Below are 57,172 nucleotides of genomic sequence, written 5' to 3'. Positions count from 1 at the left end.
GGCCGCCGGACGGTTCGCCCCCAGCGCAACGATCCGCGGAACGGGGGCCGGACGGTCGACCGCTCAGGCCGCCTGCCCCTTGCCTTTGCCCTTCCCCGTCCCCTTCGCCTGTCCCCGTCGCCCCTGTGCGCGCGCCTGCGCCTGTGCCTCGGCCTTGGCCTCGCCCGCGTACCGGTCGACGTACTCCTGCCCGGACAGCGAGAGGATCTCGTACATGATCTCGTCGGTGACGGCGCGCAGGATGAAGCGTTCGTCCTCCATGCCCGCGTACCGCGAGAAGTCCAGCGGTGCACCGAAACGGATGGTGATCCGCATCGCGCGCGGCAGCCGCCGGCCCGTCGGCTGCGCCTCGAAGGTGCCGATCATCGCGCACGGCACCACCGGTACGCCCGCGGTGATGGCCATCGAGGCGACACCGGTACGCCCCTTGTAGAGCCGCCCGTCGTGCGAGCGGGTGCCCTCCGGGTAGATCCCCAGGAGGTGGCCCTTGCGCAGGACGGAGAGCCCCGAGGAGAGCGCCGCCCGCGAGGCGCGGCCCCCGGAACGGTCCACCGGGATCTGCCCGACGCCGCGGAAGAACGCCGCGGTCAGCCGCCCCTTGAGACCGGGCCCGGTGAAGTACTCCGCCTTGGCCAGAAACGTCACCCGGCGCGGCACGATCGCCGGCATCACGAAGTGATCGGCGAACGACAGATGATTGCCCGCGATGATCGCCGCGCCCTCTTCCGGGATGTGCTCCAGCCCCTCGATCCGTGGCCGGAACACCAGCCGCAGCAGCGGTCCGAGGAGGAGGTACTTCAGCACCTGGTAGAGCACGGAGCAGCTCCCTCTTGCGTCGGGTGGCCGTGGCGGTGATGCCGTTCCAGGTCACAAGGGGCCCCGGAACGGCCAGTGAGTTTATGGGCACAAACCGCCGCTGGTAACCACCTTCGGCCGGATCGATGCTGTCCCCCGGCAGGCGACCAGCGACCGGACGGTCGCGCGCGTCAGGCGCACGCGCACCCCGCTCGCCATGTTTGGCAGTGTGTTGCGGCTGTCCGAAAATCCGCGCCGGCGGCACCCAAATCCCCGCACCCTCGCAGAGATACCTGCCCGTCGGGAATCCCCTTTGGCATCCGCGTACAACTTTCAACTCGTCCTGAACCAGGCCGGGTTGGCGCGTCGTACTGTCCGGCAACCGCGCCTGAACCCACGGTTCCAGGCCGAGGACAGGAGTTCAGAGATGTCCCGAAAGAGAACAGTCGGCCGGCGTCAGAAGATCATTGTCTGCGTCAGTGCCGCGGCGCTGGTCGGCGGCATCGCCATCGCCACCACGGGCACCAGCCAGGCATCGGTGGCCTGCGACGGGCTGGCCACGGCCCTGAGCAACAACCAGAAGTTCATCGCCGACCAGCAGGCCAACCCGGACGCCCAGTCGGCGGCCCGCATCGCCAACCGGCAAGCCGTGATCAAGGAGATCCAGGTCAAGCAGAAAGCCGCCGGCTGCTCCGGTGACGGGGGCGGGGGTGATGCCGCGGGCGCGCCGCCGGCGAAGCAGGCACCCGCCGGGGACGCCCCGCCCGCGTCCTCGGCGGCGCCGCCCGGTTCGGCGGATGAGCAGTCCGGATCGGGCGACTCATCCGCCTCCGCGGCCCCGCCCGCCGCGGGCAACTCGTCGGCCGACGGCGATGTGGTCTGCCCCGGCTCGACGGTGACCCTCTCCGGCGAGGGCGGCGCTCCGGCGGCGTCCAGCAACCAGTTCCCCACCGGGACCAAGCTGAAGGTGACGAACCTGGACAACAACAAGTCGACGACCGTCTCCGTGACGTCCACCTCGGGCAGTTGTGCGCTGCTGAACAACGCGGCCTTCGAGCAGGTACGTGAGGAGGGGAAGAACCTGATCCGGCGCGCCAAGATCGAGCGCGTGGGGTAATCCCGGTCCGGTGGCCGGCAGCGGAGCCGCCTCCTCCGTTGCCGGCCACCCCGTCTCCAGGGCGTGGATCGAAGGCCCGTCCGGGCGACCTCACGGCGTGGCCGCTTGTCCACCGGCGCCCGGCGAGGTGGCCTGGGGCCGCTGGGCGCCGCGCGTCCCTGTCGGGCTCCCGCACTCGATCCCACCGACGTTTCCAGGAGACCTCGATGCCCGTGAGCCGTGGACGCCGATCCGCCCGTACCGCCGTGCTCGCCGCCCTCTCCACGGCCCTGCTCGGCGCGCTCTGCGCCGGCCCGGCCGGCGCCGATGAGCCGCCCGTCGACCAGGGCCTGCAGCTCACCGTGTCCGGATCCGGCAACACCTGGGTCCGCGGAGTACGGCTCAGCTGCCCCGACGCCTACCGCCGGCATCCGCATGCGCTCGCCGCCTGCGACGCGCTGACCTGGGCGCGCGGGGACATGGACGCGCTGCCCGGGGAGCCGCACAGCTGCACCCGCGAGTTCGACCCGGTCACCGTCAGCGCGACCGGCACCTGGCGCGGCACCCCGGTGAACTGGCGCAAGGAGTTCCCCAACGCCTGCACGATGGACTCCGCCACCGGGCCCGTCTTCCGCTTCTGAGCCGGGCCCCGCACGCGCCGTACCCCGCTCCGGGCGGGGCGCTCAGACCGGTCGCGCGGCCACCACTCCGATCGTCACCAGCGCCAGCACCACCCAGGAGAACCAGAGCCAGCCATTGGCGCCCAACGCCACGGTGTAGGCGGTCGCCACCACCAGTCCGCCCACCGTAAACACGGCCATCGTCTTAGCAGATCCGGGCATACCCGCAACCTCCTCAGGGCGGTCCGGGCGCCAATGCCACGGGCCGCGGCCATGGGACCATCGTCCCCGGCCGCGGCCCGTACCGCCAGAGTGGCGACCCGCCCGCCCGTCGCCCGACCTCCACCCCCAGAAGACGGCGCTACGCGCCGAGCTGCCGTCAGCGCCCCCGTGCGTGGAGCGAGGCGAGGTAGGCGTTGTAGTCGGCCAGATCCTTGTCGCCGTTGCGGTCGGCGGCCCGGTCCGCGCGCTGCGACTGCCGCGCCTCGGACTTGTACCACTGGTAGACCAGGGCGATCAGCACCACGACGGACGGGATCTCGCTGAACGCCCAGGCGATGCCGCCGGCGGCCGTCTGGTCCGCCAGTGCCTCGATTCCCAGCGAGGCCGGCGGGTGCACGAAGGTGTCGACCATCGGCTCCGAGGCCATCATCAGCGCGATGCCGAAGAACGCGTGGAACGGCATGCCCGCGAACAGCTCCAGCATCCGCATGACGTAGCCCGGCCGGTGCGGGCCCGGGTCGACGCCCATGATCGGCCAGAAGAACACCAGGCCGACCGCGAGGAAGTGCACCATCATCCCGATGTGCCCGGCCCGCGACTCCATCAGGAAGTCGAACAGCGGGGAGAAGTAGAGCGCGTAGAGGCTCGCGATGAAGAGCGGGATGGTGAACGCGGGGTGCGTGATGATCCGCATGTAGCGGCTGTGCAGCAGCGCCACCAGCAGCTCGCGCGGGCCCTTGCGGCCGCGCCCGGCGGCCGGCAGCGCCCGCAGCGCCAGCGTCACCGGCGCCCCGAGCAGCAGCAGGATCGGCGAGAGCATGCTGACGACCATGTGCTGGACCATGTGCACGCTGAACATCGCCATGCCGTAGTCGTTCAGCTTGGTGCACATCACCAGCGCCACCGTCACGACGCCCAGCGCCCAGGCGACGGTCCGGCCCACCGGCCAGGCATCACCCCGCCGCCGCAGCCGGAGCACCGCCCAGCCGTAGAGGGCCAGTCCCAGCAGGCAGCCGACGAGAAAGAACGGATCACCACCGAACTCCAGGCCCCGCCCCAGCGTGAACGGCGGCAGATCCATGTTCATGCCGTCCATGCCGTGCCCGCTGTGATCCATCCGCTCGCTCCTGATTCGTACCGATACTCCGGCCCACAAGACTAGAACCGCCCCCGGCCGGACCATGCGGCAGGGCCGCACAGTGATGCAGCGGCCGGGGGCGGTTCATACGCAGGGTTTGTGCGGCCCGGATCTAGCGCACCGGGAGCGCGGTGCTCACAGCACGCACTCGGCCTCGTCATAGCGCTCCACGGGCACCGTCTTGAGCGTCTCGACCGCCTCGGCCAGCGGCACCAGCGTGATGTCCGTGCCGCGCAGCGCCGTCATCATCCCGAAGTCGCCGCGGTGCGCGGCCTCGACGGCGTGCCAGCCGAAGCGGGTGGCGAGCACCCGGTCGTACGCGGTGGGGGTACCGCCGCGCTGTACATGGCCGAGGATGACCGGGCGGGCCTCCTTGCCGAGGCGGTCCTCCAGCTCCACGGAGAGCTGCCGGGCGACGCCGGCGAAGCGCTCGTGGCCGTACATGTCCTTGCCGCCGACGTCGAAGGACATGCTGCCCTCGCGCGGCTTGGCGCCCTCGGCGACCACCACGATCGCGAACTTCTTGCCGGCCTCGAACCGCTCGGCCACCCGCGCGGTGAGCTCGTCGATGTCGAAGGGCCGCTCCGGCACCACGATGGCGTGCGCACCGGCCGCCATCCCCGAGTGCAGCGCGATCCAGCCGGTGTGCCGCCCCATCACCTCGACGATCATCACCCGCTGATGGGACTCCGCGGTGGTCTTGAGCCGGTCCAGCGCCTCGGTCGCGACACCCACCGCGGTGTCGAAGCCGAACGTCACGTCCGTGACCGCGATGTCGTTGTCGATCGTCTTCGGTACGCCGACGATCGGCAGCCCGGCGTCCGACAGCAGCCGCGCCGCCTTCAGCGTGCCCTCGCCGCCGATCGGGATGATCGCGTCCAGGCCCAGTTCGGCGACGTGGCCGCGGGCGCGCTCCACGCCGTCGCGCAGATGGGCGGGCTGGACCCGGGAGGACCCGAGGATGGTGCCGCCGCGCGCCAGGATGCCGCCGACGGCATCGAGGTCGAGCTTGCGGTAATCGCACTCCAGCAAGCCCTTCCAGCCATCGCGGAAGCCGATCACCTCATCGCCGTGATCAGCGGTGGCACGGTGGACGACGGACCGGATGACGGCGTTCAGGCCGGGGCAGTCGCCGCCGGAGGTGAGGACACCAATACGCATTGCTCGAAAAACCCTCTGCAACTCAACCGGAGGCCCGGACCCCGTCGTCCGGTTGGATCCCGCTCACCCTACAAGCGCGGGGCCGTCGGGCACACGAACGCCCGCAGTGCGGGACTGCGGGCGTTCGAAATGGGGTCAATTCCGGCAAACGTTATATCCGGGCGAATCGCCTGAACTCGCCGTCAACCGGTATCAAGCAGGCTGGGTCGCCGCCGCGATCCGCTCCTGGCGCAGCGCCTCGTACCAGCGGTCCTCCACTGGCGGCAGCGCATTGACGTCCAGCGCCAGCTTGATCAGCAGGTCGGCGATGTGCGGATTGCGGGCCATCACCGGACCGTGCATGTACGTGCCGAAGACGGTGTCGTTGTACGCGCCCTCGTAGCCGTCGCCGACGCCGTTGCCCTTGCCGAACCGCACCTTGGCGAACGGCCGGGCCGTCTTGCCCAGATGCGTGACGCCCTGGTGGTTCTCGAAGCCGGTCAGCGGGGGCAGCCCCAACTGCGGGTCGATGTCCGCGAGTACGTCGCCGACGCAGCGCTCCGCCTCGCCGCGGGTGCTCACCACGTCCAGCAGACCCACGCCCTGCTGCCGCTCACCGAGGTCATTGATGAACTCATGGCCCAGGATCTGGTAGCCGGCGCAGACCGAGAAGACGATCGCGCCGTTGGAGACTGCGCGGTTCAGTCCGCCGTCACGGATCAGCCGCTCCGAGGCCAGCCGCTGCGGCCGGTCCTCACCGCCGCCGATCAGATAGATGTCGCCGGAGGTGGGGATCTGCTGGTCGGAGCGTACGTCCAGGCGCTGTACGTCCAGACCGCGCTGGCGCGCCCGCCGCTCCACCACCAGGGCGTTGCCCTGGTCGCCGTACGTGCTCAGCAGGTCCGGGTAGATCCACACCAGGCGCAGGCTGTTGTCACTCATGCTCGCTCGTCCTTGTCCGTAGCGTCGGTGGACCGCACTCAGTTGCCCACGCGGCGGCGCAGGTCCTGGAAGGCCGTGTAGTTGGCGATGACCTCGATCCGTCCGGGCGGCGCCGTCCGGACCGCCTCGTCGAGGCTCTCGCACACCTGGAAGTCGAGTCCCGCGACCTCCAGGCGCACCGCGAGGTCCAGCTTGCGGTCGCCCAGCACGAAGATCGGGTGCCCGGCCAGCCGGGTGTAGTCGACGTCCCACAGCCAGGAGGTGTCCGTGCCGTCCGCGCCCCGCGCGTTCACCGACATGATCACCGGGGTCGGCGGCGGGTCGATCAGCGAGAACGTCTCCAGCCAGCCGGCCGGGTTCTTCGCCAGCAGCAGCCGCAGCTCCCGCTCCATGAAGGTGACCACGTCGTAGCGGCCGGCCACGGCCTGCACCGAGAACATCCGCTCCAGGGCCACCTGCGGCGGCACCCCGAAGGCGGCGGCGACCGCGGCGGAGGTGGTGGCGTTCGCGCGGTTGGCGCGCCCCGGCAGCTGAAGCTTGATCGGCCAGGCGCTGCCGTGCGGGTCGAGGACGTGATCGCCGGAGAGCGCCCAGCTGGGCGTGGGGCGGCGGAAGCCGCACTCGGCGCAGAACCAGTCCTCGCCCGGCCGCTGCATCACGCCACCGCACGAGGGGCAGGACCAGGCGTCGTCCTTCCACTCCTGCCCGGCCGCGACCCACACCACATTCGCGGACGACGAGGCCGCCCACACGATCAGCGGGTCGTCCGCGTTGGCGATGATCAGCGCCTTGGAGCCGGCCAGGCCCTCGCGCCAGTGCTCGGCCAGCATCCGGGTCTCCGCGGCGCGGTCGAGCTGGTCGCGCGAGAGGTTCAGCAGCGCTATGGCCTTCGGCGTCGTATCGCGTGCGACACCGGCGAGGTACTTCTCGTCCACCTCGATGACGCCGTACTTGGCATCCGAGCCGCCGGCCAGGGCGGAGGTGATGCCCGCCGGCATATTGGCGCCGAGCGCGTTGGAGACCACCGGGCCGCTGGCCCGCAGCGCCTCCGCGATCAGCCGCGTCGTGGTCGTCTTGCCGTTGGTCGCCGACACCAGGATGACGTCCAAGTGCCGGGCCAGCCGCGCGAGCAGGTCGGGGTCGAGCTTGAGTGCCACCCGGCCACCGATCACCGATCCGCTGCCGCGGCCCGCCGCGCGCGATACCGCCGCCGCGGCCTTGCCTGCCGTCACGGCCAGCTTGGCCCGCGGCGACAGCGGCTCCGTGTTGCCTGCCATCGTCCTTGATCCTCCTTGCATCCGGCGCCCGCCTGCCGTGCGGCTGCCCGTGGAACGCTCCTCCGCAGCCGATGACCGGCCGGGGCTTCGGTCGGGGATCAGCCTATCGAGATCCGGCGGCGGGCCCGAATCCCGCCACCCATGCGACGACAACCGGGCGCCGGCCGGGCCGTACCCTTACCCCCATGCGTTCCCGCACCATCCAGGGCAGTTCCGGACGTGTCCACCCCCTGCGCCTGCTCGGCGACCCGGCCCTGACCGAGCCCTGCCAGGAGGTCACCGCATTCGACGGTGCGCTGGAACGGCTGGTCGAGGACATGTTCGCGACGATGTACGCCGCGCAGGGCGTGGGCCTGGCCGCCAACCAGATCGGCGTTCCGCTGCGGGTGTTCGTATACGACTGTCCCGACGACGAGGACCGCCGGCATCTCGGCCATCTCGTCAACCCCCGGCTCGTCGAGACCGACGGCCCGGTCTTCCGTGGCCCCGAGGGCTGTCTGTCGCTCCCCGGAATCGAGGCCGGCACCCCGCGCCACGACCACGCCGTCGTGACCGGGTTCAGCGTCACCGGCGAGCCCAGGACGGTGACCGGCACCGGCTTCTTCGCCCGCTGTCTGCAGCACGAGTGCGACCACCTCGACGGTGGCCTGTACGTCGACCACCTCACCGGGCTGCGCCGCCGCCGGGCCCTGCGGGCGGCGGCCCGGGCCCCGTGGGCCGCGGCGGCGGGGACGTCCGGCCGCTGAGCGACCGGGTCCGCCCCCGGACGGGCCGGCGCGTGGCGCGCCTGCCGGATCGCCCGGATGATGCCGGCGGCGGCGACGCTCAGAAGCCGGGACCGTCCTCGCGGTCCTTGACCGCGGCCAGCTGTCCCCAGAGCAGATCGGCCAGCTGCTTGACCAACTCCTCGCGGGAGCACGGGCGTTCGCGCAGCCACCAGTCTCCGGCGCCGTGCATCATGCCGACGATGCCGTGTCCCCAGACGCGTGCCGTCAGTTCGCCGCCCGGCCCCAGGTCCAGCCGGTCGGTGATCACCTTGGCCAGCTCCTCGCCGAGCCGGCGCAGCAGCGGCGCGGAGTGCCGTCCCACGTCGAAACCGTTCTCCGGCCCCGCGTCCTCGTCGGACGGGTGCATCAGAAAGCGGTACACCTGCGGCTGGCTCTCGATCGCGAGCAGATAGGCGTCGAGGGTGGCCTCGACCCGGTCCCGGCGCAGGACGGGTGCGTCCAGCGCGGTGGCCAGGTTGGCCAGCAGGGCATCCGTGTGCCGCAGGGCGAGCGCGCGGTACAGCCCGCCCTTGTCCCCGAAGTGCCGGTAGAGGATCGGCTTGGTGATACCGGCCTCGGCGGCGATGGCGTTCATCGAGGCGTCCGGGCCGTCGCGCAGCACAATGCGCTCGGCGGCCTCCAGCAGCTCCCGCCGCCTGCGCTCGGTCGCCGATTGCTGGCGGCCGCTGCGCTGTGTGCGTTCCATGGTCGTGCTCCCCACCCTTGTGAATCCGTGGCGCTGGCGCAACGTAACACCCGTTCTCCGCGGCGAATTCGTCCTCAGGGGAGTTGACAGCCCTTACTGGCGAGTAACACACTTCGGGTTACCGCTAGTAACATCGTACGGCCTGCAGCACTGGAGGGGACATGGCCGAGTTCACCATGGAGCTCAACGACGAGCAGAAGGAAGTCCGTGACTGGATTCACGGCTTCGCCGCGGACGTCATGCGCCCCGCCGCCGCCGAGTGGGACGAGCGCGAGGAGACGCCCTGGCCCGTCATCCAGGAAGCCGCCAAGATCGGGCTGTACTCGCTGGACTTCTACGCCCAGCAGTTCTTCGACCCCACGGGCCTCGGCATCCCCATGACCATGGAGGAGCTCTTCTGGGGCGACGCCGGTATCGGCCTGTCGATCGTGGGCACCGGACTCGCGGCCGTCGGCGTGCTCGCGAACGGCACCGAGGAGCAGATCGGCACCTGGGTCCCGCAGATGTACGGCGACGTGAACGACGTCAAGGTCGCCGCCTTCTGCTCGTCGGAACCCGATGCCGGCTCGGACGTCGCCGCGATGCGTACCCGCGCGGTCTACGACGAGGCCAAGGACGAGTGGGTGCTCAACGGCACCAAGACCTGGGCCACCAACGGTGGCATCGCCAACATCCATGTCGTCGTCGCGGTCGTCGACCCCGAGCTGGGCTCCAAGGGGCACGCCTCCTTCCTCGTCCCCCCGAACACCCCCGGCCTCTCCCAGGGCCAGAAGTTCAAGAAGCACGGCATCCGCGCCTCGCACACCGCCGAGGTCGTCCTGGAGAACGTCCGCGTCCCCGGACATTGCCTCCTCGGCGGCAAGGAGAAGCTGGACGAGCGCCTCGCCCGCGCCCGGGAGCGCGCGAAGGCCGGCGGCGAGCGCCTCAAGAACGCGGCCATGGCCACCTTCGAGGCGTCCCGCCCGGCCGTCGGCGCGATGGCGGTCGGCACCGCCCGCGCGGCCTACGAGGAGGCCCTTGAGTACGCCACGACCCGCTCCCAGTTCGGCCGCCCGATCATCGACAACCAGGGCGTGGCCTTCCAGCTCGCCGATATGCGCACCCAGATCGACGCGGCCCGGCTGCTCGTCTGGCGCGCCTCCTGGATGGCCGTGACCGGCAAGCCCTTCACCTCCGCGGAGGGCTCCATGTCCAAGCTCTTCGCCAGCGAGGTCGCGAAGAAGGTCACCGCACAGGCCGTACAGATCCTCGGCGGCAACGGCTTCACCCGTGAGTACCCGGTCGAGCGGATGCACCGTGACGCCGCCATCTACACGATTTTTGAGGGCACGAGCGAGATCCAGCGGCTGGTGATCGCCCGGACGCTGTCGGGGATGCCGATTCGCTGACGTACCGTCAACTCCCTTGCGCCGTCGGCGCTCTGGCATCGAGGTGATGCCCAGAGCGTCGGCGGCGCTTTCGTGTGCCCCTGGAGCCGATGAGGGCTCGGCGGCAGGCGGCGCCCCCTGAGCGGTCGCGCCCTCGTCGACCACCCGGCCGCGTACCGGGAACCCACCCGTACGCGGCTTTTGTGTTCCCAGGGGCCGATCTGTGCGCGTCGCTCACCAGGCACGCACCTCTTGACGGGTGGAACGCCTCGCTCTACGTTCCTTCCATAAAGCAAAACATTAATTCCATGATGCGGAATTAAGGACCTCCGGCCCTTCGCTGGAGCGTGCCCGTGACAGGCCGATGCAGGAGTACGCGATGCCTCGAATGACAGCCGCCCGTGCCGCGGTGGAGATCCTCAAGCGGGAGGGCGTGCGCCACGCCTTCGGCGTGCCGGGTGCCGCGATCAACCCCTTCTACGCGGCGCTCAAGGGCGCCGGCGGGATCGACCACACGCTCGCGCGGCACGTCGAGGGCGCCTCGCACATGGCCGAGGGCTACACCCGGACCCACCCGGGCAACATCGGCGTCTGCATCGGCACCTCCGGCCCGGCCGGGACGGACATGATCACCGGTCTCTACTCCGCAATCGGCGACTCGATCCCGATCCTGTGCATCACCGGCCAGGCCCCGACCGCGGTGATCCAGAAGGAGGACTTCCAGGCCGTCGACATCGCCTCGATCGCCAAGCCGGTCACCAAGGCGGCCACCACGGTGATGGAGGCCGCTCAGGTCCCCGGCGTCTTCCAGCAGGCCTTCCACCTGATGCGCTCCGGACGCCCCGGCCCGGTCCTGATCGACCTGCCGATCGATGTCCAGCTGACCGAGATCGACTTCGACCCCGAGACGTACGAGCCGCTGCCGGCCTTCAAGCCGGCCGCGACCCGCCCGCAGATCGAGAAGGCGCTCCAGTTCCTGCTGGAGTCCGAGCGTCCGCTGATCGTCGCCGGTGGCGGCATCATCAACGCCGACGCGTCCGAGCTGCTGGTCGAGTTCGCCGAGCTGACCGGCACCCCGGTCGTCCCCACCCTGATGGGCTGGGGCATCCTCGCCGACGATCACGAGCTGAACGCCGGCATGGTCGGCCTGCAGACCTCGCACCGCTACGGCAATGCGAACTTTCTGGAGTCCGACTTCGTCCTGGGCATCGGCAACCGCTGGGCCAACCGCCACACCGGCAAGCTGGACGTCTACACCCGGGGCCGCACGTTCGTCCATGTCGACATCGAGCCGACCCAGATCGGCAAGATCTTCGCCCCGGACTACGGCATCGCCTCGGACGCCAAGGCCGCCCTGGAGCTGTTCGTCGAGGTGGCCAAGGAGCTCAAGGCCGCCGGCAAGCTGCCCGACCGCAGCGACTGGGCCGCGTCCACGCAGGAGCGCAAGGCCCAACTGCAGCGCCGTACGCACTTCGACGCCATCCCGATGAAGCCGCAGCGCGTCTACGAGGAGATGAACAAGGCCTTCGGCCCGGAGACCCGATACGTCACCACCATCGGTCTTTCCCAGATCGCCGGCGCGCAGCTGCTGCACGTCTACAAGCCCCGCCACTGGATCAACTGCGGCCAGGCCGGCCCGCTCGGCTGGACCATTCCGGCCGCGCTGGGGGTCGCCACCGCCGACCCGGAGGCGCCGGTCGTCGCGCTCTCCGGTGACTACGACTTCCAGTTCATGCTCGAAGAGCTGGCCGTCGGTGCCCAGCACCGGATCCCGTACATCCATGTCCTGGTGAACAACGCCTACTTGGGCCTGATCCGGCAGGCCCAGCGCAACCTCGACATCAACTTCCAGGTGAACCTGGAATTCGAGAACATCAACTCGCCGGAGCTGGGCGTCTACGGCGTGGACCACGTCAAGGTCGCCGAGGGCCTGGGCTGCAAGGCCATCCGGGTCACCGATCCGAGCCAACTGGGCGCCGCCTTCGAGGAGGCCAAAAAGCTGGCCGCCGAACACCGGGTCCCGGTCGTCGTCGAGGCCATCCTGGAGCGGATCACCAATATCTCCATGGCGGCCGCGGAGATCGACAAGGTGAGTGAGTGGGAGGAGATCGCGAGCGAGCCCGGTCATGCTCCCACTGCGATCAAGCCGCTCAAGGTCTGACGCGGGGTCCGATGGGTCGGCCGGGAGGTCGGGGGGGCGGTCGACCGGTCTGCTGGCCGGTCGGCGGCAACGGGGCCCGTCTGCCGACGTGATAGCCATCACGTCACCTCCACGGAACGGCCATGCTCTGTTTACCGTTCAATTGGGTGTGGGTGCTGAGGAAGCGCCCCACACCGAACCGCCCCGGCCAGTCCCCCCGTCTGGCCGGGGCTTCCCCTTGCCCCTCCGTCGAGCGTCGCCCCGCCCCTCGCGCAGCCCGTGGTGACGAGGACTTACACCCTGACGACGACTGACGCACCCCGTGGCGACCGGTGTACCCGCGCCGACCGACATACCCGGCGGCGGGTGACGCCCCCGGCGGTCGTCGACATGCGCGAGCGCGGAGCCCGGCGCACGCTGGAGGCATGACCGAGCATCCGCCTGTCATCGTGCATCCCCCGACGCCGTCCGGTGGCCGGCGGGTGACCGTACGTGGGCAGATCGTCGGTCTGGCCCACGGCCGCGGCGATGTCGCCGAGTTTCTCCGCCGTGCGGGCGTCGCCGGCCCGGCCGAGGACATCGCCCTCGATGACCCGCGCCTCGTCGAATGGCGCGGCGGCTCGCTGGATGACTGGCCGATGCCGCCGGCCTGAAGCGGCGGGTCACCGATGCGGCCATCGCGCTCGGCAGGTCACCGTGCCGGGTGCTTCACATCGTTCTGCGTGCGTCGCCGTGCGGGGTGCTGCGTCGTCCCGGGCACGCGTCCGCCGTCGTCGGCCGCGCTCCGCCACCCCCTGGCCGTATGACATACGCTGACGGGCGGCGGGCGACAAGCTGTTCGGCCCGTGAGGTGAGGGCAGGAGAGCGGGAGCGCGACATGAGTGACGGTGGGGACAACGGGGGTAACGGGGACGGCGGCTACGGCGGCGACAGTTCCGACAGCGGCTTGCCATGGCAGCCCAGCCGCCGGTCGTCGAGCGCCCCGGACTGGGGGGTGCTGCGGAGGGCGATGCGCTGGGAGACGTTCGCCCTGGTCCTCTTCCTGGTGGTCCTTGCGGCGCTGGCGTCATAACGCGGCGTCGAGCCGGTGCGGGCGCCCGGCGCAGGGCGATGGCCCGTCCGGCGATGACCACCGCCCCTGCTGCTGACCGCTAACCGTCTGTTGCCAACTGCCGCATCGCTGACCGGCGTTGTCCGGGGACCCTGGCCGGCCCGTCCGTGACGGCATCCCGTCCCCTGAGGAGAACGGCGCCAGGCCTTCCATAGGGCGACGGCACCCGGCTCCCCACGAGGCGGCGGCACCCAGCTCCTCTCCCCGGGGCGGCCCGACGCCCCGGCCGACACCTCCCTGTCCCTCGGCCCCCCCGAACGCGCCGTCCGATTTCCGCCAGCGCCCGGGCCTGACCTGCTGCACAGTGGACTCCGTGAGCAACGAGGACAGCAGGTACGAGGCGGTACGCAGCCGGGACGCCAGATTCGACGGCGCCTTCTTCTTCGCGGTGTCCACGACCGGGATCTACTGCCGGCCGAGCTGCCCCGCCACCACGCCCCGGCGCCGGAACGTCACCTTCTTCCCGACCTCTGCCGCCGCCCAGGGCTCCGGCTTCCGCGCCTGTCGGCGCTGCCGCCCGGATGCGGTCCCCGGCTCCGCGGAGTGGAATGCCCGCGCCGATGTCGTCGGGCGGGCCATGCGGCTGATCAGCGAGGGTGTGGTCGACCGGGAAGGCGTCCGCGGGCTCGCGGCCCGGCTCGGCTACAGCGCCCGGCAGGTCCAGCGGCAGCTGAACGCCGAGCTGGGCGCCGGTCCCGTGGCGCTGGCGCGGGCGCAGCGCGCCCACACCGCCCGGATCCTGCTACAGACCACCGGCCTGCAGACAGCCGAGATCGCCTTCGCGGCGGGCTTCGCCAGCGTGCGCCAGTTCAACGACACGATCAAGGAGATCTACGCGCTCACCCCGAGTGAGCTGCGCGCCGCGCGCCCCGGCAGAACGGCCCGATACGGTCCGGTGGCGCCGTATGCCACGACGGGAGTGCTGCCGTTGCGCCTGGCCTTCCGCGGCCCGAATGCGGCGCGGCAGCTCTTCGACCATCTCCAGCGGCGCGCGCTCACCGGCATCGAGGACATCAGCGGTGAGGTCGGCGCCCGGACCTACCGGCGCACTCTGCGGCTGCCGAACGGAACCGGCATCGCCGAGGTCGACGAGGCGACCGGTGACGGCTGGCTGAACTGCCGGCTGCACCTCACCGAGCTGCGCGATCTCACCACCGCGAGCCAGCGGGTGCGCCGCCTCTTCGATCTGGACGCCGACCCGTATGCGGTGGCCGAGCGGCTCGGCGAAGACCCCGTTCTGGCCCGGCTGGTGGCACAGCGCCCCGGACTGCGGGCGCCGGGCGCACCCGACCCGCACGAGCTCGCCGTCCGTGCCGTGCTCGGTCAGCAGGTCTCGCTCGCGGCCGGCCGCACCCTCGGCGGCGCGCTGGTTGCCGCGTACGGAGAACCGCTGCCGGAACCGGTCGGTCCGCTCACCCACCTCTTCCCCCGTGCCGATGACCTGGCACAGGCCTCGCTCGCCGAACTCGGCATGCCCGCGTCGCGGCGGGCGACCCTGCGCACCCTCAGCGCCGCACTCGCCGACGGCACGGTCCACCTGGACGCCGGAGCCGACCGGGACCAGGCGGAGCAGGCGCTGCTCGGTCTGCGCGGCATCGGCCCGTGGACCGCCGGCTACATCCGGATGCGCGCCCTCGGGGACCCCGATGTCCTGCTGAGCGGCGATGTGGCCGTACGGGCCGGAATGCGCCGGGCTGGGTCCTCGACGGCTGCTCTGGCGGCGCACGCCCACGGCTGGCGCCCCTGGCGCTCGTACGCGATGCACCACTTCTGGAACGTGCCGGCCACGGAGCCGGCCGACATCCGCCCACCCACTACGGAAAGCACAGGACCATGACGCTCTACACCACCCTCGACAGCCCGTTGGGCGAACTTCTCCTGGTGGGTGAGGAATCGGCCACCGCACCGGGCGGCACCGCGCTCGCTTCGCTGTCCCTGCCCGGCCAGAAGGGCGGTGCCACCGTCCAGGACGGCTGGACGCCCGCCCCCGACGCCTTCGCCGCGATCGTCCAGCAGCTGCGCGCGTACTTCGACGGGACGCTGACCCGCTTCAGCATCGAATTCCTCACCCGGGGCACGGACTTCCAGCAGCGGGTGTGGAAGGCCCTGGAGGCGGTTCCGTACGGCACCACGACCACGTACGGGAGGATCGCCGCCGACATCGGTGCGGCGCGCGGTGCGGTGCGCGCCGTCGGAACGGCGATCGGCGCGAACCCGCTGCTCATCGTCCGGCCCTGTCACCGTGTGATCGCCGCGGACGGATCCCTCTCCGGCTACGCGGCCGGGCCCGCGCGCAAGCGGAAGCTCCTCGGCGTCGAGGGCGGCGCCCCGGACGCCGCCTGAGCCCGTTCCGCACGGGGCGCCGTATCCGCCGGGCGGCGGAGCCGGCTGCCCGTAGGGGGCGTCTGCGGGGCTTGCCGGCCACGTCTGCGCGCCCCGTGAGCCGCCCCGACGCCCCCTTGGAGGACCTCATGACCCTCACCACCACCAAGCGCCGAGCCCGCCCCTCCGGGCTCGCCCGGCGCGTCGCGGCCGCCGACTGGCCGGCCCTGACCGGCGAACTCAACGAGCTGGGCTGCGCATTGACCCCACGCCTGCTCGATCCGGCCGACTGCCGCGCCCTCATCGCCTGCTACGACGAGGACCGGCGCTTCCGCTCGACCATCGACATGGCGCGGCACCGTTTCGGCTCGGGCCAGTACCGCTACTTCGCCGACCCGCCGCCCGAACCCGTGCAGGCCCTGCGCGAGGCGTTCTATCCACACCTGCTGACGATCGCCCGGGACTGGGCGGACAAGCTCGGCCGGCCGGCGCCCTGGCCGGACACCCTGGAGGAGTGGCTCACCCTGTGCCACGACGCCGGGCAGAACAAGTCCTCCCAAATCCTGCTGCGTTACGGGGCGGGCGACTGGAACGCGCTGCACCGTGACCTCTTCGGGGAGATGGTCTTCCCGCTCCAGGTCGTCATCGGCCTGGACGAGCAGGGCACGGACTACACCGGGGGCGAGTTCCTCCTCGTCGAGCAGCGGCCGCGCGCACAGTCCCGCGGCACCACCACCGTCCTGCCACCGGGCCACGGCCTGATCTTCACGACCCGCGACCGTCCCGTCCGCTCGGCCCGCGGCTGGTCGGCCGGCCACGTACGCCACGGTGTGAGCACCGTCCGCTCGGGCCACCGCCACTCCCTGGGCCTGGTCTTCCACGACGCCTGACGATGCCTGACGACGCCATGGCCTTGCGCCGGGCCGAGGGTGGCCCCTGGCGGGGTCAGAGCATCGAGCCACCGGTGACGTCGATGCGCTGGCCGGTGATCCAGCGGGAGTCGTCCGAGGCCAGGAACGCGGCGACGTCCGCGATGTCCCCGGGCCGGCCGATCCGGTTGAACACCGAATAGGCCGCCAGCGCAGCCCGCCCCTCGGGCGTGGCCCGCCGTGCCGCGGTCACATCGGTCTCGACCCAGCCGGGGGCGAGGGTGTTCACCGTGATCCCGCGCGCGCCGAGGTCCTTGGCGAGGGTGAGTGTGAGGGTGTCCACGCCGCCCTTGGAGACGCTGTAGGCGATCTGCGACGGGTGCGCCGTACTCGTCACCGCCGACGAGACGTTGATGATGCGTCCGCCGTCCCGCATCCGGCGCAGACCGTGCTGGACGAGGAAGAACGGGGCCCTGATGTTGACCGCGATGGTGCGGTCGAACTCCTCGTAGGTCACCTCGTCTATGCGCCCGGGGAAGTTGAGCGCCGCGTTGTTGACGAGAATATCGAGGCCTGGTTCCGCACCGAAGGCGGCGAGTTCGGCGTCGAAAGCGGCGAAGAGGGCTTCGGCGTCACCGGGAACTCCCAGTTCCGCTCCGATCACGAAGGCCCGGCCGCCCGCGCGCGTGATGCCCTCGACCGTTTCCTTGGCCGCGGCGTCATTGCTGCCGTAGTGGACGGCGATCAGGGCCCCGTCCTCGGCGAGGCGCTGGGCGATGCCCCGGCCGATGCCCCGGCTGGCTCCCGTCACCAGCGCGGTCTTTCCCTTGAGGTCACCCATGATCTGAAGGCCTTTCTGGTACCTGAGGTGGGCATGCTGCGCGCCACGACGTGAACGGGGGTCTTGCGGGTGGCCGCCGGGTGCCCGGCGGCCGGCCGGGTCTGTGCGTGCCCCGCACGGCACGACGTCCGGTGACGTGCGGGGTGTTGGGGTCCGTCGGGGCGATGCCCAGAACGCGTCCGCGAGCGGTGGGCTCAGGGGCGCGGGTCCAGCGCCGTCAGGGTGGAGACGAAGACCGGCTCGCCGTCCTGTGAGCCGGTGACCTGGATCGTCGTGGTGCAGGGGAGCGCGGACGGGACGCGCCGTGCCTCGATGATGCAGGGGGTGCCGTGTTCCGCGTAGCGGCGGAATTCCGTGCCGAAGGCGTACGGGACTAAGGCCTGGGGCGCGGTCAGCGCGCGGGCGGCCTGCTGCGCGGCGTCGAGCAGCAGCATTCCCGGGATGTGGTCGTTGGCGGGGTTGACCATCGCGGCATGGCCGGGTGCGATACGCAGCTGCCAGCGGTCGGGCCGGCCGGTGGGGGAGAGCAGGACATCGCTGTCATGGGCGCTGCCGGTCAGCTCGTGCGGGAGGGGCGCGGGGAGCGGTTCGAGGACGCGACGCGCGGTCAGCCGGGCACCGCGTATCCGGCGGTAGACGGCCGGCGAGGTGACCGTGACGTCGGAGTGGCCCGTCGCGACGGTCCGCCCCGCCCTGCGGATGGTCATGTCGAAGTGGCCACTGGTGAGCGTGCCGGACCGGAAGCGCATCCGGCTGCACCGGACATCGACCGTCAGCCGGGTCGGTCCATGGCCAACCGTCAGGTCCTCGGGGTGAGTTGTGTACACCAGGTCGCCGAGGATGAAATGGTGCCCGACCGGTACGCCGAGCTCGGTGTGGCACAGCAGCAGCCCTGCCTGGCGGATGGTCTCGCCGGTGAGAATGAGGTGGTGGCGGCCGTGAACCGGCGTGAAATACCCGTGGTCGTGCGGCCACTGGGCGGTCAGCGAGAAATGGGAGGCGTCCCGCCGACGCCATGAGGTGACCAGAATGTCGTCGACGAGCGGGCGGTGTACGTATTCCCGGGGGACGCAGGGGTCTCGGTGGTCTCCGGAAGCGGCCTGATTGCGGTTCAGCGGCGCCTGATGTGGAGCCCTGGGCTGAACAGCGCCGCTGACGTGCATCGTGTCGCTCATGACTGCCCCCAGGCGTCTCAGATGGAATGAGGTCCGGCGCTGTTAAGATACGTACCATCCGGTTTTATTTTCAATGCCGGGCGACGAATCGGAGTAAGTAGCTGGCTCAGCGGCGACTTGAGCGGTAGCTAACTGATGCAGACGGGAAAACTTCAAGAGACAGGAGGCGTCCTGTGGCACAACAGGACCGCGCTATTCGGACCCGGCGACTGATCCTGGAGGCGGCCGCGTCGGTCTTCGACGACCTCGGCTACGACCGTGCGACCATCGCCGAGGTCCTTGAGCGCGCCGGCGTGACGAAGGGCGCCTTGTATTTCCACTTCGCCTCCAAGGAACAGCTCGCCCTCGCCGTGCTCGATGAGCATGTGACGGACATCGCCGTGGAGCCGCAGAAGATCAAACTGCAGGAGTTCGTCGACGCGGGGCAGGTGCTCGCGTACCGGCTGCGCAGCGACCCGATCCAGCGCGGAGCGGCCCGGCTGGCCGTCGAGCAGGGCTCCAACCACCTGGATCGCAAGCAGGGGATGATCGCCTGGACGCGGTTCGTCGAGGATCTGCTGAACGAGGCGAGGGATCGCGGCGAGGTGCTGGAGAGCGTCGTGGTGTCCGAGACCGCCGAGCTCTTCGTCGGAGCGTTCGCCGGCCTGCAGTTGATGTCGAACGCGCTGACCAATCAGGCGGACCTCAGCCACCGTCTGACGGTGTTCTTCGAGCACACCCTCCCCAGCATCGCGGTGCCCGCCGTGCTCGCCAAGCTCAAACTGGACCCGGAGCGCGGCGCCGAGCTCGATGCCGCGCTGCAGCGGACGGGCCGGGCGTCCACCGGGGTCGATATTGCGGTGAGTTGAGCCGGGGCGGGCGGGGCCGGATGGAGCCGCGTCGAGTCGAGACGAGTCGGCGTTGTCGGAAGGTGCCGGGCAGTTCGGATGGTCCAGGGCAATCAGGGCGGCTGAAAAATACCGCGTAGTCGGTGTGGAATGCCGGCATGTGGATGAGTCGTGCGCGAAGTGTGCAGGTCAGTGGAGTGTGGGCCGAGCGGGAGGCGTCGCGGAAGAACCGCGGCGCCTCTCGCTGTTGACGGGTGCACCAGTGGGCGGTGCCCCGCGAGCGAGGGCGCGATGCACGCGATCGCTTCCGAGCGGGATTGTCAGTGGGGTGCGGTTCACTGGGTTCGCCTGCTGCTCATCCCTGCTGCTCTGCCAGCCCTGACGACACCGCACTCCGCTCTGCCGCCCTGGAGGCCCTACGCATGACCCGGACGACGACTGACCAGCCAGCCGGAGGGGCGGCGGCCATCGCCGCAGCGCCCCTGGTCCACGACCCGGCCGTGGGCGGGCGCCGTAGACCCGGCGGTGGCATCGTTCCGGTGCTGGCCTTCGCCGGCATTGTCGTCGCGGTGATGCAGACGCTGCTCGTACCGGTCATCAAGGACCTGCCGGTACTGCTCAACACGGCACCCAGCAACGCCACGTGGATGCTGACCGCCACCCTCCTCGCCGGTGCCGTCGCGACGCCGATCATGGGACGCCTCGGCGATCTGAACGGCAAGCGGCGAATGCTGCTGACCAGCCTCGCCATCATGGTCGTCGGCTCGCTGGTCTGCGGATTCACCGACGACCTGGTCACCATGATCGTGGGCCGGGCGCTCCAGGGCTTCGCCATGGGCGCCATTCCCCTCGGCATCGGCATCATGCGCGACGAGCTGCCGCGCGAACGGCTCGGTGCGGCCATGGGGTTGATGAGCTCCTCGATCGGCGTCGGCGGCGGGCTGGCGCTGCCGGTCGCGGCCCTGGTCGCCCAACACGCCGACTGGCACACCCTGTTCTTCGGCGCCGCCGGGCTCGGCGTGCTGTCGATATTGCTCACCCTCCTCGTCGTACCGGAGACCGCGGTACGTGCCCAGGGGCGCTTCGACGTGGCCGGTGCCCTCGGGCTGTCGGCCGGTCTGGTGGCCCTGCTGCTGCCCATCACCAAGGGCAGCGACTGGGGCTGGGGTTCACCCACCACCCTCGGCCTGTTCGGCCTCGCGGCACTGATCCTGGTGCTGTGGGGCGTGCTGGAGCTGCGCCGGCCCGATCCGCTGGTCGATCTGCGGACCACCGCCCGGCGTGAGGTGCTGCTGACCAACCTCGCCTCGATCACGGTCGGTGTGGCGTTCTACGCCGTCTCCCTGGTGCTGCCGCAGCTGCTCCAGCTGCCCACGTCGACCGGCTACGGCCTCGGCCAGTCCATGGTGGTGGCCGGACTGTGCATGGCACCGCTGGGCCTGACGATGATGTGCGTCGCCCCGCTGTATGCGCGGATCGCCGCCCGGCGCGGCCCCAAGGTCTCCCTGATGCTGGGCATGCTGGTCATCGCGATCGGCTACGGCGCGGGCATGGGCCTGATGGCTGCCGCCTGGCAGACCGTCATCATCGCGGTGGTCCTCGGCGCCGGCATCGGCCTGGCGTACTCCTCGCTGCCCGCCCTGATCATCGGCGCCGTCGACCCCTCCGAGACCGGCGCGGCCAACGGCCTGAACACCCTGATGCGTTCGATCGGCACCTCGGTGTCCAGCGCGGTCATCGGCATGGTGCTGGCCCACATGTCCACGCGCGCCGGAGATGTCACGGTGCCCACGATGGCCGGCTTCCGGGTCTCCTTCCTGATCGCCACGGCCGCGGTCCTCGTCGGCGTCGCTCTTGCGTCCTTCCTGCCGTCGCAGCTGAAGGCGTCCCGTGGTCCGGCCCTGGTTGCGCAGAGTCCGGACGGTACGGAGGACGTGGAGCAGCATGCTGTTGCGCACGGCCCGCCGGGGCCGCAGGCCGTGGGCACTGTGCCGGTGGCGGGCACGCTGCCCGGAGCTGCCGCACCGGCCGAAGGGGCGGAGGCAGCCGGTCGGCTCGCAGTCGTTGGGGCCGACCGCGTCACCGACCACGTGGCCGGATTCCGCGGCCGGGTGGCGGACACCTCTGGCACTCCGGTCCCCGGTGCGAGCATCACCCTGATAGATCGGCAGGGCCGCCAGGCGGGCGTCACCACGGCCGGCGCCGAGGGGCACTATGCGCTCGGTGCTCCGGCGGCCGGCGCCTATGTTCTGACCGCCGCCGCGCCCGGCCACGCCCCGCATGCGGCCTCTGCCACCTGCCGCGGCGCGGGCCCCTCGACCCGGGTCGACCTGGTACTCAGCGGCGACGCCCGGCTGCACGGCACCCTGTTCGGCGGCCCGGAGGGCACCCCGCTGGACGGCGGGAGCGTCGTCGTCACCGACACCAGGGGCGATGTGGTGGCTTGTACGGCCTCCGGTGCCGACGGGAGCTGGGAGGTCGCCCAGCTGCCGCCCGGCGCGTACACCCTGGTCCTCAGCGCCCTGGGGCACCGGCCGCAGGCCCGTGCATGGGAACTGTCCGGCGGCGAGGCGGAACGGCTGGACGCCCGACTGCAGCCGTCTGCCACGGTCCGCGGCACGGTGCGGGGCCCGGGCGGACGGCCACTGGCCGACGCCGCCGTGACCCTCGTCGAGGACGGCACGGTCGCCGGGCACACCGTCACCGGCCCGGACGGCGTCTTCGCCTTCACCGAGCTGACCGGCAGTCACTACACCCTCACCGCAGTCGGATATCCGCCGCACGCCGCCCCGATATCCCTCACCGGCGGCGCCGACGCGCTCCTCGACCTGGAGCTCGCCCAGCCGCCGGCGACCACCGGCTGACGCTTCCACCGGCTGACGCACCCACCGTCCGTCTCCCCGGCGGGCACCCGTGGGCCCCGGGCGATGCGCGGTCGCGCGCCGGCTCACTGGCCCTGGGGGCGGGCGTAGCCCGTCCCTGGCGGGGGTGGGGCGACTTCTACGGCAATCCGGTTGCCGATCCGCCGAACATCGGGGCCGACCGCGGACAGGGGGCGTAGCAAAACCGGCCACCGGCTGAGCCCTCGGGGTCGGTGGGGCGGTCGGGAGGGGTGAGGCGGAGGAACCCGTTCCGCGGAACGGCCGAACCCGGTGGTGCCCTGTCCGCAACTCGGGGAATTTCTGCGAGTCTGAGCGGCACGCCCGGAATCCCGGCTGGTCACACCGGTTGCCGGAGTTATCGGCGTGCCGAGCGTACACAGTCGTTAGCGGTGTGTTAGTGCCTCGTTAGCGGACCAGCAGTGACCGGGGCCACGCTGGAAAGGGCAACGGACGGACCGCACACCTTCTACGACCGCTCGCACCTACCAGACGAGGGGGACACTTATGTCGCTCACCACCAAGACGCCCGGCCGCGGCCGTCGTGTCGCCGCAGGATCGCTGATCGCCGTCGCGGCGCTCGGGCTCACCGCCTGCAAGGGCGGGACCGATGCCGCATCCCACCCCTCGTCGGCCGCCTCCCCCGCCACGTCCAGCGACACCGGCAGTGGCTCGCAGGCGTCCGGCAGCGGACACTCGCCCGGCGCCAAGCCGCAGTCCTCCGCGCCGGGCGGTCCCCGGTCCTCGTCGGCACCCAGCGTGACACCGAAGGGCTCGGTCCCGGGCACCACCCAGTCCCACAGCTCCGCGATGTCGGCATCGGACCGCTGCACCGCCGCCGCCATGTCGCTGCGCCTGGGCCCCGCCGACATCGGCGCGGGCAACATCCACTACTCCCTCATCTTCACGAACAAGAGCAAGAAGGCCTGTTCGCTGCGCGGTTTCCCCGGGGTGTCGCTGATCAACCGGGACGGCTCGGCGGTCGGCAAGCCCGCCACCCGCGCGGGCGGCAGCGGCGGCGTCGTCCGGCTCCAGCCGGGGCAGAGCGCACACGCCGTGCTGCACACCCTCAACGAGGGCGTCTCGGACACCCCGTGCTGGGGCAAGTCGCAGATCGTCTACGTCTACCCGCCCGGCTCCAAGGAGTCGATGACCACGGGCAGCGGCGGCCTGCGGGTGTGCGGCGGCCGGTTCGACGTGACGGCCGTGCAGCCCGGGGCCCTGGGCTGACGACCGGACAGGGACCGCGGACCGCCCCCCTGGGCCGACCCTCGGACGGCGGACCGACCCGGACCGACCCGGACCGGAACCGTCCGCACGCACACCACTGCACAAGAGCACGCCCCCGTCCACCGCACGACAGCACGCCCCCGGCGAACGAACGACCCGCCGGGGGCGTGCTGCCGTGCGGTGGACGGGGCTGCGGCAGCGGCTCCACGGCGCCCCGGGGCCGCCCGCCCACCCGCCGAGCGGCCGGCCCCCTCCGACCCGACGGTCCGCCCCGACAGTCGGGTGGCACATCACCGCAACGGCCCCTGGCGATCGCCCCTGCTCTCCGGATCGGTGTTACCAAGGTGGATGAAAGCCTTGAATGAGTGCTTTCGTTGCATATCTGCCTAGGAGACATTCCCATGTCTGCAGCTTCGCGTGCGGCCACCAAGGCCGCTGCCAACGGAAAGCCGTCCGCCGAGGACGAATCCCCGATCCATGTTCTGTGGATCAATGCCGGCCTGAGCTGCGATGGTGACTCCGTGGCGCTCACCGCCGCGACCCAGCCGAGTATCGAGGAGATCGCGCTCCGCGCGCTGCCGGGACTGCCCAAGGTCGCCGTCCACTGGCCACTGATCGACTTCGAATCCGGCCCGGTCCAGGGCGCGGACACCTTCATCGAGTGGTTCTTCAAGGGCGAGCGCGGCGAGATCGACCCGTTCGTGCTGGTCATCGAGGGATCCATCCCCAACGAGTCGATCAAGCCGGAGGGCTACTGGTGCGGTTTCGGTGACAACCCCGAGACCGGCCAGCCGATCACCACCAGTGAGTGGATCGACCGCCTGGCGCCCAAGGCCCTGGCCGTGGTCGCGATCGGCACCTGTGCCACGTACGGCGGTATCCACGCGATGGCCGGCAACCCGACCGGAGCCATGGGTGTGCCGGACTACCTCGGCTGGGACTGGACGTCCAAGGCCGGGATCCCGATCGTCTGCGTGCCCGGCTGCCCGATCAAGCCGGACAACTTCTCGGAGACGCTGACCTACCTGCTCTACCAGGCGACCGGAGCGGCTCCGATGATCCCGCTGGACGACCAGCTGCGGCCGACCTGGCTCTTCGGCAGCACCGTGCACGAGGGCTGTGACCGGGCCGGTTACTACGAGCAGGGCCAGTTCGCGACCACCTACGACTCGCCCAAGTGCTCGGTGAAGCTCGGATGCTGGGGTCCCGTGGTCAAATGCAACGTGCCCAAGCGGGGCTGGATGGACGGCATCGGCGGCTGTCCGAACGTCGGCGGTATCTGTATCGCCTGCACCATGCCCGGCTTCCCCGACAACTTCATGCCGTTCATGGACGAGCCGCCCGGCGCCAAGGTCTCCAGCACCGCGAGCGCCGCGTACGGCAGCGTCGTCCGCCGGCTGCGCAGCATCACGGCCAAGACCGTCGACAGCGAGCCCAAGTGGCGGCATCGCGGCGACCAGCTGACCACCGGTTACCGGCAACCGTGGTGAGCACCCACCCCTAGCCGTCCGGACACCCCGGACTCTCCGTCCGACCCCTATTCCCGCGCGCAGAGAAGGGCACGGCACACACGATGGCACCGACGACAAAGACGGCCGGTGACGGCAGCGGTCTGACGGAGATGTCCTGGGATCCGATCACCCGGATCGTGGGCAGCCTCGGCATCCACACCAAAATCGACTTCAAGCAGAAGCGGGTGGCGGAGTGCTACAGCACCTCGTCCGTCTTCCGCGGCTACAGCGTCTTCATGCGGGGCAAGGACCCGCGCGACGCCCACTTCATCACCAGCCGGATCTGCGGCATCTGCGGCGACAACCACGCCACGTGCTCGGTGTACGCACAGAACATGGCCTACGGGGTGAAGCCCCCGCACCTGGGGGAGTGGATCATCAACCTCGGCGAGTCCGCCGAGTACATGTTCGACCACAACATCTTCCAGGAGAACCTGGTCGGGGTCGACTACTGCGAGAAGATGGTCCGCGAGACCAACCCCGGCGTCTGGGACCTCGCCCAGCGCACCGAGGCCCCCCACGCGGCCGACCACGGCTACCGCACCATCGCCGACATCATGAGCTCCCTCAACCCGCTTGAGGGCGAGTTCTACCGCGAGGCCCTCCAGGTCAGCCGCTACACCCGGGAGATGTTCTGCCTCATGGAGGGCCGCCATGTGCACCCCTCCACGCTCTACCCGGGCGGCGTCGGCACCGTGGCCAGCGTGCAGCTCTTCACCGACTACATGAGCCGGCTGATGCGCTACGTCGAGTTCATGAAGCGCGTCGTCCCGCTCCACGACGACCTGTTCGACTTCTTCTACGAGGCGCTGCCCGGCTACGAGGAGGTCGGTCGGCGGCGGGTGCTGCTGGGCTGCTGGGGCGCGCTCAACGACCCGGAGTACTGCGACTTCACCTATCGCAACATGACCGACTGGGGACGGAAGATGTTCGTCACCCCGGGCGTCATCGTGGACGGCAAGCTCGTCACCAACGACCTCACCGAGATCAACCTCGGCATCCGCATCCTGCTGGGCAGCTCCTACTACCAGGACTGGGAAGGCCAGGAGCAGTTCGTCACCCATGACCCGCTCGGCAACCCCGTCGACCCGCGCCACCCGTGGAACCAGCACACCATCCCGGCCCCGCAGAAGCGGGACTTCGCCGACAAGTACAGCTGGGTGATGTCGCCCCGCTGGTTCGACGGCAAGGAGCATCTGGCGCTGGACACCGGCGGCGGCCCGATCGCCCGGCTGTGGTCCACCGCGCTGTCCGGGCTCGTCGACACCCCCTACGTCAAGGCCACCGGCCAGAGCGTCGTCATCGACCTGCCCCGCTCCATGACCAAGCCCGAGGCGCGCTTCGAGTGGAAGATCCCGAAGTGGAGCAACGCGCTGGAGCGCAACCGGGCCCGTACCTACTTCCAGGCGTACGCGGCGGCCATGGCGCTGCACTTCGCGGAGCAGGGACTCAACGAGGTCCGCGCCGGACGCCACCAGACCTGGGAGAAGTTCGAGGTCCCCGACGAGTCCATCGGCTGCGGCTTCACCGAGGCGGTCCGCGGCGTCCTCTCGCACCACATGGTCATCCGGGACGGGAAGATCGCCAACTACCACCCCTACCCGCCGACCCCGTGGAACGCCTCCACCCGCGACAGCTACGGCACCCCCGGCCCGTACGAGGACGCCGTCCAGAACACCCCGATCTTCGAGGAGAACTCCCCGGAGAACTTCAAGGGCATCGACATCATGCGCACGGTGCGCAGCTTCGACCCCTGTCTGCCCTGCGGTGTCCACATGTACGTCGGCGACGGCAAGGCCGTACAGAAGATGCATGTGCCCACCGGTCTGAGCGGGCTGTCCGGATGACCGCCCGGGCCACCACGGCACCGGCCGCCGCACCGCAGGCCGGGGTGCCCCAGGGCACCGCATCCCACGGCACCGCACCGAACGCCGAGGCGACCGGCCGGCGCGTCGAGGACGTCCTGGACCGGCTCGCACAGCGCGGCGACCGCGAAGTCAGCGCCGCCGCCGAGGAGTTGGTCAGCGTCCTGATGGACTTCTACGGCGCCGGACTCGCCCGGATCATGCACCACGTGGGCACCGGCGACGACGGCCCGCGGCCGGCGCTGCTGCGCGACGAACTGGTCACCAGCCTGCTGGTGCTGCACGATCTGCACCCCGAGGACACCGCGACCCGCATCGGCCGGGCACTGGACAGCGTCCGACGTCAGCACGCCGCCGAGGTGGCCGAGTTCGACGCGGACACCGGGGTGCTGCGCCTGCGGGCGGGCGACTCCGGCGGCTGCGGCTGCCCCAGCACGGCCGATCAGGCCCACCAGGCCGTCGAAGCCGCCGTCGCCTGCTACGCACCCGAAGTGACCTCGGTGCAGTGGGAGACGGCGGGCGCCACGCCCGAGCCGGCGCTGCTGCAGATCTCCCGCCGGCCCCCGACCGGCGCCGGCGCCCCGTGAGCGGCCCAGGGACGGCCCCCACCCGGCTGGGGCCGCAGGCCGCCCACCGCGGCCTGCGCCGCTTCCGCGCACCGACGCCGCCGGCCCCGGAACGCTGCGAACTGTGCGGCGTGGTGCTCGCCGAGCACAACCACCGCCATCTGGTCGACACCAAGCGCCGGGCGCTGGCCTGCGCCTGTACCCCCTGCGCGCTGCTCTTCGACCGGCCGGGATCCGGCGGCGGACAGTTCCGTACCGTCCCCGCCCGGTATCTCGTCGACCCCGGCCACACCCTCGACGACGCGGCCTGGGACCTGCTCCAGATCCCCGTCGGCGTCGCCTTCTTCCTGCGCAACGCCGACCTGGACCGGCTGGTCGCGCTCTACCCCAGCCCGGCCGGTGCCACCGAGAGCGAACTCGACCCGTCGACCTGGCAGGCCGTGCTCGGCGCCAGCCGGCTCTCCGCCCTCCTCGAACCCGATGTGGAGGCGCTGCTGCTGCGCCGCTTCGAGGGCCGCATCGACTGCTATCTGGTGCCCGTCGACGTCTGCTACGAACTCGTCGGCCGGATGCGGCTGTTGTGGCAGGGCTTCGACGGCGGCGCCGAGGCGCGCGCCGCACTCACCGACTTCTTCGCCAAGGTCGCCCGCCGGGCCCGCGAACCGAAGGAGGACGACCGGCCGTGACCCAGCTGTCGTTCGAGTGCACCGGCGTACGGGCGGACCGCTACGCCGCCGCGCCCACCCTCCTCTTCCGCCTGCGCCTGACCGCCGACGAGGCGACCCGGGTGCACGCCATTGCGCTGCGCTGCCAGATCCGCATCGAACCGGCCCGGCGCGGCTACCGGGACGACGAGGCCGAGGCGCTGTCCGACCTCTTCGGGGAGCGGTCCCGCTGGGGCAGCACCCTGCACCCACTGCAGTTCGCCCAGGTCTCCCAGGTCGTCCCCGGCTTCACCGGCGAGACCGAGGTGGATCTCGCCGTCCCGTGCAGCTACGACCTGGAGGTCGCGGCCGGCCGCTACTTCCGTGCGCTGCAGGAGGGAGAGGTGCCGCTGCTGCTGCTGTTCTCGGGCACGGTGTTCGCCGGGGCCGGCGGCTTCCAGGTCCAGCCGGTCTCCTGGGACAAGGAAGCGACCGTGAAGATGCCGGTGGCCGTATGGCAGGAGATGACCGAGGCGCACTTCCCCGGCTGCGGCTGGCTCCGGCTGCCCCGCGAAACCCTCGACGCCCTGCTCGCCTACCGCTCCCGCCACGCCCTTCCTTCCTGGCAGGCGGCCGTCGAGTCCCTGCTGGAATCGGCCGGGGACACCGAGCCGCCCACGCCGGACGCCCGGCTGCTGCGCGGCGCCGCCCGGGCTCGTTCCGTCGGCGAGAGGACCGCGCCATGACGATCGGCGTCCTGCCCGACGAGACGGCGGACCCCTTCGCCACCGCCCGCCAGGTGGCGGACGCCGTGCTGTTCGAGGGCTACGTCCTCTACCCGTACCGCGCGTCCGCCGCCAAGAACCGGCTCCGCTGGCAGTTCGGCGTCCTCGTACCGCCCGCCTGGGGAACGGACAGCGCCGAGCACTCCTTCCAGCGCACCGAGTGCCTCATGGAGCCCCGGTCCGGCGCCCGGCTCTCGGCCGAGCTGCGGTTTCTGCACGCACAGCGGCGCACCGTCCAACGCCTCTGCCCGGACGGCGGGTTCGAGACCGTCGAGGAACTCGAACTGCCCGACCGGGTGCTCGTTCCCTGGGACGAGGGCGCCGAGGAGCGCGTCACGCTCCAGGCCGATGTCTCCAAGCTGACCGGTGAGGGTGTCACCGTGCCCTTCACCCGGCCCGCGCGGGAGGAGACCGAGCAGGTGCACGACGCCGAGGGACGGCTCGTCGGCCGGCTGGTGCGCCGCTGTGCGCGGCTCGACGGCCGGGTGCGGCTGACCGCGACCACGATCGACGGCCCCTACGCGACGCTGCGGCTGACCGCGACCGTCGAGAACACCAGCGGCTGGGAACCGGACGACGCCGGCGCCGACCGCACCGCCGCGCTGCCGCACTGCCTGGTCGGCGCCCATCTCCTGCTCGGCCTGAGCGCGGGGTCGTTCCTGTCCATGACCGACCCGCCGGAGTGGGCCCGGGCCGCCGTCGACGCCTGCCGCAACGAGCACGCCTGGCCGGTGCTGGCCGGCGCCGACGGCCGCAGCGATGTGCTGCTGTCCGCCCCGATCATCCTGGAGGACCACCCGGCCATCGCCCCCGAGAGCCCCGGCGCCCTCTACGACGCCCTGGAGATCGACGAGATCCTCGCCCTGCGCACCGCGGCCCTCACCGACCAGGAGAAGCGCGAGGCCCGCGGCACCGACCCGCGCGCCGCCGAGGTCATCGAACTCGCCGACACCATGCCCCCCGAGGTGCTGGAGCGACTGCACGGCGCCGTACGGGCGTTGCGCGAGGTCACCGGCCCCGGACCGGCGGCGCCCGACGCCCGCGCGCCCAAGGTGCCGGGCCTGCGCCCGGACACCCCCTGGTGGGATCCGGAGAGCGACCGCAGCGTCGACCCCGTACGCGACCGGATCACCGTCGACGGGCGGTCGGTCGGCGCCGGCAGCCGGGTGCTGCTGCGGCCCGGCCGGCGGCGCACCGACGCCCAGGACCTCTTCCTCCAGGGCCGCACCGCCCAGGTCGAGGCCGTGCTGCACGACGTCGACGGCGGGGTGCATCTCGCGGTGACCGTGGAGGGCGACCCGGGCGTCGACATCCGGCGGGAGCAGGGCCGCTTCCTGTACTTCCAACCCGACGAAATCGCTCCCCTGGAGGACGCGTGAGCGCGCACGGCAAGCGAACTGTCCACGGGCACCCGCGGGGCGCGGGCCGGCCCGCCGAGCGCAGCGGGGCCGCGGCATGACCGCCGGCGCACCGGCCGGCAAGCCGCCCGTGAAGACGCTGATCGCCGGCGTCGGCAACATCTTCCTCGGCGACGACGGCTTCGGCGTCGAGGCCGTCCGCCGGCTCGGTGAGCACGAACTCCCCGAGGGGGTCGAGGTCGTCGACATCGGTGTGCGGGGGGTCCACCTCGCCTACCAGATGCTCGACGGCTACCACACGGTGCTCCTGGTGGACGCCACCGCGCGCGGCGACGAACCCGGTACCGTCCACCTCCTCGACGCCACCGATCCGGCCACCGCCCGCCCGCAGGCCACCGCGCTCGACGGCCACCACATGACCCCCGACACCGTGCTCGCGCTGCTCGACACGCTCAGCGCGGGCACCGAAAGCCGGCGCCCGGACCGCGTCCTGGTCGTCGGCTGCGAACCCGCCGATGTCGCCGAAGGCATCGGGCTCAGCGAACCGGTCGCCGCCGCGGTCGACGAGGCCGTGGGGCTCATCCTGCAACTCGTCGGCGCGGCGGAGCCGACACCGTCGGCCGCCGGACCGCACACCAGTGAGAGGAACTCGCCATCATGCTGAAGCTCGCCATGAGCGGAGTGCTCGCCGCCGCGCTCGCCCTCGTCCTGAAGTCCGTGCTGCCCGATCTCAAGCGCTATCTGCGGATCCGCTCCATGTGACCGGGCGGCGCTGCACCGAACGGTGTACGCCACTGGGCCGCCCCGGCGAGGCACCCCGGCGGGCCTCTGGACGAGCCGTCTAATGAAGCCGAGCGGCACCCGGTCGTCCCCGCACCAGAGAGGGACCGATGCACGAGATGTCCATCGCGCTTGCGGTCGTGGACCAGGTCGCAAGCGCGGCCCGGCCGGACGGGGCCGGCACGGTCCACAGCGTCCGGCTCCAGGTCGGCGAACTGGCCGGCGTGGTCTCCGATGCGCTGGCCTTCTCCTTTTCCCTCGCCTGCGCCGGAACCGTCCTGGAGGGCGCGGAACTGGTCACCGAGCCCGTTGCGGCGCGCGCCCGCTGCGGCTCCTGCGCCGAGGCCTGGCCGGTGGGCATGCCCCCACAGCTGAGCTGTCCGGGCTGCGGCGGGGCGAGCGCCGAGCTGCTCTCCGGCCGGGAACTGCAGATCGTCAGTGTGTGCTGGAACGACGCCCCGGTACACGTACCGACTCACGAGGAGCGCTGAACCATGTGCCGTGTCGTCGACCTGCAACAGGCGGTCCTTGCCAAGAATGACGCCTGCGCCCACACCCTGCGCGAGGACCTCGCCGCCCGTGGCACCGCGCTCGTCAACCTGCTCTCCAGCCCCGGCAGCGGCAAGACCGCCCTCCTGGAGCGGGAACTCACCCTCGCCCGCAGCCGGAAGATCCCGGTCGCCGCGCTCACCGCCGACCTCGCGACCGAGAACGACGCGGTGCGCCTGGCCCGCTCCCAGGTCCCCGTCAAACAGGTGCTCACCGACGGGCTGTGCCACCTCGAAGCGGAGATGCTGGGCGGACACCTGCACGGCTGGCTGCCCGCCGACACCCGGCTGCTGTTCATCGAGAACGTCGGGAATCTGGTCTGCCCGGCCTCCTACGACCTGGGCGAGACGCTGCGCGTCGTGCTCGCGTCGGTCACCGAGGGCGAGGACAAGCCGCTGAAGTACCCCACCGCCTTCGGCCTCGCCCATCTGGTCGTGGTCACCAAGACGGACATCGCCGATGCGGTCGCCTTCGACGAGGCGGAGTTCCGCGCCAATGTCGAACGCATCAACCCCGGCGTCGAGGTCGTCCTCACCTCGGCCCGCGGCGGCACCGGCGACGGGGTGCTGCTGGACCGGGCGCTGGCCGCGCGCGACGGAGCGCCGGTGCACATCCCGGTCATGACCCGTAAGTCCCACCATGTGCACGACGTCGAGGACGGCCGAGCGGGGGACGCCCTCGACGGCGAGCACACCCACGCACCGCGGGCACACGGCGGCCATCCGCACCCGACCGACTCCGACACCGTGGCGTCGAGCCGCTCATGACCACGGGGCAGGTCGGCGGGGCCCTCGCCACGGCCCCCGCGGCAGCCGCCGGCCGCCGCCGGATCACCGTGCGCGGCGTCGTCCAGGGCGTGGGCTTCCGCCCGTTCGTCCACACCCTCGCGACGGAACTGGGCCTGACGGGCCATGTCACCAACACCGGCGACGGCGTGGTCGCCGAGGTCGAGGGCGCCCCCGCCGCGCTCGCCCGCTTCGGGGCACGGCTCGGCGCCGAGGCGCCCCCGCTGGCCGTGGTGGAGGCCGTCGACGGCGAGGACCTCGCGGTGGCCGGCGACTCCGGATTCCGTATCCTCCCCTCCCGTGCCGACGGCCCCTCGCGCACCCTGGTCTCCCCGGACGCCGCCACCTGCGACGCCTGCCTCGCCGAGCTGACCGACCCGGCCGACCGCCGCTACCGGCACCCCTTCCTCACCTGCACACACTGCGGGCCGCGCTTCACCATCGTCACCGCGGTCCCCTACGACCGGGCCCTGACGACCATGGACCGGTTCCCGATGTGCGCCCGCTGTGCGCGGGAGTACGCGGACCCGGCCGACCGGCGCTTCCACGCCCAGCCCATCGCCTGCCACGACTGCGGCCCCCGGCTGCGGCTGCTGACCGCCGACCCGGCCGACCGCACCCGCCCCCCGCGCCCGGCGACCGGCCCCGACCCGGTCGCCGAGACCCGCCGGCTGCTCGCCGACGGCGCCATCGTGGCCGTCAAGGGCCTCGGCGGCTACCACCTGGTCTGCGACGCCTCCGACGACACCGCCGTTACCACGCTGCGCCGCCGCAAGTCCCGCGGCGACAAACCCTTTGCCCTGATGGCCCGTCAACTCTCAGACATCGAGTACCTGGTGCGGCTGCGGGACGAGGAACGCACGCTGCTCACCGGCCCTGTACGCCCCATCGTCCTGTTGCGCCGCGCCCCGCACCCCGCGCCGCCCCCCGACGCGCCCGCGCTCTCGGCCGCCGTCGCCCCCGGCAGCCCCGACCTCGGCGTCATGCTGCCGTACACCCCGCTGCACCATCTGCTGCTCGGCCTGCCCGGCGACCCGCCGGGCCCCCGGCTGCTCGTCATGACCAGCGGCAACATCGCGGGCGAACCGATCGTCACGGACGACGACGAGGCCGTGGCGCGCCTGGCGCAGCTGGCGGACGCCTGGCTCCTCCACGACCGGCCGATCCACATCCCGTGCGACGACTCCGTGGTCCGCATCAGCGACGGGGAGCCGCTGTTCGTCCGCCGCTCGCGCGGCTATGCGCCGTTCCCCGTCCCGCTCCCGGTACCGGTCCGGCCCGCGCTGGCGGCCGGCGGCGACCTCAAGAACGTGCTCTGCCTCGCCGAGGGGCGCCGCGCCTGGCTGTCCGCGCACATCGGCGACATGGACGACCTGGCGACCCAGCTCGCCTTCGAGAAGGCCGAGGCGCATCTGGAGACGGTCACCGGGGTGCGTCCGCAACTCCTCGCCGCCGACCGGCATCCCGGCTACCGCTCCGGCCGGTGGGCCGAGCGGCACACCGACGGCCGGGCGCTGGTGCGCGTCCAGCACCACCACGCCCATATCGCCGCCGCCATGGCCGAACACGGCCTCGGCGACCGGCAACCGGTCATCGGGGTCGCCTTCGACGGCACCGGCTACGGCGACGACCACGCCGTGTGGGGCGGCGAGATCCTGCTCGCCGACTACGACGGATACCGCCGCTTCGGACAGCTCGCCTACGTCCCACTGCCCGGCGGCGACACCACCGTACGGCGCCCCTACCGGATGGCCCTGGCCCATCTGCGCGCCGCCGGCCTCGACTGGGCCGCCGATCTGCCGCCGGTGGCGGCCTGCCCGCCCGAGGAACGGCCGCTGTTGGCGCGGCAGTTGGAACGCCACCTCAACTGTGTGCCCACCTCCAGCATGGGACGGCTCTTCGACGCGGTCTCCTCGCTGGCCGGGGTCTGCCACCACGCCGGATACGAGGCCCAGGCCGCCGTCGCACTCGAAGCGGCGGCGCTGACCGCGGGCGAGGACCACGGCCCCGGCTACACCTTCGCGCTGCACACCGCACCGACGGGCCAGGCGGGCGCCGACACCGTCGCCGACCCGGCCCCGGTGCTCACCGCCATCGTCGAGGACCTCCGGGCGGGCACCGCCCCGGCGCTGATCGCGGCCCGCTTCCACACCGCGGTCGCCGATCTCGTCCGGCGCTGCTGCGCGCTGGCCCGGCAGCGCGCCGGTCTGACGACCGTGGCGCTGACCGGCGGCGTCTTCGCCAACACCCTGCTGGCCGAGGCCACCGCCCGCCTCCTGCGGCAGGACGGGTTCACCGTCCTGCGCCACCGCCGCGTCCCGCCCAACGACGGAGGGCTGGCGCTCGGCCAGATCGTCGTGGCGGCCCGCGCGGTACCGGCGTTCGGCGGGGTGGGCGTGCCCTGAGCGGTACCCCGACGAGGCAGACGCAATGCACCCACGACGAGGAGGGAGAGGACCCATGTGCCTGGCGGTACCCGGCAAGGTATTGGACATCGAGGAACGGGACGGCACCCGTATGGCCACCGTCGATTTCGGCGGGGTGGTCAAGGAGGTGTGCCTGGAGTACGTCCCCGATCTGCAGGTCGGCGAGTACGCCATCGTCCATGTCGGCTTCGCACTGCAGCGCCTGGACGAGGAATCCGCCCGGCAGACCCTCGCCCTGTTCGAGGAACTGGGCCTGCTGCAGGAGGAGTTCGGTGATCCCTGGGAGGCGGCTGCCGCCTCCGGGGCAGGTGACGGGGCGGTCGCCGGAGCCGGCGGCGCACCGGCCGCGGCTCCCGGTGACGGAGCGACGGAGGCGATCCGGTGAAGTACCTCGACGAGTTCCAGGACCCCGCGCTGGCCCGCCGGCTGCTCGACGAGATCCGGGCCACGGTGACCCGGCCCTGGGCCCTGATGGAGGTCTGCGGCGGCCAGACCCACACCATCATCCGCCACGGCATCGACCAACTGCTGCCCGACAACGTCGAGTTGATCCACGGACCGGGGTGCCCGGTGTGTGTGACACCGCTGGAAGTCATCGACAAGGCGCTGGAGATCGCCGCCCGCCCCGACGTGATCTTCTGCTCCTTCGGCGACATGCTCCGGGTCCCCGGCAGCGACCGCGATCTGTTCCAGGTGCGCAGTCACGGAGGCGATGTACGGGTCGTCTACTCCCCGCTCGACGCACTCAAGATCGCCCAGCAGAATCCGCACCGCCAGGTGGTGTTCTTCGGGATCGGCTTCGAAACCACCGCACCCCCCAACGCCATGACGGTCCATCAGGCGCGCAAGCTCGGCATCCCCAACTTCAGCCTGCTGGTCTCGCACGTCCGGGTACCACCCGCCATCGAAGCCATCATGCAGTCGCCCAGCTGCCGGGTGCAGGCCTTCCTGGCCGCCGGCCACGTGTGCAGCGTGATGGGCATCCGGGAGTACCCGGAGCTGGCCGAACGGTTCCGAGTGCCGATCGTGGTCACCGGCTTCGAACCGCTGGACATCCTGGAGGGCATCCGCCGCACCGTGCGCCAGCTGGAGCGCGGCGAACACACCGTCGACAACGCCTATCCGCGCGCCGTACGCCCCGAGGGCAACCCGGCGGCCCAGGCCATGCTCGCCGATGTCTTCGAGGTCACCGACCGCGCCTGGCGCGGTATCGGCACCATCCCGGCCAGCGGCTGGCGGCTGTCGGAGCGCTACCGCGACTACGACGCCGAGTACCGCTTCTCCGTCGAAGGGCTCACCACCCGCGAACCCGCCGCCTGCCGCAGCGGGGAGGTCCTCCAGGGGCTGATCAAGCCGCACGAGTGCGAGGCCTTCGGCACCACCTGCACCCCGCGCACCCCGCTCGGCGCCACCATGGTCTCCAGCGAGGGCGCCTGCGCCGCCTACTACCTCTACCGCCGACTCGGCACCCCGCCCACCCCGCAGGAGGCGAGCACCGTTGCCTGACACCACCCGATCCGCCCACGGCGCCCCCACCCCGGCCGACCGCGGCCTGCCCACCGTCGACATCTCCGGCTGGACCTGCCCCGCTCCGGTCCGCGACCAGCCCCGGATCGTCATGGGCCACGGCGGCGGCGGCGCGCTGTCCGCCGAACTCGTCCAGCAGATCTTCGCCCCGGCCTTCGGCGGGGAGATCCTCGCCCAGCTCGGCGACTCCGCGGCGGTCTCGCTCGGCGGCGTACGCCTGGCGTTCTCCACCGACTCCTACGTCGTGCGGCCGCTCTTCTTCCCGGGCGGCTGCATCGGCGATCTCGCCGTCAACGGCACCGTCAACGACCTTGCCATGAGCGGTGCCAGGGCCGCCTACCTCTCCTGCGGCTTCATTCTGGAGGAAGGCGTCGAGATGCCGGTGGTCGCCGGGGTCGCCGATGCCATGGGCGCGGCCGCGCGGGCGGCCGGCGTCGAGGTGGCCACCGGTGACACCAAGGTCGTCGAGGCCGGCCACGGCGACGGCGTCTATCTCAACACCGCCGGCATCGGGCTGATCCCGGCGGGCGTCGATCTGCGGCCGCAGCGCGTCGTCCCCGGCGATATGGTGATCGTCAGCGGCGACATCGGCCTGCACGGCGTGGCGATCATGAGCGTGCGGGAGGGCCTGGAATTCGGCGTCGAGATCGAGAGCGACTGCGCGGCACTCGGCGGCCTCGTCGAGAGCATGCTCGCCGTCACGCCCGATCTGCACGTGCTGCGCGACCCCACCCGAGGCGGACTGGCCGCGGCCCTGTGCGAGATCGCCACCGCGTCCTGCACCGGCATCGTCATCGAGGAACGCGCCGTCCCCGTCCCGCCGGCCGTCGCCAACGCCTGCGCGATCCTCGGCCTGGACCCGATGTACGTCGCCAACGAGGGCAAGCTCGTGGCGTTCGTCCCCCGCGCCCATGCCGATGCCGTACTGGACGCGATGCGCGCGCACCCGCTGGGCGCAGGCGCCGCGGTCATCGGCGAGACCGTCGAGACCCACCCCGGCATGGTCGTCGCCCGCACCCCGCTGGGCGGCACGCGGGTGGTCGATCTGCCGCTGGGGGAGCAGCTGCCGCGGATCTGCTGACGGCCGGTCGCCCGGTGGCGGTGCCCCGGCGTCACAGACGCCGGGGCACCGCCACCGCTGTGCTCAGACCTTCTCCAGCAGCCGGGAGCCGAACCAGTCGTCGGCGTCCCGTACCCCGGGCAGGATGAAGAAGTAGCCGCCGCCGAGGGGCGTGACGAACTCGGACAGCGGCTCGTGCTGGAGCCGCCGCTGCACCGTCGCGAACTGCCGCTCCGGGTCCTGCTGGTAGCCGCAGAAGACCAGTCCGAGATCCATCTTCCCGCTGCGGTCGAAACCGGCGTCGTAGTTGTAACTACGGCGCAGGAAGCGGGAGTCGTCGGTCTTCTCGGTGCGGGGATTGGCCAGCCGGATGTGTGAGTTGAGCGGGATCTTCGTCCCGTGCGGGTCGTCGCGGAACCGCGGGGAGTCCGATTCGTGCTCGCCGTCGAGGGGGGCGCCGCTCGCCTTGCGCCGGCCGAAGATCCGCTCCTGGCGGTCCACCGGCAGCTTGTCCCACTTCTCGATGTGAAAGCGGATCAGGCGCAGCACCTGATAGCTGCCGCCCAGGGCCCACTCCGGCTCGCCGCAGGGCGGGGTCACCCACATCAGCCGGTCCATCTCCCGGGTCGATCCGGTGTCCGGATTGACGATTCCGTCCTTGAAGCCGACGAAGGTGCGGGGCGAGCCCGAGGGCCGCGAGGGGTTGAGGAAGGCGTCCGCGCGCCAGCGGGGCCGCAGCAGCCCCTCCGTCTCCCGTGCCAGATCGCGCAGGACGTGGACGATCGCGTCGGGGTGCTGGGCGCAGATCTGCAGTGACAGATCACCGTGGCAGCGGGGCGGCTCCAGCCGGTCGTCGGGGAAGGCCGGCATGGCCTTGAGGTGCCGGGGCTTGTGCCCGGAGAGCCCGAACCGGTCGTCGAACAGCGAGGCGCCGACCCCGAGGGTGATGGTCAGCGAGTCCGGCGTCGGCGCCTCCTTGGCGACCTGCTCGTCCTGCGGCTTCACCCCTGCCACCAGGATGCGCGACCGCTTGGTGAGCCGCTGGAACAGCTCGGTCAGGCCTTCCCGGTTCTCGGCCAGCACATCGAAGCCGACGAACCCGGCGAAGAGCTGCTGCGGTGTCACGATGCCGGACTGATGGTGGCCGTGGAAGGGGATCTGGTCGGGCAGTTGCCCGTCCGCACGCAGCCCGGTCGCCGTCCGGGACGCCGGGACGGCCACGGCCTCCCCGCCGAGTCCCACGGCGGCCGCCGCGCCTGCCATCCCCGCCGCACACTTCAGAAAGCCCCGGCGCCCCTCGTCCCGCGTAGGAGCACATTCGTCGTCGGCCTGGTCACGTCTCATCGTCCCGCCATCCTGACTGCGTCATCCGGCAGCCGCGCGCCTGCACATACCTGGGCGCGATGCTCGTCGCCCGGGCTGCGGGGGCCGGGAGCAACACGGTCCCGGCGCCGGATATCACGCCTGGGACAGCGGCGGGGTCGTCCGAATGGCGCAGGCGGAGCGCCTCCCGCGCGACAGCGTCCGGGCACGCTCGTAGCGTCGGGACGGTGACCTGCCCGTACGCGGCACAGCGCGACGCCGGGGCGGCCCGTCATGCGCCACGCACCGCCACCTAGCCCATGGACCCCCACATGAGCACATCCACCGACGCGAGCACCGTCATCGGCGAGGCCGGACCCGTCGGCACGGTCGTTTCCACCGACGCGAGCCCCCGCAACGGCGCCGCCGCCCCGCTCGTGGAGCACGTACCCACCGGCGCGGGCACGGCCACCGCCGGTACGGGCGCCCCCGCCGTCGAGCGCATCCGCCGCACCGAGGACACGGCTGCGGGGGAGCGCACGGCCGACGACGGCCCGCCCGCCGACGACGCCCGGCCGGCCGATCTCGCCTCGCCCACCGCCCCGGAGCCCGACGAGTCGCCCGAGCCGCCCGAATCCTGGCTGCGCATCGAGAAGGGCCATGCCGAGCCGGAAGAAATCGCCGCCCTCAGCGTCGTGCTGTGCGCCCAGATCGCGGCGCTGCGCGCCCTCGCCGCGCCCGGCGAGGCAGGGGCACCTGCCCCTGTCCCGCTCCACGGACGGCGCCTGCACGCCCACCGGTCCGCCTGCTGGTCGGGCTGCTGGAGCTGCTGACCGCCTGCGGGCGCGGGGGACGCCCCGGCGGGTGTTCCCTGCGAGCCGGCCGGCTGCTTCCGGTCCGTACGGCGGGCGGTCAGCCGAACAGGGCCAGCAGAACCGACACCACGGTGACCACGGCCGCGCCGACGGCGAAGCCGACGATCACCTTCCGCTGCCAGTCCGACAGCGAGCCGGCGCGCAGCGCGTTCCCCATCCGGCCGTACTGGTCGACTCGCCCCATGGGCGTCAGCGGATCCGTCGGCCCCTGCGGCATGCCCTGCGTCCAGTCGGGCCCCGGCTGCGGGTACCGGCGCCGCCAGTCCTCGTTCTCCCGCCACGGCAGTGTCATACGTCAGCTCCTCGCCTCGATACGGCAGTTACGGCAGAGCCGGCATCCCCGTGTGCCGATGCGGCGTCCCCCGGCGACATCTACCCGGCCACGGTAAAACATGCGTACGGATTGCGTGGGTGTGGGCGGCCGTTGGGGCGCGCGTACGCCGGTTCCGGTCACGGTCGGTCCGGTGTGCCGGCCCGACCGGGGCCGGGGATCCAGCGTGCGGAGAGCGCCGCCGCGGTGAGGAAGCCCGCGGCGCCGATCAGCACCGAGAGGTGCAGGCCCGGCACGAGCCCGGTGGCCACCAGCGTGCCGAAGAGCGCGACGCCCAGGGCGCTGCCGGTCTGCCGTGCGGTGTTGAACACCGCGGCCGCGACACCGCCGCGCTCTCCGGGCGCGGCCTCCATCATCACCGAGGTGGCGGCCGGCATCGTCAGTGAGCTGCCGAACCCGGCACCGGCCATGGGGACCGCCAGCACGGCCCAGGGCGTGTCCGGGCCCGCGGCCAGCCAGCCGAGGAGTCCGGCCGCGCCCACCAGCAGCCCGGCCATCATGGGCAGCCGCGGCCCGGCGCGCGCCGTGAGCCGTCCGGACAGCGCGGAACCGAAGGCCGCCACACCGACGGCCGGCACCAGCGCACAGCCCGTGCGCAGCGCGCTGTAGTGGTGCACCTGCTGGAAGTACAGCGGGGCGAGGAACAGCAGCCCGTAGAAACCCGTGTTGAGCAGCACGCCGACGACCGCGGAGACCGCGAAGGCGCGTATGCGGAAGAGGGCGAGCGGCAGCATCGGGGCTCGGGCACGCCGTTCCAGGACCAGGAACGCCAGGGCTCCGCAGACGAAGCCCGCGAAGGCGCCGAGCACGGCCGGGTGGGTCCAGCCCAGGGCCCCGGCCTCGATGCACCCCGTGGTCAGGCAGGCCAGGCCCACCGCCGCCGCGGTCTGCGCCGGGAGGTCCAGGCCGCGGCGGGTGCGGTCGGCGGGGGAGTGCGGTACGTGCCGTAGGGCGAGGAGCAGCGCGGCCAGGCCGACGGGCAGATTGAGGAGGAACACCGACCGCCAGCCGAGCCCGGTGACCAGCACGCCGCCGAGGACCGGTCCGGCCGCGGCGGCCAGGCCCGCGACGGTGCCCCAGATACCGAACGCGCGGGCGCGCGCGGCCCGTTCTGGATAGGCGGTCCGCAGCAGTGCCAGCGAAGCCGGCACCATCAGCGCCGCCCCCAGGCCCTGCACCAGCCGCGCCGCCACCAGCACCGTGACGGTGGGGGCCAGTGCGCACCCCGCGGAGGCGAGGGTGAACACCAGCAGCCCGCCCAGGAACACCGTCTTGCCGCCGAGCCGGTCCCCGAGCCCGCCGCAGAACAGCAGCAGTCCCGCGCACACCAGCGTGTAGCCGTCCACCACCCACTGGAGGCCGGTCACCCCCGCGTGCAGCGCGGCACCGATCGCCGGAAGGGCCACGGTGACGACGGTGACGTCCAGGATGACCATGAAGTAGCCCAGGCACAGGGCCACCAGTGGCAGCGGTGAGTTGCGGTGCGTGGTCCGCGGGGGCGCGGCGGCGTAGAACGTCGGCATACGGCCAGTGTCGAGCCGGATCGGTACGGCAGCCGCCGAATCGTTCTCGCCATACGGGAGCCGGGCAGGAGAACGTTTCGCTGTCTGCCGAAGCATCCTGGGCGTACCGTCGAGACCATGGATGCCGGGACCGAAACCGATGTGGCCCAGGTCGCGGCGGCGATTGGCGACCCCTCGCGGGCCAAGGTGCTGCTGGCGCTGGGCGGCGGCGGTGCGCTGCCGGCCAGCGCCCTGGCCGCCGAGGCGGGCGTCAGCAACTCCACCATCAGCGGACATCTCGCCAAGCTCCTCGACGCCCGGCTGCTGACCGTCGAACTCGACGGCCGCCACCGCTACTACCGGCTCGCCACGAAGGACGTGGCCCGCGCCCTGGAACAGCTCGCGCTGATCGCCCGCCCGCTGCCCGTGCGCTCCCTGAACGCCGGCACCCGCGCCAGGGCCCTGCTGCGCGCCCGCCTCTGCTACGACCATCTGGCGGGCCGGCTGGGCGTCGCCGTGATGAGCGCCCTCCAGGAGCAGGACATCCTCACCGCCGAGGCGGCGGGGACCGGTGCCCCCGTTTACGTCCTCACCCCGCACGGCCGCGCCGAGTTGACCGCGTTCGGCATCGACACGGAACGGCTCCCGCGCCGCCGGGCATCCGTCCGCTACTGCGTCGACTGGGCCGAGCGGCGCCACCACCTTGCCGGCCCGCTCGGTGCCGCGCTCACCACCCGGATGTTCGCCCTGGAATGGCTCCGCCAGGGGAAGTACCGCCGCGTCGTCCACCTCACCGAGGCCGGCCGGGAGGGGCTGACGGCGACCTTCGGCGTTCCGGCGGATCAGCTGGGGTGACCGCCGCCGCGGACCTCCGCGTGCTGCCCGCCGTATGAATTCTTTGTTTCACCTGCGCCCTGCCCTGTCCTGCCGTCCCGCGCGCCGGTGCGTCCGGATCTCCGCCGCCCGGCCCGGCGCTGCACGCTCCGCGGCCGCGGCGGTGCGCTGTGTGGACGAGGTGTTCGTCCGTGGACGGGAAATTTGTCATCGCCGCACGTCGAGTAGGGTCCGGCGAGCCGCAACAGTGAATCGAGGAGGCCGTTTTCCGTGTCGGAGCGTCAGGTATCAGCGGGGGGCGAGGGCGCCGGCGCGCCGGAAGTGCAGGTGCAGGAGCGCCGATTGCGTCGTGACCTGGGCTTCTGGGGGCTGACGGGCATCGGCTTCTCCAACATCGTCGGCTCCGGCTGGCTGTTCGCCGCCATGTATGCGGCGCAGACGGCCGGACCCGCCGCGCTGCTGTCCTGGGTGGGCGCCGGCGTGCTGTGCGCCCTGGTCGCCCTGGTGATGATCGAGCTCGGGGCGTCCCGGCCGGAGGGTGGCGGCACGGTCCGCTGGCCGCTGTTCGCCAGCGGCCGGCTCGTCGGCACCGTCATCGGCTGGTCGACGCTGCTGTCCGTGGGCGGCACCGCGGCCGAGATCAGCGCGATCATGCAGTACGCCGCGCACTACCTCCCCGGCATCTACAACGGCCACACCCTCACCGTCTCCGGGCTGGCCCTGGCCGCCGGGCTCAGCGTCCTGCTGACCGTGCTGAACTGGTTCGCGGTGCGGATGTTCGCCACGCTCAACAACCTGGTCTCGGTGTTCAAGATCGTCATTCCGGTGGTCACCGTGATCGCGCTGATCGCCTCCGGCTGGCACTCCGGTCGGCTGACGGATCACGGCGGATTCGCGCCGTACGGCTATGTCGCCTGTCTGACCGCGCTGGCCGGCGGCGGCATCGTCTACTCCGTCAACGGATTCCAGGCGCCGCTGGACTTCTCGGGCGAGACCCGCAACCCCCGCCGGACCATTCCCGTCGCCGTCCTCAGCGGGATCGGTCTCGCCGTCCTGATGTACCTGGCCCTGCAGCTGGCGTTCCTCTTCACCGTCCCCGAGAACCTGCTCGGCCACGGCTGGCAGGGGGTCTCCTTCGACTCCCCGTTCGGCCAGCTCGCCCTGATCCTCAATCTGCACTGGCTGTCCAGCCTGCTCTACGCGGACGCGGTGGTCTCGCCCGGTGGCTCGGCATACGTGGGCGTGGCGATCGACGCCCGGCACACCTACGCGCTCGCCAAGAACGGCACCATCCCCCGGTACTTCATGAAGGTCAACGAGCGGTTCGGCATCCCGCGCCGGGCGTTGGTGGTCAACCTCATCGTCATCGTGGTCTTTCTGCTGCCGTTCGGTGGCTGGCAGGACATTGTCAGCGTGATGGGCGACATGTATCTGCTGATCTACGCTGCCTCCGCGGTCGCGGTCGCCGTGTTCCGCGCCGAGCCGGGCGGCCGCACCGCCGGCTGGGTCCCGGGGCTGCGCTGGATCGCGCCGGTCAGCTTCGTGGTGTCCAGCGAGTTCGTCTACTGGTCGGGCTGGCAGGATCTGCGCCTCGCGCTGCCGCTCGTCCTCGGCGGCCTGCTGATCTTCCTGGCCATGCGCCGCCCCGGCGCCCGTACCGACCAGGCCGCCCTGGAGGCCGACGGCGCCGGCCCGAGCCGTCCGCTGGGTGCCGAACTCCGCACCGGCGCCTGGCTGGTGGTCTACCTCGTCGCCCTCACGGTGCTCTCCTGGCTGGGCACCTTCGAGGGCTCCGGCCGGCTGCCGGCCCCGTACGACTCGATCACCGTGGCCGCCCTCGCGCTCGCGGTCTTCTTCTGGGCCGTACGGTCCGGCGTGCGGCATCTGCAGGCGCCGCGCCCGGCGGCCACTGCCTGAGAACGGCCGGGGGAGGGGCGGCGGGGCGGGCCCGGCCGGGCACGGAGGCCGGTGGGCCCGCGCGCCGTGCTTCCCCGGATGCGGAGGGTGACGGACCTCTCCGGCCCTCGTGCACCGGCACGGCCCGCTGCGACGGCCGCCGTCGCCTGCGGCCCGCCCGGCCGCGAGCGGCCCACCCCGATGGTCGTCAAGCGGAAGTCACACCGCAGAAATAAGATGAATCGGGAGAGGCGGGCTCCCCAGGAGCCCCATGAAGCCAGGTCAGGCGGCCACGCGGGGCAGGGCACGGAGCGTGGCCCCGCGGCGGCTCCTTCACCGACGCACCTTGGAGCGGTCCATGCTTCGGCGTCGTCCCCCGCGGTCCGCGAGCGCCGACGATCTGCTGACCACGCTCGGCCGGCTGACCGCCCAGGCGCGCGAAGGCGCCGAGACCCAGCGGGCCCGGGTGGAGCTGGCCGAGGCTCTGCAGCACGAGATGCTGCCGACCGTCCTGCCCGCGATACCGGGCCTGCGCGCCGCCGCGACCTACGCACCCGCCCGGCACGGGCTGGACATCGGGGGCGACTGGTACGACGGCTTCCCGCTGCCCGACGGGACGCTCGCCTTCTGCATCGGTGATGTGCAGGGCCATGACGTCGAGGCGGCCGCCTTCATGGGGCAGATCCGCTTCGGGCTGCGCGCCGTCGCCGTCCATGCCCCGGACCCGGGGGAGGTGCTGCGGCGGGCCAACGACCTGCTGCTCTCGGTCGACTGCGGACTCTTCGCGACCTGCACCTTCGTCCGCTTCGACCCGGTCGCCTGGGAGCTGTCCAGCGCCCGGGCCGGTCATGTGCCCGGCATCTGGGCCACCACCGACGGCCGACACGGCCTCGCCGACGACCCCGGGGGCCTGCCGCTCGGCATCGCCGCGGGGGAGAAATATCCGGTGAGCCACCGGCAGTTCGCCACGGCGGGAGCGTTCGTGCTGCTGACCGACGGGGTCGTCGAGGGGCCGTCGTTCCCGATAGAGGCCGGACTGGCGCAGGTGACCAGGCTGGTCAGCGCGAACGCCGGCGGCGATCCGGCGACGGTGGCCGACGCGGCGATGAGCGTCGCCGAGTTCACCGGGCACACCGACGACTCCGCGGTGCTGGTGCTGCGCTTCGACGCGGCGGCGCCCGGAGCCGGGTGAAGCGCGGACCGGGCGTGCGTGTCGCGGCCGGCGCCCGGCCGCCGGCGTTGTCTGATGGCTGCTGTGGTGCGCACCGAGGAACTCCGCCGTCTCGCACCAGCAGCCCTGACGATCCTCGCGTTCGCCGGCGTCTACTACGTGACCGCACGCATCGGCCTGCTGGAGCAGGTGGTGGTCGCCGGTGCCCAGGTCACGCCGTTGTGGCCGCCCACCGGCATTTCACTGAGCTGTCTGCTCCTCCTGGGCCTGCGGACGTGGCCCGGCATCGCCCTCGGCACCCTCCTCGTCGTCGCCTCCATCAGCGAACTGGAGGTCTCCGTCATCGGGATCATGGCGGGCAACACCCTGGCCCCGGTGTGCGCCTATTGGATGCTCCGCAGGGTGGGCTTCCGCACCGAACTCGACCGGCTGCGCGACGGGGTGGCGCTGGTCGCCCTCGGCGCGTTCGCCGGGATGTTGATCAGCGCGACGATCGGCACCGGGACGCTCTTCCTCAGCGGGGCGCTGCCGGCCGGCGGCTTCTGGAAGACCTGGGTCGCGTGGTGGTCGGGCGATGCGATGGGCATCCTCGTCGTCACCCCGCTCATCCTCGCCTTCCGTGCGCTGCCCCGGCGGCACTGGGACGTACCCGGCTACCGGTGGGCCGAGGCGGCGACCCTGCTGACCGTCTCGGTCCTGGTCTCGCTCGTGGCGGTCTCCAGCGAGCTCTCGCTGCTGTTCCTGGTCTTTCCGCTGATCGTGTGGGCGGCGCTGCGTTTCCAGCTGGCGGGGGCGGCCCCGATCGTGCTGCTGGTGTCCGTACTGGCCATCACGGCGGCGAACGGCCGCAGGGGACCGTTCCGGGGGCAGAGCCTGCTGGAGGCGATGATCAACCTCCAAGCCCTCAATGTGTCCGCGGCGCTCACCGCGCTGCTGTTGTCGGCGATCATCGCTGAGCAGAACAGCATCCGCCGCAAGATCGAGCAGGCCTGCCGGGAGCTGTCGGAGGTGGTCGAGCGCCTCGCCCCGGGGGAGCCCCGGCGCCGCTGGCCTCCGGAGCGTGACGCCTGAGGCCGGGAGTACGAGCCCGCTGACGCGGTCAGCCCCGCAGCAACTGCCCCAAGTCGTAGTGCACCGGCTCCTCCAGCTGGTCGTAGCCGCAGCTCTCCGGCGTACGGTCCGGGCGCCAGCGGCGGAACTGGGCGGTGTGACGGAATCTGCTGCCCTCCATGTGGTCGTAGGCGACCTCGCAGACCCGCTCCGGGCGCAGCGGCACCCACGACAGATCCTTGCCGCCGCTCCAGCGGCTGGGCCCACCGGGCATCCGCCGCGCGGCATGCGCCGCCTCGTCGGTCCACTCGCCCCACGGGTGCTCCGCGACGTCGTCCATCCGCAGCGGTGCCAGCTCCTCGACCAGCGCGCGCCGCCTGGCCATGGGGAACGAGGCGGACACCCCGACGTGCTGCAACTGCCCGGAGTCGTCGTACAGGCCGAGCAACAGGGAGCCGACCACCGGCCCGCTCTTGTGCAGCCGGTACCCCGCGACGACACAGTCCGCGGTCCGGGCATGTTTGATCTTGAACATGGCGCGGTCGCCGGGCCGGTACGGCAGATCGAGCGGTTTGGCGACCACCCCGTCCAGCCCCGCGCCCTCGAACTGGGTGAACCATCGGCGCGCCAGCTCCTGATCCGTGGTGGCGGGCGCGGTGTACACCGGTGCACGGGCCGGCCGCAGCGCCTCGACGAGGGCTTCCCGGCGCGCCGTCTGCGGCTCGTGCACCAGCGCGGCGGAGTCCAGGGCCAGCAGGTCGAAGGCGACGAGCGAGGCGGGGGTCCGCTCGGCAAGCGTACGGACCCGGGAGTCGGCCGGGTGGATGCGCTCCAGCAGCTCCTCGAAGTGCAGCCGGCCGTCATGGGCGATGACGATCTCGCCGTCGAGGACACAGCGCCGCGGCAGCTCGGCCCGGGCCGCCGTGACCACTTCGGGGAAGTAACGGGTGAGCGATTTCGTGGTGCGGCTGGCGATCTCGACCTCGTCGCCGTCACGGAAGACGATGACGCGGAAGCCGTCCCACTTCGCCTCGTACTGCATGCCGGCGGGAATGTCGGTCACCAGCTTCGCGAGCATCGGGGAGACCGGGGGCATCACGGGCAGGTCCATGTCCCGATCCTGAAGGCTGGGGCCGCTTCCCGCGCGCCGGATGCGGGCCGGCCGCCGCTCTCCCGGCGCGCGGCGCCGCCGCCCGGAACCTAACGTGGAGTCATGGCCGGAGGCGGAGCTGTCGAGCTGGATGTCGCGGGGCGCACGGTGCGCGTGTCGAACCCCGACAAGACGTATTACCCGGAGCGCGGCTTCACCAAGCTGGACGTCGCGCAGTACTACCTCGCCGTCGCCGACGGGGTGCTGCGGGGCCTGCGCGACCGGCCCACCACCATGCAGCGCTTTCCCGACGGCGTGGAGGGCGAGTTCTTCTACCAGAAGCGGGCGCCCAAGGGACTGCCCGACTGGCTGCCCACCGCCCGTATCGCCTTCCCCAGCGGACGGTTCGCCGACGAGATGTGCCCCACCGAGCCCGCGGCCGTGGTCTGGGCGGCCAATCTGGGCTGCCTGACGTTCCATCCGTGGCCCGTCCGCCGGGCCGACACCGAGCACCCCGACGAGCTGCGGATCGACCTCGACCCGCAGCCCGGCACCGACTTCGCCGACGCCGTCCGGGTCGCGCACGTCCTGCGGGAGCTGCTGGCGGAGCACGGGCTGCGCGGCTGGCCCAAGACGTCCGGTGGCCGCGGGGTGCACGTCTATGTGCCGCTCCTGCCCCACTGGACGTTCACCGAGGTCAGACGCGCCGCCATCACCGTGGCCCGGGAGCTGGAGCGCCGGATGCCGGACCAGGTGACCTCGGCCTGGTGGAAGGAGGAACGCGGCGAGAAGGTCTTCGTCGACTACAACCAGATGGCCCGGGACCGGACCATCGCCTCCGCCTACTCGCTGCGCGCCCGGCCGCGGGCGACCGTCTCCACCCCGCTGCACTGGGACGAGCTGTCCGACGCCACACCCGAGGACTTCGATCTGCGGACGGTGCCACCGCGGTTCGCGGAACTCGGCGATGTGCACGCCGACATGGCGGACCACGCCTTCGGCCTGGAATCCGTCCTGGAACTCGCGGACCGGCAGGAGGCGGATGCCGGGCTGGGGGACATGCCCTATCCGCCCGACCACCCGAAGATGCCGGGGGAGCCGTCCAGGGTGCAGCCGAGCCGGGCCCGTAAGCGGTGAGGGCGGGGGAGGGCCGGTCCGGCACCGGCCCCCGCGGTCAGCAGCCCGGCCGCACCCGGCGGTGGCCGGCGGGCTGACCCGAACGGCGGCACCCGCCACGGCTGCCGCAGGACCGGACCGGCCGCCCCGTTCGGCTGCCGACGGGGGAGCGGCCCCCGTCGCCCGGCGTGCGCCCACCCGGCCCGGACGGGAACATTTCGCACGTGGCCCACGACAGGAACGCACCGGAGACGAACCGCCGGCGCGTGCCGGAGGCACAGCGGACGGCCGGGGCGGGAGCGGTGCACGAGACGCTCTCGCTCGCCGCCATGCTCTTCGCGGTGTCGATGACCTTCATCGACCAGACGATGGTGTCCATCGCGGCGCCGCAGCTCACCGAGGAGCTGGGCCTGTCCGCCTCGGGCATCCGATGGGTCGTCAACGCCTATCTGCTCGCCCTGGCGGCGTGTTTCGCGCTGGGCGGGCGGCTGGCCGATCTGCTCGGCCACCGCCGCATCATGCTCGTGGGCACCGGGATCTTCGTCCTCGCCGCCGCGCTGTGCGGCGCGGTGCCGACCGGGGATGTCGCGCAGACCTGGCTGATCGTGTGCCGGGCACTCCAGGGCATCGGCGCGGCCCTGATGTTCCCGGCGGCGCTCGCCGTCGTGGTCATGGTCTTTCCGGTCGAGCGCCGGGGCCGGGCCCCGGCTCTGCTCTTCGGGCTCTCCGGCGCACTGACCGCCATCGGACCGGTCCTCGGCGGCTGGCTCACCACCTGGACCTGGCGGGCCGTCTTCTGGGTCAATGTGCCGGTCGCGGTGGTCGCCGTCGTCCTGACCCTGCCGGCGCACCTCCCCGACGAGCGGCGCCGCGGGAGCCTGGACCGGCGCGGTGCGCTGCTGCTCGCCACCGGTACGGTCCTGAGCGTGCTGGGTCTGCAGCAGGCCGCCACCTGGGGCTGGGCCAACCCGGCCACCTGGGCGTGCACCCTCGGCGGGCTGCTGGTGCTGGCCGTTTTCGTCCGCCTCGAACTGCGCACCCGTCACCCGCTGATCAGCCTGAGGGTGTTCGGCGTCCGGGCCTTCGTCGCCGATATCGCCGTGCTGTTCTTCGCGATGCTGGCGTTCGTCCCGGTGTTCTTCTTCGCCTCGGTCTACGCACAGGTCGCCCTCGGCTCGTCGCCGAACGAGGCGGGCCGCTATCTCCTGGTCTTCTTCGCGGGCTTCGGTGTCGCCGCACAGCTCGGCGGCCGGATCCTCGACCGGCGCGGCGCCCGGCCGGCGCTCCGGCTCGGCACCGCGCTGGGCGCCGTGGGCTTCGCGCTGTGGGCGCACGAGATGACGGACCTGTCGCTGAGCGCCCAGTGGCCGTACATCGTGCTGGCCGGCGCCGGCATCGGCCTGCTGCTCGCGCCCGCCTCGACCGACGCCGTCAGCCGGGCGATCGGCACGTCCTACGGCGAGGTCACCGGCGTCACCCAGACCGTCCGCAACTACGCCGCCGGCCTGGGCCTGGCCGTCCTGGGCACGGTGCTGGCCAACGTCACCACCGACCGGATCGTCGCGAGCCTCAAGGACCGCGGGCTGTCCACCGCCACCTCCCGCGAGCTGGCCCACGGCCTCACCGGTTCCCTCTCCGCCCAGGGCGGCCGGCCGCCGGCCGGCGAGGGCAGCTCGTCGCGGCTGCCGCCGGAGGTGCTGGAGGCGGTGCGGATGGACTTCGCCGAGGGCAACCGGGCGGTCTTCTACGGGATGGCCGCCGCGCTGGCCGTGGCGTTCCTCTGCGCCCACCTGCACCCGGGGTCCCGGCTGCCGCAGGCCCCGCCGTCCGGTGCGGGCCGCACATGAGCAGCGCTGCGATCGACTACGCGGCGGTGTTCCACGCGCTGCCGGGCGGAGTGCTGCTGCTCACCCCCCAGTTCGTGATCGTCGACGCGAACGAGGCCGTGTTCCAGCGGGCCGGACGGGAACGCCACCAGCTGATCGGCCGCAGTCTCTTCGACGTCTTCCCCGAGAATCCCGACACCTCCGACGCGTCCGGGGAGCGCAACCTGCGGGCGTCCCTGGAGCGGGTGCTGGCCACCGGCAGCCGCGACACCATGGGGCTGCAGCGCTACGACGTCGAGGCGCCCGGCCGGCCCGGCGTGTTCGAGGAGCGGTACTGGAGACCGGTCAATGCGCCGGTGCTCGGCCCCGACGGGCAGGTGCAGCTGATCGTCCACCGGGTCGAGGAGGTCACCGAGATCGTCCGGGCCGGCGCCCGGAACCACAGCGGTGACCGGGAGCGGATGGAGGCCGAGCTCTACAGCCGCGCCAAGGAACTCCAGGAGGTCAACGACCGGCTGCGGCGCTCCCACGCCCGGGAGCGGGAGGTGGTGCTCGCCCTCCAGGAGGCGATGCTGCCCGCGCCCCGGCTCGTGGGGCACCACCGGGCGGCGGTGCGCTACCGGCCGGCGGTCGGCGCGCTCAATGTCTGCGGCGACTGGTACGACCTGGCCGAACTGCCCGGCGACCGGATGGCGGTGGCCGTCGGCGATGTCGTCGGCCATGGACTGGACGCCGCCTGCGTCATGGGCCAGCTGCGCAGCGCGCTGAGCGCCGCCACCCTGGTCACCAGGGGCCCGGCCCAGGCCCTGGAGGTGCTCGGCATCTACGCCCGGTCGGTGGACGGTGCCGAGTCCACCACCGCGGTGCAGGCGATCGTCGACTGGACCACGCACACCCTCGCCTACAGCAGCGCCGGCCACCCGCCGCCGGCCCTGCTGCACCCGGACGGCAGGGTGGAATTCCTGGACCAGGCGACCGACCCGCCGCTGGGGGCGCGTCCCGAGCATGTGGCCCGCCCCGAGGCGGACGTCGCCTTCGCCGACGGCGCCGTGCTGGTCCTGTACACCGACGGGCTGATCGAGCGCCGCCACGAGGACATCGACGTCGGGCTGGCACGGCTGGCGGCGGCGCTCACCCGGCACCTCGGCGCCGATGCCGAGACGCTGGCCGACGCGCTGCTGGCGGAGCTGCTGCCGCCCAGCGGCGCCACCGATGATGCGGCCCTCGTCATCATCCGGCTCTGACCGGTGCGGCCGCCGGATTGCCCGCCCCGTTCGTTACCGCGACTGGAGCAATTCCCGGGGCCGTTGGAGTGGCTGTTCGCCGTGTCTGCGGGGTTTTGGGCGGTACGCGGTATTCATCGAATGTCCGATTTCCTGCCAAACAGGAGAAACGCAATGCGCAAGTTCATAGGCCGCTCCGTTGCTGCCGCGGCGATCGCCGCTGCCGCCGTCGTCCCGCTCGCCGGCTTGGCTCAGGCCGCGCCCCAGAATGACCACCATGGCCGCCACCACCGTCACCACGGTCACCACCGCGGTTTCGAGGGTCGCGGCGACTTCGGCCGTGAGGGTTTCGGCCGTTTCGGCCGCGGCGGCTTCGGCCCCTTCGGCTTCTTCGGCCTGTTCGGCTTCCCGTTCGGTCTGTTCGGCATCCTCTGACGCTGACCGGCAGCAGAACCGACGGGCCGTCGCGGCATCAGCCGCGGCGGCCCGTCATCGTGGTCATCCGGCGGTGCCGGCCTCCTGCTCGGCCTGCCGGCGCAGCTCCTTCTTGTCCGGCTTGCCGGCATCGGTCAGCGGCAGCGCATCGACGAACGTGACCCGCGCGGGCTCGTACATCGCGCCGCGCTCCGTCCGCACCATCGCGCACAGCTGCGCGGCGTCGACGCTGCTGCCCGGCGCCCGGACGACCGCGGCGTGCACCCGCTCCATGCGGTCGGCGTCACGGACGCCGAACACGGCGCTCTGGAGTACCTGCGGGTGCGAGTTCAGCACGTCCTCCAGCTCCGTGGTGTACACATGGCCGCCGACCACGACGATCATGTCCTTGAGCCGGTCGACGATGGTCAGGTACCCCTCGTCGTCGAGGAAGCCGATGTCCCCGGTGTGCAGCCAGCCGTCCCGCAGAACCTCGGCGGTCAGCTCTGGCTGCTTCCAGTACCCCTGCATGATCATGTCGGAGCGCACACAGACCTCGCCGTGCTCACCGGCCGGCAGGTCACGGCCCGACTCGTCGCGGATCGCCACCTCGACGCCCGGCAGCACCTTGCCCGCGGTGCGCAGCCGGTCGGGGCGCTCGGGGTCGTGGTCGTCCTGGGTGAGCACGCTGATGCCGCCGGCCTCGTTCTGCCCGTAGCCCTGCACCAGTACCGGGCCGAACGCCCGTACCGCGTCGGCTATCCGGGCCGGGGACGCCTGGCAGCCGCCGTACGTCAACAGCCGCAGGCTGGAGGTGTCGGTGTGCTGCGCGTCCGGATGGTCCATCAGCTGATAGAGCAGCGGCGGCAGCAGGAACAGGTCGGTGATGCGCTCGCGTTCGATGGCGGCGAGCGCGGTCGCGGGGTCGAAGTCGTCGAGCAGGACGACCGTGCCGCCCGCGTGCAGGGTGCGGTCGGCCATCACGCCCGCGGCGTGCGCGAGAGTGGTGCAGACCAGCTGCCGGGGCGGGAACTCCGACTGCTGCGGGACCACTCCGTGGAACCAGCGGGCCTGCGTGAAGGTGGTGCAGATGCCCTTGGGGTGGCCGGTGGTGCCGCCGGTGTGGCGGATGGTGCACACATCGTCCGGCCGGGCGCGGCTCGCGAACGGCTCGTCGGACTCGCCGGCCGCCAGCTCCAGCAGATCCGCACCCACCTTGGCCGGACCGAGCACGAGGACGTCCGGCACCGGTGCCAGCCCGGTGAGCTCGGCGGCCCGTTCGGCAAGGCGCGGGTCGACGATCAGGGCACGGGTCTCGACATCGCGGACGATGGCGGCCTGGGACTCGGCGGACAGCTTGTTGTAGAGGAAGTTGACCCGGGCGCCGAGCAGATTGGCCGCGTAGCGGGCGGCGAGGGTCTCCGGGAGGTTGCCGCTCAGCAGCGTGACGGTCGCTCCGCGGTCGACGCCGCGGGCACGCAGGGCGCGTGCCAGGCGGTGGACGAGTGCGCGGAACTCACCTGCGGTGACGCGGCGGCCTTGGTGGACCAGGGCTTCGCGCGTCGGGTCGGCGCTAAGGACATCGAGGTTCTCCTCCACGTACGTGCGGAATGTCGGGGCGCTGGGCATGATGTCGGGCTTCCTCCTGACGCCGGCGGGCGCATTCCTCTGCGCCGGGCTGCGGTCTCGCGAAGTTAGTTGCTGGAGGCAACCAAGAAGTCCAGCTTAGTCGCTGTAGATCAACAACTCCAAGTCGGAGCGGTACCGCGCCCCGCCCGCGCGGGCCGTCGCCGTACGCAATGCGGCCGGCGCCCGTATTACCGCCCCCAAACCCGGCCGGAAACATCGCTTCGAATATCGCCAACGCGGTCGCCGACCTGGGAACGGCGTCGGATAATGCTCCCTCGCGCACGGGTCGCGGCTGCCCTGCGGATCCCGCTCTCCCTGCAGGTCCGTCCCGTGTCGAGAGATGATGGAGAGCAACGGAAGCACTGTGAGAATCGGCCGATGTACGGAGAGCGCCACGGCTGTCGGTCTGCGATGACCGGCGGAAGGAGTGCCTGGATGGGTGCGACCGACGCGTTCCCCGAGGGTGCCGCCCGCGTAGGGGCCGCACCGGGGCAGCCAGGCGGCCTGCTGGACCTGCTCGGCGTGGCCGCCGTGATGCTGGACGCGGACGGACGGATCACCCTGTGGAGCCCGCAGGCCGAGGCGCTGTTCGGCTGGAGCGCCCAGGAAGCGCTCGGCCGGTCCGCCGCCCAGCTGCTGGTCGGGCCGGAGCACTTCGATCTGGTGCTGAACCTGTTCACCGAGGTCATGGCGGGCGGCGAGAGCTGGGCAGGGGTCTTCCCGGTCCAGCACAAGGACGGCAGCACCCGGCTCGTCGAATTCCGCAACATGCGGCTGCTGGACGAGCGCGGCGAGTCCTACGCCCTGGGTATCGCCACCGACCAGGCTGTGCTGCGCCGGGTGGAGCGCGATCTGGCGCTGTCCGTACGGCTCGTGGCCCAGTCGCCGATCGGCCTGGCGGTCCTGGACACCTCGCTGCGCTTCGTCATGGTCAACCCCGCGCTGGAGCGCATCAACGAGCTGCCCGCCGACCAGCACATCGGCCACGACGTCCGCGAGGCGCTGTCCTTCCTGAACACCGACACCATCGTGGCCGGCATGCGCGAGGTCCTCGACACCGGCCGGCCGATGCTCGACCAGTTCACCGTCGGGCGCACGGCCTCCGACCCCCACGCGGAGAAGGCGTGGTCGGTGTCCTACTACCGGCTGGAGGACGCCCACGGCCGGGTGCTGGGGCTGGCCACCTCGGTCGTCGACGTCACCGAGCAGCACCGGGCCGCCACCGAGGCCGCTCGGGCCCGCCGGCGGCTGGCCGTCATCGCCGACGCCTCCGCCACCGTCGGCACCACCCTCGACGTCGACCAGACCGCACACGAACTGGCCGACGTCATCGTCCCCGAACTGGCGGACATGGCCGCGGTCGACGTCCTCGACGCCGTCCTGGACGGCCGGCGCCCGACCTCGCTGTCCCGCGGCGGCCCGGCCCGCTTCCGCGCGCTCGCCGTCTCCATGGCCTACAACACCGAGGCCGTCCGTGCCGCCGACCCCACCGGCCAGATCGCCTCCTATGAGGCCGACCGGCTGATCACCCGGTGTGTGACCGAAGCCCGCCCGGTCCTCGTCGCCCAGGTGGGCGAGGAGGACCTGCCGCACATCGCCGCGGACCCGCAAGGGGCCGCCGTCCTGAACAAGGCGGGGCTGCACTCCTATCTGGCCGTACCGCTGATCGCCCGTGGTGAGGTCCTCGGCGCGCTGTCGCTCTACCGCGTGCGCAATCAGGAGCCGTTCGACGAGGACGACGCGGTGCTCGCCGTCGAGCTGGCCGCCCGCGCGGCGGTCTGCATCGACAACGCGCGGTCCTACCAGAGCGAACGCCGCACCGCGCTCACCCTCCAGCGCCATCTGATGAACCACCGGCCTCCGCAGCCCACGGCCATGGAGATCGCCTACCGCTACCAGCCGGCGCAGGCGGCCAGCGAGGTCGGCGGCGACTGGTTCGACGCGATACCCGTGGCCGGGGACAAGACCGCGCTGGTGGTCGGCGACGTCATGGGCAGCGGCATCAACGCCGCCGCCACCATGGGCCAGCTGCGCACCACCGCCCGCGCCCTGGCCGACCTCGACCTCGATCCGGACGAGGTGCTGCGCCATCTCGACCACATCGCCGGCGGTCTCGACCCGGCCTTCGCGACCTGCCTCTACGCCGTGTACGACCCGCACAGCAGCGTGTGCCGGGTCGCCGTCGCCGGGCATCTGCCACCGGTCGTGGTGCGGCCGGACCGGCCGCCCGAGCTGCTGGATCTGCCCACCGGCGCGCCACTCGGCGTCGGTGGCGTTCCCTTCGAGCAGACCACGGTCCCGCTCCGCGAGGGCGATCAGCTGGTGCTCTATACCGACGGGCTGATCGAAACCCGCGACCAGCCGATAGACGCCCGGCTGGACACCCTGCTGGAGCTGCTGTCGGAGCCCCAGCAGGATCTGGACGGGCTCTGCGACCGCCTGCTGGCCTCCCTGCGCGACGAGCACGACCACGACGACGTCGCGTTGCTGATCGCCCGGGTGCAGGCGCACAAGGAGTGACGGTAGGGGCGCGAATTCGCGGGAGCCACGACGGATTCGGCGGCACCCGTGGGTGCTCCGCATCGCCCCGCTCGACCGCGAAATCCGCTTGAATTCTCTAGGCGGATCATTGATAAGCGTTCCAAGCGCCCGGCGATGCTGCGGATTTCGTTGTCTCACACCTTTAACAAGGTCTTGACGGGAGTCGTCGGCAGGGGTTTTATTCGGTCACCAAAGCGGACCTGGGGATGTCCGGGTTCAGACCGCTTTGCGGCGCACCTCCTCCAGGCGCCACCTCTCTTGTCGCCAGCACCGATGGGATACGGATACCGATATGCCCTACACGCCTATTGCCTCCGCAGAGCCTGAGCGGACCATCCGTGGTGCGACGGAGGGGGACGCCGCGAGCCCCCCGAAACTCACCCGGTCGATCGGCGTGGTCGGCGGCACCTTGCTCACGCTGTCCTGCCTGACCCCGGCGTCTTCGCTCTTCGTGATCGTTCCGGACTCCTTCGCGACCCTGGGCACGGGCACCGCGCTGACCATCGCGGTCGCCGCTCTGCTCTGTATCGGCGTCGCCTTCACCTACTCGGAGCTCGGCACGCTGATACCGAGCTCCGGCGGTGAGTACGCCATGGTCGGCACGCTCATGGGCCGGCTCGCCGGATGGCTGGTTTTCATCCTCTCGCTGATCGTCGTCATGATCGTGCCGCCCATCATCGCCCTGGGTACCGCCGACTATCTGGCCCCGATCGTGCACCTGGATCCGCAATGGACCGCAGCCGCCGTGATGCTGCTGGCCACCGCCATGGGCCTGCTCGATCTGCGCGCCAACGCCTGGATCACCGGCGTCTTCCTGGTGCTGGAGGTCGTCGCCTGCGCGGTCGTCGCCTTCCTCGGCTTCACCCACACCCAGCGGTCCGCGTCCGTCCTCGTCCACCCTGTCATCGACGCCGGGAACGGACACAGCAGCGCGGTCACCGCGGGCCTCATCGTCGCCGGACTGGCCACCGCGCTCTTCATCCTGCAGGGCTTCTCCACCGCCGTGTACCTGGCAGAGGAGATGGACAACCCCCGCCGCAACGTCTCCCGCA

Annotated in this window: 52 protein-coding genes (1 of these 52 running past the window's edge); 38 read left to right on the top strand and 14 right to left on the bottom strand. The window is 71.8% G+C overall.

What is annotated here, in order from left to right:
• Positions 1–63: 63 nt before the first annotated feature.
• The gene (locus CPH93_RS02455) at positions 64–816 is read right to left on the bottom strand and encodes a lysophospholipid acyltransferase family protein (protein WP_096211785.1); all 753 of its coding nucleotides are present in this window, start codon (positions 814–816) and stop codon (positions 64–66) included.
• Positions 817–1,222: 406 nt separating this feature from the next.
• Here CPH93_RS02455 and CPH93_RS02450 point away from each other — a divergent pair, with 406 nt between their 5' ends.
• Positions 1,223–1,912 (top strand): hypothetical protein, encoded by a 690-nt coding sequence (locus CPH93_RS02450; RefSeq protein WP_093487637.1) that lies wholly within the window; start codon positions 1,223–1,225, stop codon positions 1,910–1,912.
• A gap of 206 nt (positions 1,913–2,118) precedes the next feature.
• Complete coding sequence (locus CPH93_RS02445; RefSeq protein ID WP_093487639.1) at positions 2,119–2,532, top strand: SSI family serine proteinase inhibitor; 414 nt, start codon at positions 2,119–2,121, stop codon at positions 2,530–2,532.
• 42 nt (positions 2,533–2,574) lie between these two features.
• Here the strand turns inward: CPH93_RS02445 and CPH93_RS36095 are convergent, their stop codons facing one another.
• The 5 genes from CPH93_RS36095 to CPH93_RS02425 form a co-directional block, all read right to left on the bottom strand.
• Positions 2,575–2,733, bottom strand: a complete 159-nt coding sequence (locus CPH93_RS36095; protein WP_173909698.1) for a hypothetical protein — start codon at positions 2,731–2,733, stop codon at positions 2,575–2,577.
• A gap of 157 nt (positions 2,734–2,890) precedes the next feature.
• A complete protein-coding gene (locus CPH93_RS02440) occupies positions 2,891–3,850 on the bottom strand; it encodes a cytochrome c oxidase assembly protein (RefSeq protein ID WP_093487641.1) in 960 nt (319 codons plus the stop codon).
• Positions 3,851–4,006: 156 nt separating this feature from the next.
• Positions 4,007–5,032 (bottom strand): 6-phosphofructokinase, encoded by a 1,026-nt coding sequence (locus tag CPH93_RS02435; RefSeq protein WP_093487643.1) that lies wholly within the window; start codon positions 5,030–5,032, stop codon positions 4,007–4,009.
• A 192-nt stretch (positions 5,033–5,224) separates the two neighbouring features.
• Positions 5,225–5,953 (bottom strand): type 1 glutamine amidotransferase, encoded by a 729-nt coding sequence (locus CPH93_RS02430; protein WP_093487645.1) that lies wholly within the window; start codon positions 5,951–5,953, stop codon positions 5,225–5,227.
• Between the two features lie 38 nt (positions 5,954–5,991).
• The gene (locus tag CPH93_RS02425; protein ID WP_093487647.1) at positions 5,992–7,230 is read right to left on the bottom strand and encodes a Mur ligase family protein; all 1,239 of its coding nucleotides are present in this window, start codon (positions 7,228–7,230) and stop codon (positions 5,992–5,994) included.
• A gap of 185 nt (positions 7,231–7,415) precedes the next feature.
• On the opposite strand from CPH93_RS02425, the gene def reads away from it, so the two are divergent.
• Positions 7,416–7,976 (top strand): peptide deformylase, encoded by a 561-nt coding sequence (gene def, locus CPH93_RS02420; protein WP_093487649.1) that lies wholly within the window; start codon positions 7,416–7,418, stop codon positions 7,974–7,976.
• A gap of 79 nt (positions 7,977–8,055) precedes the next feature.
• On the opposite strand, the gene CPH93_RS02415 is transcribed toward def, so the two are convergent.
• On the bottom strand, positions 8,056–8,703 hold the full coding sequence (locus tag CPH93_RS02415; protein WP_093487651.1) for a TetR family transcriptional regulator: 648 nt from the start codon (positions 8,701–8,703) through the stop codon (positions 8,056–8,058).
• A gap of 161 nt (positions 8,704–8,864) precedes the next feature.
• On the opposite strand from CPH93_RS02415, the gene CPH93_RS02410 reads away from it, so the two are divergent.
• The 7 genes from CPH93_RS02410 to CPH93_RS02380 all read left to right on the top strand — a co-directional run bounded on the left by CPH93_RS02410 (position 8,865) and on the right by CPH93_RS02380 (position 16,533).
• Entirely contained in the window at positions 8,865–10,091 is a 1,227-nt protein-coding gene (locus CPH93_RS02410; RefSeq protein ID WP_093487653.1) for an acyl-CoA dehydrogenase family protein, read from the top strand.
• Positions 10,092–10,449: 358 nt separating this feature from the next.
• Positions 10,450–12,231, top strand: a complete 1,782-nt coding sequence (gcl, locus tag CPH93_RS02405; protein ID WP_096215268.1) for a glyoxylate carboligase — start codon at positions 10,450–10,452, stop codon at positions 12,229–12,231.
• 404 nt (positions 12,232–12,635) lie between these two features.
• The gene (locus CPH93_RS02400; RefSeq protein ID WP_006608014.1) at positions 12,636–12,863 is read left to right on the top strand and encodes a hypothetical protein; all 228 of its coding nucleotides are present in this window, start codon (positions 12,636–12,638) and stop codon (positions 12,861–12,863) included.
• A 224-nt stretch (positions 12,864–13,087) separates the two neighbouring features.
• On the top strand, positions 13,088–13,282 hold the full coding sequence (locus CPH93_RS02395) for a hypothetical protein (protein WP_093487655.1): 195 nt from the start codon (positions 13,088–13,090) through the stop codon (positions 13,280–13,282).
• A gap of 352 nt (positions 13,283–13,634) precedes the next feature.
• Positions 13,635–15,158 (top strand): AlkA N-terminal domain-containing protein, encoded by a 1,524-nt coding sequence (locus tag CPH93_RS02390; RefSeq protein WP_197708731.1) that lies wholly within the window; start codon positions 13,635–13,637, stop codon positions 15,156–15,158.
• Positions 15,155–15,664 (top strand): methylated-DNA--[protein]-cysteine S-methyltransferase, encoded by a 510-nt coding sequence (locus tag CPH93_RS02385; protein ID WP_096211783.1) that lies wholly within the window; start codon positions 15,155–15,157, stop codon positions 15,662–15,664. Before CPH93_RS02390 ends, CPH93_RS02385 begins: the two co-directional genes overlap by 4 nt.
• A gap of 128 nt (positions 15,665–15,792) precedes the next feature.
• Positions 15,793–16,533, top strand: a complete 741-nt coding sequence (locus CPH93_RS02380; RefSeq protein ID WP_093487661.1) for a 2OG-Fe(II) oxygenase — start codon at positions 15,793–15,795, stop codon at positions 16,531–16,533.
• Between the two features lie 55 nt (positions 16,534–16,588).
• Here the strand turns inward: CPH93_RS02380 and CPH93_RS02375 are convergent, their stop codons facing one another.
• Positions 16,589–17,353, bottom strand: coding sequence for an SDR family oxidoreductase (locus CPH93_RS02375; RefSeq protein ID WP_096211782.1), 765 nt, complete (start codon positions 17,351–17,353; stop codon positions 16,589–16,591).
• A gap of 194 nt (positions 17,354–17,547) precedes the next feature.
• The gene (locus CPH93_RS02370; protein WP_093487665.1) at positions 17,548–18,528 is read right to left on the bottom strand and encodes a ScbA/BarX family gamma-butyrolactone biosynthesis protein; all 981 of its coding nucleotides are present in this window, start codon (positions 18,526–18,528) and stop codon (positions 17,548–17,550) included.
• Positions 18,529–18,701: 173 nt separating this feature from the next.
• On the opposite strand from CPH93_RS02370, the gene CPH93_RS02365 reads away from it, so the two are divergent.
• The 17 genes from CPH93_RS02365 to hypE all read left to right on the top strand — a co-directional run bounded on the left by CPH93_RS02365 (position 18,702) and on the right by hypE (position 37,341).
• Positions 18,702–19,376, top strand: a complete 675-nt coding sequence (locus tag CPH93_RS02365; protein ID WP_096211781.1) for a ScbR family autoregulator-binding transcription factor — start codon at positions 18,702–18,704, stop codon at positions 19,374–19,376.
• A 401-nt stretch (positions 19,377–19,777) separates the two neighbouring features.
• Positions 19,778–22,219, top strand: a complete 2,442-nt coding sequence (locus CPH93_RS02360; RefSeq protein ID WP_173909697.1) for an MFS transporter — start codon at positions 19,778–19,780, stop codon at positions 22,217–22,219.
• Positions 22,220–22,741: 522 nt separating this feature from the next.
• Positions 22,742–23,464 carry a DUF4232 domain-containing protein gene (locus CPH93_RS02355; RefSeq protein WP_093487671.1) on the top strand — a complete coding sequence of 241 codons (723 nt, stop codon included), beginning with the start codon at positions 22,742–22,744 and terminating at the stop codon, positions 23,462–23,464.
• Positions 23,465–23,865: 401 nt separating this feature from the next.
• A complete protein-coding gene (locus CPH93_RS02350; protein WP_096211780.1) occupies positions 23,866–24,954 on the top strand; it encodes a hydrogenase expression protein HypE in 1,089 nt (362 codons plus the stop codon).
• An 83-nt stretch (positions 24,955–25,037) separates the two neighbouring features.
• The gene (locus CPH93_RS02345; RefSeq protein WP_093487675.1) at positions 25,038–26,822 is read left to right on the top strand and encodes a nickel-dependent hydrogenase large subunit; all 1,785 of its coding nucleotides are present in this window, start codon (positions 25,038–25,040) and stop codon (positions 26,820–26,822) included.
• Positions 26,819–27,427, top strand: a complete 609-nt coding sequence (locus CPH93_RS02340) for a hypothetical protein (protein WP_173909696.1) — start codon at positions 26,819–26,821, stop codon at positions 27,425–27,427. Before CPH93_RS02345 ends, CPH93_RS02340 begins: the two co-directional genes overlap by 4 nt.
• Entirely contained in the window at positions 27,424–28,092 is a 669-nt protein-coding gene (locus CPH93_RS02335) for a DUF5947 family protein (protein ID WP_371126869.1), read from the top strand. Before CPH93_RS02340 ends, CPH93_RS02335 begins: the two co-directional genes overlap by 4 nt.
• Complete coding sequence (locus CPH93_RS02330; RefSeq protein WP_096211779.1) at positions 28,089–28,796, top strand: DUF6084 family protein; 708 nt, start codon at positions 28,089–28,091, stop codon at positions 28,794–28,796. The genes CPH93_RS02335 and CPH93_RS02330 overlap by 4 nt, the downstream gene beginning before the upstream one ends.
• Entirely contained in the window at positions 28,793–30,214 is a 1,422-nt protein-coding gene (locus CPH93_RS02325; protein ID WP_096211778.1) for a hypothetical protein, read from the top strand. The genes CPH93_RS02330 and CPH93_RS02325 overlap by 4 nt, the downstream gene beginning before the upstream one ends.
• A gap of 76 nt (positions 30,215–30,290) precedes the next feature.
• Positions 30,291–30,857 carry a hydrogenase maturation protease gene (locus CPH93_RS02320; RefSeq protein ID WP_096211777.1) on the top strand — a complete coding sequence of 189 codons (567 nt, stop codon included), beginning with the start codon at positions 30,291–30,293 and terminating at the stop codon, positions 30,855–30,857.
• The gene (locus tag CPH93_RS37535; RefSeq protein WP_391262599.1) at positions 30,851–30,955 is read left to right on the top strand and encodes a DUF6893 family small protein; all 105 of its coding nucleotides are present in this window, start codon (positions 30,851–30,853) and stop codon (positions 30,953–30,955) included. Before CPH93_RS02320 ends, CPH93_RS37535 begins: the two co-directional genes overlap by 7 nt.
• Before the next feature lie 128 nt (positions 30,956–31,083).
• Positions 31,084–31,464, top strand: a complete 381-nt coding sequence (locus CPH93_RS02315; protein ID WP_093487681.1) for a hydrogenase maturation nickel metallochaperone HypA/HybF — start codon at positions 31,084–31,086, stop codon at positions 31,462–31,464.
• 3 nt (positions 31,465–31,467) lie between these two features.
• Complete coding sequence (gene hypB, locus CPH93_RS02310; RefSeq protein ID WP_096211776.1) at positions 31,468–32,289, top strand: hydrogenase nickel incorporation protein HypB; 822 nt, start codon at positions 31,468–31,470, stop codon at positions 32,287–32,289.
• Positions 32,286–34,712 carry a carbamoyltransferase HypF gene (hypF, locus tag CPH93_RS02305; RefSeq protein WP_096211775.1) on the top strand — a complete coding sequence of 809 codons (2,427 nt, stop codon included), beginning with the start codon at positions 32,286–32,288 and terminating at the stop codon, positions 34,710–34,712. The genes hypB and hypF overlap by 4 nt, the downstream gene beginning before the upstream one ends.
• A 55-nt stretch (positions 34,713–34,767) precedes the next feature.
• The gene (locus CPH93_RS02300) at positions 34,768–35,118 is read left to right on the top strand and encodes a HypC/HybG/HupF family hydrogenase formation chaperone (RefSeq protein WP_096211774.1); all 351 of its coding nucleotides are present in this window, start codon (positions 34,768–34,770) and stop codon (positions 35,116–35,118) included.
• The gene (gene hypD, locus CPH93_RS02295; protein WP_093487689.1) at positions 35,115–36,239 is read left to right on the top strand and encodes a hydrogenase formation protein HypD; all 1,125 of its coding nucleotides are present in this window, start codon (positions 35,115–35,117) and stop codon (positions 36,237–36,239) included. Before CPH93_RS02300 ends, hypD begins: the two co-directional genes overlap by 4 nt.
• A complete protein-coding gene (gene hypE / locus CPH93_RS02290) occupies positions 36,232–37,341 on the top strand; it encodes a hydrogenase expression/formation protein HypE (RefSeq protein WP_443031424.1) in 1,110 nt (369 codons plus the stop codon). The genes hypD and hypE overlap by 8 nt, the downstream gene beginning before the upstream one ends.
• 63 nt (positions 37,342–37,404) lie before the next feature.
• On the opposite strand, the gene efeB is transcribed toward hypE, so the two are convergent.
• Positions 37,405–38,664 carry an iron uptake transporter deferrochelatase/peroxidase subunit gene (gene efeB, locus CPH93_RS02285; RefSeq protein ID WP_096211773.1) on the bottom strand — a complete coding sequence of 420 codons (1,260 nt, stop codon included), beginning with the start codon at positions 38,662–38,664 and terminating at the stop codon, positions 37,405–37,407.
• 290 nt (positions 38,665–38,954) lie between these two features.
• On the opposite strand from efeB, the gene CPH93_RS36610 reads away from it, so the two are divergent.
• Positions 38,955–39,455, top strand: a complete 501-nt coding sequence (locus CPH93_RS36610) for a hypothetical protein (protein ID WP_231977150.1) — start codon at positions 38,955–38,957, stop codon at positions 39,453–39,455.
• A gap of 79 nt (positions 39,456–39,534) precedes the next feature.
• Here CPH93_RS36610 and CPH93_RS02275 read toward each other — a convergent pair whose 3' ends face one another.
• Positions 39,535–39,789 (bottom strand): hypothetical protein, encoded by a 255-nt coding sequence (locus CPH93_RS02275; RefSeq protein WP_093487693.1) that lies wholly within the window; start codon positions 39,787–39,789, stop codon positions 39,535–39,537.
• A 158-nt stretch (positions 39,790–39,947) separates the two neighbouring features.
• Positions 39,948–41,351 carry an MFS transporter gene (locus CPH93_RS02270; protein ID WP_096211772.1) on the bottom strand — a complete coding sequence of 468 codons (1,404 nt, stop codon included), beginning with the start codon at positions 41,349–41,351 and terminating at the stop codon, positions 39,948–39,950.
• A gap of 117 nt (positions 41,352–41,468) precedes the next feature.
• On the opposite strand from CPH93_RS02270, the gene CPH93_RS02265 reads away from it, so the two are divergent.
• The 4 genes from CPH93_RS02265 (at position 41,469) to CPH93_RS02250 (ending at position 46,302) form a co-directional block, all read left to right on the top strand.
• Complete coding sequence (locus tag CPH93_RS02265) at positions 41,469–42,185, top strand: ArsR/SmtB family transcription factor (RefSeq protein WP_093487697.1); 717 nt, start codon at positions 41,469–41,471, stop codon at positions 42,183–42,185.
• A 249-nt stretch (positions 42,186–42,434) separates the two neighbouring features.
• Positions 42,435–44,081: an APC family permease gene (locus CPH93_RS02260; protein WP_391262612.1), complete on the top strand. Its 1,647-nt coding sequence runs from the start codon at positions 42,435–42,437 to the stop codon at positions 44,079–44,081.
• A gap of 337 nt (positions 44,082–44,418) precedes the next feature.
• Positions 44,419–45,252: a PP2C family protein-serine/threonine phosphatase gene (locus CPH93_RS02255; protein ID WP_093487701.1), complete on the top strand. Its 834-nt coding sequence runs from the start codon at positions 44,419–44,421 to the stop codon at positions 45,250–45,252.
• Between the two features lie 63 nt (positions 45,253–45,315).
• Entirely contained in the window at positions 45,316–46,302 is a 987-nt protein-coding gene (locus CPH93_RS02250; RefSeq protein ID WP_096211770.1) for an MASE1 domain-containing protein, read from the top strand.
• 28 nt (positions 46,303–46,330) lie between these two features.
• On the opposite strand, the gene CPH93_RS02245 is transcribed toward CPH93_RS02250, so the two are convergent.
• Positions 46,331–47,392: an ATP-dependent DNA ligase gene (locus tag CPH93_RS02245; RefSeq protein WP_096211769.1), complete on the bottom strand. Its 1,062-nt coding sequence runs from the start codon at positions 47,390–47,392 to the stop codon at positions 46,331–46,333.
• 102 nt (positions 47,393–47,494) lie between these two features.
• Between CPH93_RS02245 and ligD the strand changes: the two genes are divergently transcribed.
• From ligD to CPH93_RS02225, 4 genes are all read left to right on the top strand, one after another.
• The gene (ligD, locus tag CPH93_RS02240) at positions 47,495–48,508 is read left to right on the top strand and encodes a non-homologous end-joining DNA ligase (protein WP_096211768.1); all 1,014 of its coding nucleotides are present in this window, start codon (positions 47,495–47,497) and stop codon (positions 48,506–48,508) included.
• 203 nt (positions 48,509–48,711) lie between these two features.
• The gene (locus tag CPH93_RS02235; protein WP_096211767.1) at positions 48,712–50,334 is read left to right on the top strand and encodes an MFS transporter; all 1,623 of its coding nucleotides are present in this window, start codon (positions 48,712–48,714) and stop codon (positions 50,332–50,334) included.
• The gene (locus CPH93_RS02230; protein ID WP_096211766.1) at positions 50,331–51,557 is read left to right on the top strand and encodes a PP2C family protein-serine/threonine phosphatase; all 1,227 of its coding nucleotides are present in this window, start codon (positions 50,331–50,333) and stop codon (positions 51,555–51,557) included. The genes CPH93_RS02235 and CPH93_RS02230 overlap by 4 nt, the downstream gene beginning before the upstream one ends.
• Positions 51,558–51,710: 153 nt before the next feature.
• The gene (locus tag CPH93_RS02225; protein ID WP_093487713.1) at positions 51,711–51,971 is read left to right on the top strand and encodes a hypothetical protein; all 261 of its coding nucleotides are present in this window, start codon (positions 51,711–51,713) and stop codon (positions 51,969–51,971) included.
• Positions 51,972–52,034: 63 nt separating this feature from the next.
• On the opposite strand, the gene CPH93_RS02220 is transcribed toward CPH93_RS02225, so the two are convergent.
• Entirely contained in the window at positions 52,035–53,579 is a 1,545-nt protein-coding gene (locus CPH93_RS02220; RefSeq protein WP_096211765.1) for an AMP-binding protein, read from the bottom strand.
• A 435-nt stretch (positions 53,580–54,014) separates the two neighbouring features.
• Between CPH93_RS02220 and CPH93_RS02215 the strand changes: the two genes are divergently transcribed.
• Together CPH93_RS02215 and CPH93_RS02210 are read left to right on the top strand one after the other, a co-directional pair.
• Positions 54,015–56,099 (top strand): SpoIIE family protein phosphatase, encoded by a 2,085-nt coding sequence (locus CPH93_RS02215; protein ID WP_093487717.1) that lies wholly within the window; start codon positions 54,015–54,017, stop codon positions 56,097–56,099.
• 313 nt (positions 56,100–56,412) lie between these two features.
• Positions 56,413–57,172 carry the 5' portion of an APC family permease gene (locus CPH93_RS02210; protein WP_231977149.1) on the top strand. Its footprint extends 698 nt past the window's final position, so the window shows 760 of its 1,458 coding nt (coding positions 1–760); its start codon is at positions 56,413–56,415; the stop codon falls past the right edge of the window.

It is taken from the genome of Streptomyces sp. 2323.1, assembly GCF_900221035.1.
In the GTDB taxonomy this organism is placed as follows: Bacteria; Actinomycetota; Actinomycetes; order Streptomycetales; family Streptomycetaceae; genus Streptomyces; species Streptomyces sioyaensis.
This window is presented reverse-complemented; position numbering and strand designations above follow the sequence as displayed.

Coding starts and splice junctions, on each gene's coding strand:
- CPH93_RS02255 (WP_093487701.1), top strand. CDS start 44,419: ATGCTTCGGCGTCGTCCCCCGCGGTCCGCGAGCGCCGACGATCTGCTG.
- CPH93_RS02340 (WP_173909696.1), top strand. CDS start 26,819: ATGACCGCCCGGGCCACCACGGCACCGGCCGCCGCACCGCAGGCCGGG.
- CPH93_RS02350 (WP_096211780.1), top strand. CDS start 23,866: ATGTCTGCAGCTTCGCGTGCGGCCACCAAGGCCGCTGCCAACGGAAAG.
- CPH93_RS02270 (WP_096211772.1), bottom strand. CDS start 41,351: ATGCCGACGTTCTACGCCGCCGCGCCCCCGCGGACCACGCACCGCAAC.
- CPH93_RS02265 (WP_093487697.1), top strand. CDS start 41,469: ATGGATGCCGGGACCGAAACCGATGTGGCCCAGGTCGCGGCGGCGATT.
- def (WP_093487649.1), top strand. CDS start 7,416: ATGCGTTCCCGCACCATCCAGGGCAGTTCCGGACGTGTCCACCCCCTG.
- CPH93_RS02435 (WP_093487643.1), bottom strand. CDS start 5,032: ATGCGTATTGGTGTCCTCACCTCCGGCGGCGACTGCCCCGGCCTGAAC.
- CPH93_RS02400 (WP_006608014.1), top strand. CDS start 12,636: ATGACCGAGCATCCGCCTGTCATCGTGCATCCCCCGACGCCGTCCGGT.
- CPH93_RS02450 (WP_093487637.1), top strand. CDS start 1,223: ATGTCCCGAAAGAGAACAGTCGGCCGGCGTCAGAAGATCATTGTCTGC.
- CPH93_RS02355 (WP_093487671.1), top strand. CDS start 22,742: ATGTCGCTCACCACCAAGACGCCCGGCCGCGGCCGTCGTGTCGCCGCA.
- CPH93_RS36610 (WP_231977150.1), top strand. CDS start 38,955: ATGAGCACATCCACCGACGCGAGCACCGTCATCGGCGAGGCCGGACCC.
- CPH93_RS02415 (WP_093487651.1), bottom strand. CDS start 8,703: ATGGAACGCACACAGCGCAGCGGCCGCCAGCAATCGGCGACCGAGCGC.
- CPH93_RS02370 (WP_093487665.1), bottom strand. CDS start 18,528: ATGAGCGACACGATGCACGTCAGCGGCGCTGTTCAGCCCAGGGCTCCA.
- CPH93_RS02395 (WP_093487655.1), top strand. CDS start 13,088: ATGAGTGACGGTGGGGACAACGGGGGTAACGGGGACGGCGGCTACGGC.
- CPH93_RS02410 (WP_093487653.1), top strand. CDS start 8,865: ATGGCCGAGTTCACCATGGAGCTCAACGACGAGCAGAAGGAAGTCCGT.
- CPH93_RS02345 (WP_093487675.1), top strand. CDS start 25,038: ATGGCACCGACGACAAAGACGGCCGGTGACGGCAGCGGTCTGACGGAG.
- CPH93_RS02360 (WP_173909697.1), top strand. CDS start 19,778: ATGACCCGGACGACGACTGACCAGCCAGCCGGAGGGGCGGCGGCCATC.
- CPH93_RS02215 (WP_093487717.1), top strand. CDS start 54,015: ATGGGTGCGACCGACGCGTTCCCCGAGGGTGCCGCCCGCGTAGGGGCC.
- CPH93_RS02440 (WP_093487641.1), bottom strand. CDS start 3,850: ATGGATCACAGCGGGCACGGCATGGACGGCATGAACATGGATCTGCCG.
- gcl (WP_096215268.1), top strand. CDS start 10,450: ATGCCTCGAATGACAGCCGCCCGTGCCGCGGTGGAGATCCTCAAGCGG.
- CPH93_RS37535 (WP_391262599.1), top strand. CDS start 30,851: ATGCTGAAGCTCGCCATGAGCGGAGTGCTCGCCGCCGCGCTCGCCCTC.
- CPH93_RS02320 (WP_096211777.1), top strand. CDS start 30,291: ATGACCGCCGGCGCACCGGCCGGCAAGCCGCCCGTGAAGACGCTGATC.
- CPH93_RS02315 (WP_093487681.1), top strand. CDS start 31,084: ATGCACGAGATGTCCATCGCGCTTGCGGTCGTGGACCAGGTCGCAAGC.
- CPH93_RS36095 (WP_173909698.1), bottom strand. CDS start 2,733: ATGCCCGGATCTGCTAAGACGATGGCCGTGTTTACGGTGGGCGGACTG.
- CPH93_RS02380 (WP_093487661.1), top strand. CDS start 15,793: ATGACCCTCACCACCACCAAGCGCCGAGCCCGCCCCTCCGGGCTCGCC.
- CPH93_RS02430 (WP_093487645.1), bottom strand. CDS start 5,953: ATGAGTGACAACAGCCTGCGCCTGGTGTGGATCTACCCGGACCTGCTG.
- CPH93_RS02225 (WP_093487713.1), top strand. CDS start 51,711: ATGCGCAAGTTCATAGGCCGCTCCGTTGCTGCCGCGGCGATCGCCGCT.
- CPH93_RS02300 (WP_096211774.1), top strand. CDS start 34,768: ATGTGCCTGGCGGTACCCGGCAAGGTATTGGACATCGAGGAACGGGAC.
- CPH93_RS02445 (WP_093487639.1), top strand. CDS start 2,119: ATGCCCGTGAGCCGTGGACGCCGATCCGCCCGTACCGCCGTGCTCGCC.
- CPH93_RS02245 (WP_096211769.1), bottom strand. CDS start 47,392: ATGGACCTGCCCGTGATGCCCCCGGTCTCCCCGATGCTCGCGAAGCTG.
- hypF (WP_096211775.1), top strand. CDS start 32,286: ATGACCACGGGGCAGGTCGGCGGGGCCCTCGCCACGGCCCCCGCGGCA.
- CPH93_RS02375 (WP_096211782.1), bottom strand. CDS start 17,353: ATGGGTGACCTCAAGGGAAAGACCGCGCTGGTGACGGGAGCCAGCCGG.
- CPH93_RS02275 (WP_093487693.1), bottom strand. CDS start 39,789: ATGACACTGCCGTGGCGGGAGAACGAGGACTGGCGGCGCCGGTACCCG.
- CPH93_RS02220 (WP_096211765.1), bottom strand. CDS start 53,579: ATGCCCAGCGCCCCGACATTCCGCACGTACGTGGAGGAGAACCTCGAT.
- CPH93_RS02385 (WP_096211783.1), top strand. CDS start 15,155: ATGACGCTCTACACCACCCTCGACAGCCCGTTGGGCGAACTTCTCCTG.
- CPH93_RS02325 (WP_096211778.1), top strand. CDS start 28,793: ATGACGATCGGCGTCCTGCCCGACGAGACGGCGGACCCCTTCGCCACC.
- ligD (WP_096211768.1), top strand. CDS start 47,495: ATGGCCGGAGGCGGAGCTGTCGAGCTGGATGTCGCGGGGCGCACGGTG.
- efeB (WP_096211773.1), bottom strand. CDS start 38,664: ATGAGACGTGACCAGGCCGACGACGAATGTGCTCCTACGCGGGACGAG.
- hypB (WP_096211776.1), top strand. CDS start 31,468: ATGTGCCGTGTCGTCGACCTGCAACAGGCGGTCCTTGCCAAGAATGAC.
- CPH93_RS02425 (WP_093487647.1), bottom strand. CDS start 7,230: ATGGCAGGCAACACGGAGCCGCTGTCGCCGCGGGCCAAGCTGGCCGTG.
- CPH93_RS02230 (WP_096211766.1), top strand. CDS start 50,331: ATGAGCAGCGCTGCGATCGACTACGCGGCGGTGTTCCACGCGCTGCCG.